Raw genomic sequence first — 57671 nt, forward strand, 5'->3', positions numbered from 1 at the left:
CAGCCTGCTTGAGTTTGGCCATGATGGTCTCGGCGGTGCCGAGATACTTTTGCCATTTCAAGCGCACTTTGCCGTTTACCCGGTGGACTTCACGCAGGTACCAGTAGGTTCTACACTTCTGTATGACTTAACTGACTAAATTCATTGGATAATACATCCAAATTCGACTTGTCTCTGAAAGTCAGGTCAGACGCCTAAAATCGGATGATCGCAGAGCCTAGGATACGTAAAGTAGGTACCTGGTAAGACTTGCATTCCTGGCAATGTTTGGATTTATGGTGGTTGAATAGACAGGAGGAATTATTTGATATGTCTCTTGCTTAATTTCTTGAGCTTTGGTCTATCACCAGAAATGAGAGCCTCTTTTTTTGCTCGGGACCAACACTTTATTTGCCGTTCGCGGGACCGCGCTTGCTCGACATTCGGGTGTTCTTCCGAGTAAACAAGTGTTACTGGACGGCGACTTGTGGTGTACCTCGCGGCTCTACCTTCATTGTGCGCCCGAAAGCGTTCCTCCAGGGCACTGGTAGTCCCCACGTAGTAGCTGCCATCCGAACATTTTAGAATGTAAAGAAAATAGCATTTATTCATTGAGCACCACCATTCGATGCTTGAGTTGAGAGTCTATCACAAGGCAGCAAATTTAATGGCCTGCCATGAGTAAGGCCTGAGCGGAGCGCAGGCCGCAAAGGTTTGCTGCCCTTCGATGCGCTCGCTAAGCTCGCTTACTCAGGACACCATTCGATGCTTGAGTTGAGAGTCTATCACAAGGCAGCAAATTTAATGGCCTGCCATGAGTAAGGCCTGAGCGGAGCGCAGGCCGCATCGAATGGTGGAGGCGGCGGGAGTCGAACCCGCGTCCGAGAACCTTCCGTTTAAGCTTCTACATGCTTAGCCCGGGTATTGAGTTCTCGCTCTCCGGGACTCCCCTCGGGCAGGATTCCACCCGCTGCCTGCAGGCAGGTGCAGCGGGCGGTTCCGCTAGTCGACGCCCTTTGCCGGCCCCGCGGACCCGGACCGGCAGGACGGTAGCCGCTTTATGCGGCTACGGCATACGCATAGTCGTCTGCGTTTGCATTTAACCCCACCTGTTTAACGAGCAGGCAGGAACCTCGGCATGCCGCTTAAACTTCATTGTCCCCGTCGAACCCGTTTCGCCCCCATTCCTGGAAGGTAAAACTTCGAAGAGGATTTATCCATATATTATGATTTATTAGCTTGCATGTCAAATAAAGGGCAGGAGTTTACTGCTGCGCCGGCGGAATCAATACCTCTTCTTGATGGCCTTTTCCATTTCGCGCTGCTCTGTTTTTCTCTTCAAAGTCTCCCGTTTGTCATAGATCTTCTTGCCGCGCGCCAGGGCCAGCTCCACCTTTGCCTTGCCATTCTTGAAATAAATCTTCAGGGGCACTAGGGTGAGGCCCCTTTCCTGGGTCTTGCCGGTCAACCGCTTCAGCTCACTCTTGTGGACCAGCAGTTTGCGCACCCGGTCGGGCTGGTGGTTGTCATAGTGGGCATGGCTGTACGGTGAAATGTGAGCCTGCATGAGAAAAAGCTCCCCGTCCTTGATGCGGGCATAGCTGTCTTTGAGATTGGCCTTGCCCTGGCGCAGGGATTTCACCTCGGTGCCCAGCAGCACCATGCCCGCCTCGATGACCTCGAGGATGTGGTAGTCGTGCCGCGCCTTTTTGTTTTGACAGACGATTTTGATATTTGCTCGAGTCATCAGCAGATAAAGTCGACATCCAGGTGTTTGCCCAGTTCAGCCGGGAAGAACTCGAAATCCTCTCGGAAGCGCTGCCAGGCAATTTCCCGCAGGTAGGCATTGATCTGCTCAGCAGTAGAAAGGTTGAGAGCCTGGCGCAGGTATGTCTTGCATTCTTCCAGGTTGGCGTTGCGAATGACCTGCTTGACCCGGGGGACTGCCAGGGCGTTCATGCTCAAGGAGTCGAGTTCGAAGCCCAGAAGAATGGGTGCATACAGGGGCTCTCCTGCCATCTCTCCGCAGAGCGATACGGGAATTCCAGCCCGGTGGCCGGCATCGGTCACCTGTTTGATCATCCTCAGAATAGCAGGATGCAGAGGCTCATACAGGTGGGCCACATGTTCATTGACGCGATCGATGGCCAGGGCATACTGCACCAGGTCATTGGTGCCGATGCTGAAAAAATCAACCTCCCTTGCCAACAGATCAGCCACTGCCACTGCAGAAGGCACCTCGATCATTATGCCCACGGGCAGAGGGTTGCTGAATCTGATGCCTTCTTCCTGCAAGGACTGCCGTACTTCAGCAAGAAGATCCTTGGCGGCCCGCAGCTCCCCCAGACCGGAGATCATGGGGAACATGAGGCGCACATTGTCGGTGACTGCACTTACCCGCAAGATGGCCCGCAGTTGAGTCCGAAAGAGCCTGTTCTCCTGCAGGCAGAGTCGGATGGCTCTCAAGCCCAGGGCAGGGTTCGTCTGGTTGCCGCGCTGCAGGCCGGTGAGCAGTTTTTCAGCGCCGAGGTCGAGGGTGCGAATGGTTACCGCCTCTGGATACACAATCTCAGCCACTTCACGGTAGTCCCAGAACAGGGTGTCCTCGTCAGGAAGATCCTGCCGATTGAGGTAGAGATACTCCGTCCGATAGAGGCCGATTCCCTCGGCGCCATTGTCCAGTACTGCCACTACTTCTTCCAGCAGCTCTATATTCGCCTGTATTCTTATGGAAAAGCCGTCTTCGGTCTCAGCAGGCAGAGCAGCACAGCGGGTCAATTCCTTGCGGTAGGCCTCCACCTGATACTGCCGTTCGTAGTAATAATTGAGGAGCTCCTCATCAGGATCGATGATCACCGTACCGGTGGTGCCGTCCACCACCATCAGTTCCCCGGAGCGAACCTCTCTGGTTATGGCCTCGAGGCCCACAACCGCGGGGATATCCAGGGAACGCGCAATAATGGCGGTGTGGGAAGTCTTGCCCCCCATGTCGGTAACAAAGCCCAGAGTGCGTTCTACCTGGAGCTGCATGGTGTCTGCCGGAGACAGGTCATGAGCCACGATGATGACTCTTTCCTTGATGCCAGCCACGCTCTGGGCCTTCTGGCCAGTGAGATTGCCCAGTACCATGCCCGCCACGTAATCTACGTCGGAAATCCGGCTGCGAATATATTCGTCCTCGATCCTGGCGAAAAGGCGATGGGCATTCTCCAGGGCTTGCTTGACTGCCCATTCCGCATTTACCTTGTGTTCTCTGATGAAGCGGATGGTCTCGTCATAGAGCATCCTGTCTCGCAATATATGGAGATGGCTGTCGAGGATGTAGACATGCTCTGGGAATTCTCCAGCCATGCCGGACTTGATCTCCTGCAGATCAATTTCGGCTTTATCCACAGCTGCAGCAAAACGACGCACCTCCTGTTCTGTCTGTGCGGCTGGCAGGTGGTGGTACACCACAGCCACCCTGTTGCGATCCACCTGATAGGCCTTGCCAATGGCAATGCCCGGTGTGACCCCGATTCCTTTCAGGATCTTACGGGCTTTCCCCGGGGGCATCTCACTATTCCTCGCCAAAATTGGATTCAAAAAGGCTGGTCAGGGCGTCCATGGCTTCCAGCGCATCATCGCCCTCCACGTGCACCTCGATTATACATCCCTGTGGACAGGCCAGGGTCAAGATGCCGAGTATGCTCTTGGCGTCCGCCTCCTGGCCGTTTTTGAGGAATCGAATGTGGGAACGGTACTGATTGGCAATCTTGACTATTTTGGCGGCAGCACGAGCGTGCAGGCCCAGTTTGTTGCCAATGGTAAATTGTCGTTGTAGGACCGGCATTGCCTTGATCATAGCAAAATAGCAGTGACAGGAATTTCCCGCTCACACCAGTGCATCTGTCTTGTCTAGAAAGCTTCCAGCCCACTTCTACAGGCTCCTGTTCAAGAGGGGCAAAATGGCTACAGTGGGCACGGCACAGCCTTCTTAGCACATGGCTACAGCCAAGTCAATAGAGGCCGGCCCGCCATGAATCTCATCTATCCTGCCGCCTGATCTTCAGGGCCTGCTGATAGACCAGCCTCTTGCTCAGTCCCCGGGCCAGAGCCACCTCAGCCACAATCTCTTTGAGCGGCTTCTCTGTTGACTGGAGGCGAAGCCTCAACTCCTCCTCCAGGGAATCATACACCTTTTCTGCTTCCGGGGAAACACCGGCGACCACCAGAGTCACCTCACCCCGCGGCGGCTTCTGCCAGTGCGCCACCGCTTGCTCCAGTGAGCCGCGGAACACTTCTTCGTGGATCTTTGTCAATTCCCGGGTTACGGCAACCTGGCGGCTGCCCCAGATCTTGTACATATCACACAGCGAGGCTGGCAGCCTGTGGGGCGACTCGAAGAGCACCAGGGTCTCCTGCACATGGGAGTAGCGAGCCAGGAAGGCGCAGCGGGCTGCGCTTCTACTCGGTGGATAGCCCAGGAAAAGGAATTTGTCAGTGGGAAGCCCCGAGACTATGAGAGAGCTGATCAGGGCAGAGGGCCCTGGGATTGCCAGCACCTGGATGCCCGCAGCCACAGCCCGACGCACCAGGTCGAAGCCCGGATCTGCTATGGATGGCGTGCCGGCATCGCTCACCAGAGCCACTGCTTTGCCAGCCTGAAGTTCTGCCAGCAGATGCGGCGTCTGCACAGCGGCATTGTGGTCGTGATAGCTCAGCAGGGGTCGATGTATGTCGTAAAAACTCAGAAGTTTCCTGGTTCGGCGGGTGTCCTCGGCGGCAATAATGTCAACTTCACGGAGCGTGCGCAGGGCGCGCAGAGTAATGTCCTCCAGATTGCCTATAGGAGTGGCTACCAGAAAGAGACTGCCTGTTGTGGAGCGCATCTACCTCTCTCTAAAAGCGAATACAGCAGCGGCTGTCCGAGTTCGGCCTGCATTGCCGTTTGCAGGTTGCCCGGCTGACCGCCACCTTGCTGCCGGCGTCCATCAAAAAGTAGTTTCAAAGGCGTTCTCGATCAGTTCAATCTTTGGCGTGGAGCGGATGTTGCTCACAGAGACCACATCGAACCTGGCGCTGGCATCCGTCAGATTGTGGCGCTGCAGATAATACCAGGCCACCTGGCTCAGTTTGTGCCTCTTGGCGGCTGTTATGGCCATGGCAGGAACACCGAACGCCTTGCTGCTGCGCGACTTGACCTCAACGAATACGACTACACCCCGATGACGGGCAATGATGTCAATTTCGCCCAGAGGGCAGCGATAATTGCGGGCAACAATACGATATCCCCTTTGCTTCAAATAGTGGAGAGCCAGTATCTCACCTTGCTCACCCAGGGCAAGATGGCTCATGCTGCTTCGGTCTAGAGTCATTTCGGCAGTCTTGCAGGTGTCAGCCGCCAGTCCCAGACGCTGTTCAGGTAAATTTTTCAGACCTGGGCGGGCCGACTCCCCGGAAAGATTGTCGGTGCAAGGGGCAGGACCCATAGCGCTCCAGTGCCTGGCGATGTTCTCTTGTGCCGTAGCCCTTGTTGCGGGCAAAGTTATAGTGGGGATAGCTGCGATGATACTCCAGCATCAACCTGTCGCGGTGTACTTTGGCCACAATGGATGCGGCTGCCACTGATACTGACAGACGATCGCCGCCCTTGATGGGCTGTTGCGGCAGGGAAACTGGTATCCGCCAGGGACCGTCGACCAGCAGAAAATCAGGGGGTGGCTCCAGGCGGCTGACAGCCAGGCGCATTGCCTCCAGGCTGGCCGTGAGAATGTCGGTGCGGTCTATCTCCCCGGCGCTCACCTGGCCCAGGCCCACGGCCAGGGCCTTTTCCAGGATGGTATGGCAGCAGGCCTGCCGTTGGGCGGCAGTAAGTTGTTTGGAGTCGCGAATTTCAGGGAAATCCATGCCGGCCGGCAGCACCACGGCTGCAGCTACCACCGGCCCGGCCAGAGGGCCGCGTCCCACCTCATCCACACCAGCCACTCGGCAGAATCCCCGCTGCAGGGCGGCTCGCTCAAAATGCCAGCGATCAATGTCCAGGCCAGGAAAAAGCTGGCCCTGAGAGGATGCTCGACTCATATACCCCCGGATTGTTAAGCAGCCCTCACCCTAGTGGGGGCGAAGCTCCCGGATGCGGGCGGCCTTGCCCCTCCTCTGGCGCAGGTAATAGAGGCGGGAGCGGCGCACCCGGCCGCGGCTGACCACTTCAATCTTTTCGAGCTGGGGAGAGTGCAGGGGGAAGATGCGTTCCACTCCTACTCCGTAGGATACCTTGCGCACCGTGATGGTGGCATTGATGGTGCCTTTGCGCTTGCGAATGACCACGCCCTGAAAGACCTGGATTCGCTCCTTGTCGCCTTCGCGGATCTTTACGTGCACCTTTACAGTGTCCCCGGGCTTGAAGTCCGGAATATCTGTGCGCATCTGCTCTCTGTCAAGGTTCTCTATGATGTTCATAGTTCTTCCTCTTGTATCTCTGTTCCATCTCTTGCTGAGGCAACTCGCCCAGCGCCTCATGGCGTGGTTGGCTGCAGTGGAATCTAGCTGTAGGCTCCTCTAACTCAACTCCTCTCTATCACTGAGAAGTCTGTCCAGTATGATGCTTGCCGCCGAACGGACCGAAAGGTGATTATATCCGTGGCGGCCATCTATAGGCGGCAGCTGATAATCTGCCAGCTCCATAACCTCTCTGCTCAATCCCCAGGCGGTGCCGAAGAGAATCAACAGCTGGCCGCCAGCCGTGAGCCACTGACGAGCTTCACCATAGGTGAACACAGGTCGGCACACTGTGGCTGCCGTGGCCAACAGCTTTGTCTGTTTCCCAGCCGTCCGGCAATTACGCTGCACAACATCGTCCACCGAATCCGCCAGCTCCACCAGTTCCAGAGCCGCTTTCCGTTCAGGGTGCACTTGCGAGCCGCGGCCCCTCAGCCAGTGGTCCAGCAGCCTGCGCACCAGGCGATGTTGATCCGCCAGTGGCGTGACCACATAGAAGCGGTGTACGCCATAGGTCTTGCATGCTCGAGCAATATCATGAAGATCCAAGTTGGTAACGGCGGAAGCAATGACTTGCTGATGCCGGTTGTACACAGGGTAGTGGACCAGCGCCACCTCAACATTCACACTGCTGCCTCATCTCTGCCTGAAAGGAACCCTGCGCTCGCCTTTCACGGCACTAAATTGAACCTCCTGAGCCTTGCTGCTCTTTTTCTCCCTCAATGATTTCTGCCAGGAGCTGCCGATCTTCAGTGCTCAGTATTGCTCTGGCCAACAAGTCGCGCCGTCTCTTCCAGGTGCGGTAAAGAGATTGCTGCCGGCGCCATCTTCGGATAGCCTCATGATTGCCGGAGAGCAGCACTTCAGGAACTCTCTGCCCTTCGAAGACCTCTGGTCTGGTATACTGGGGGTATTCCAGCAGGGTGTCCGCAAAAGTTTCCTCTGCTGTGGCCTCTCTGTTGCCCAGCACCCCGGGTATCAATCTGCTCACTGCTTCTGTCACTACCAGCGCTGGCAGTTCACCACCGCTGACGATGTAGTCTCCTATGGAAATCTCGTCGTCTACGTAGGAACGGAGCCGTTCATCAATGCCTTCGTAACGACCGCATACCAGGCTGATATGCTGCAGCCGACTCAGTTCCCAGGCTATCTCTTGCTTGAACAATCTGCCCTGCGGGCTCATGAGAACAACGTGGGTGGGAGGATCCATGGAGCGTACCCGGCGGATTGCTCCCACCAGTGGTTCAATTTTCATCACCATGCCGCTGCCGCCGCCATAGGGCCGATCATCTGTGGTCAGATGGCGATCAACGGCAAAGTCTCGAATGTTCACTATACGGACATCGATAAGGCCGCGCTCGATCGCTTTGCCGAGGATGCTCTGCTGCAGAGGCGCTCGCACGAGCTCAGGGAATATGGTCAGAATGTCGATGATCATCATGGAAGCCCACCGTCCCTTGAACGCAGGCCGCCCCTTTTACTATCTCCCTCCTCCATATGACCGCCACGGTTCTGCTTCATTTTCTACACCAGAGAAGCTCTCCCGGCATCAGGTCATCTCTGGAGGATCAACAACCATCCTTCCCTCCTCCAGGTTCACTTCCAGAACCGCTTCATGGGTTGCCGGAATGAGAATCTCCTGCTTCCCCTTGCGGACCACGTACACATCATTGCTGCCCGTTTCTATGATCTGTTCCAGAGTGCCGAGTTTGTCGCCCTTGCTGTTCACAACCTCCAGCCCCACAAGCTGGTGCCAGTAAAATTCATCGGGGCCCAGAGGGGGCAGTTTCGACTCTGGAAGGCAAAGCTCGGCTCCCACCAGGGCAGCAGCGCTCTCGCGGCTGTCGATTTCGCGACTGACAACAAGATAGGCGCGTTGATGCGGTCGAACCTCCTCCACGGTGAGCCGTCTCAAAGTCCCGTCCCGCAGACGAGCCAGCACAGTTTCACCTGCGGTGAGGCTCGCAAGCACCTCGCCAGATGGCACAACTTTGAGATGTCCCCGGAGTCCGTGAGTCTTGACGATCTTGCCAATAGGGAGCAGGTCCTCGCTTACCATAATCCCTATTCGATAATTTCCAGTACAGCGCGCTTTCTCAATTTGGTGGAGGCGGCACTGAGTATAGTTCTCATGGAACGGGCAGTGCGCCCCTGTTTGCCTATAACTTTGCCCAGGTCATCTTTGGCAACCCGAAGTTCGATTACAGAGGTCTGTTCGCCTTCCAATTCAGAGACTTCAACCTGTTCCGGGTGATCCACCAGAGCCTTGGCGATGTACTCAATTAGTTCCTTCAGCATGGCGACCTCCATTGAGCTGTGCGGTACCGGGACCATGAGGCTGCCTGACTTGTTGCCGGTCTGCTACCCGCCCGTCTGCTGAGGCCCTGATGTGGCTGGCGCAGCCGATGACCGGGAATGCCGAAAGACGTGGAGCACATGGAGCGCTCAGTGTCAGGCGGATTTTGCCAGTAGTCCTTTGTTTCTGAGCAGGCTTCTCACAGTATCTGTTGGTTGTGCACCCCTGGCGAGCCAGAAGTTCAGTCTGTCCGAGTCGATTTTCACCTCAACAGGATCTGCATGAGGATTATAGGTGCCGAGAATTTCGATGAACTTGCCGTCTCTCGGTGCCTCGGAACTCGCCACGATAATGCGGTAGAAAGCCCTTTTTTTCGATCCCTTGCGCGTCAGACGTATACGTACTGCCATAATATTGCTTTTCTCCTTTTTTCTGCTCAGCCGAAAAAGAGCAGGCTGCCAGACAGCCTGGTCTCACTCACGGGCTGTCTCGGGTCCATACTAGAAAGGCAGAGATAAGCCATGTGGTGGAAAACGTTTGCCTCTCTTCTTTCCCCTGGTGAACTTTCGCAAAGTCTTTCTCATCTGGGCATAGCTCTTGAGGAGTTTGTTTACTTCCTGAACCGTGGTACCGCTGCCGCGGGCTATTCGTCGTCGGCGACTGGCGTTGATGATCAGATGATTGCTTCGTTCTTCAGGTGTCATGGAATTGATGATGGCCTCTGTTCGAACAAGCTCCTTGTCATCTGGCTTCAAATTGCGCAGCTGCTTCATGGGTCCAATGCCGGGCAGCATGCTGAGAATGTCTTCCAGAGAGCCCAGTTTTTTTATCTGACGGAGCTGATCTCTGAAGTCCTCCAGGGTGAAGTCATCCTGGATCAGCTTTTGCTGCAGTTTGAGGGCCTGCTTCTCATCGAAAGCCTTTTGGGTTTTTTCAATGAGGGAGAGCACATCACCCATGCCCAATATACGGGAGGCCATTCTGTCTGGATGAAAGGCTTCCAGACCGTCGAGTTTTTCTCCCACACCCACGAACTTGATGGGCTTGCCTGTGACCTGGCGCATGGAGAGCGCTGCGCCGCCCCGGGCGTCGCCATCCATTTTGGTGAGGATGATGCCGGTCAACTCGAGCCTCTGATCAAAAGCTTCAGCCACCTGCACTGCGTCCTGGCCAGTCATGGCATCGGCTATCAACAGGATTTCCTTTGGCTGTAACTTTTCCTTGAGCCTCTCGAGCTCCGCCATCAACTGCTGATCTATGTGGAGACGGCCGGCAGTGTCCAGGATGAGGATATCAGCTCCCTGTTGCCTGGCGTATGCCAGGGCCGCCAGACCAATGTCCAGTGGATCCATCTCCGGAGTTGCCGGAAAAACAGGCACCTGAAGCTGTTGTCCCAGAGTGGCAAGCTGATCAATGGCAGCCGGGCGGTAGACGTCTGCCGGCACCAGGCAGGGGTGGCGGTTGAGATCCTTGAGATAGAGGGCGAGCTTGCCGGCAGTGGTAGTTTTTCCGGAACCCTGCAGTCCAACCAGCATATAAATCAGGGGAGTGCGGCCGCTCAATTGCAGAGGTACAGCCTCAGTTCCCATAAGGCGGGTGAGTTCATCGTTGACGATCTTCACCAGCTGCTGTCCCGGCGTAAGGCTGTCCATCACTTCACTGCCCACAGCGCGCTCAGCAATGTCTGCGACAAACTGCTTGGCCACCTTGTAATGGACATCGGCTTCGAGCAGGGCTAGACGCACCTCCCTCAGGGCCTCTTTGATATTTTTCTCAGAAAGCTTGCCTTGCCCTTTCAAGCGCTTCAGGGTACGATTAAATTTTTCGCTGAGGCTTTCAAACATTAGTTTTCTTTGCCTTTTCAGGTATCATCAAAATTTATAGATTATAGTGAATTTAACTGAGACAGAGCAACAAGCAGCCCCCTGGGGATGCTGAAAACAATCATGGCTAGCTGCAAAGTCTTCCTATAATGCTGGCCAATAGAAAAAAAATCCTGGACTTTTGCCAAGATTTTCCCTAATCTTTGTGGTCACGGTTAGTGAAAGATGTTACAACCGACAAGGTTGGCATAGAAAGCGCCTCGCCATCTCATGCTAGGACCTCACCCTGGTTTCGCAATTGGGGCTTACCATGGTGGGGAGCATTGGGGTGGGTTTTGCCATTGGCTATTTCCTCGACAAGTGGCTCGGCACCCGGGGAATCTTCCTGACCGTCTGTATTCTGGTCGGCATTGGCGGCGGCGGCTGGACGGTTTACAAGCAGATCAGAGAACTGGATGGTGAGGACGGCAACAACTCATCTGCAGAATGACAGGGCTGGGGCTTTTCTGCTGCCCGAGACCGAGAGACCATATGAGCAGCTACGACGATTTGCAGAAGGTTGTTATCAAGAAAACCTTGTTTCTTGCTCTGGGAGCAGCGTGCCTCTGCCTGGTGCTCGATCAGAAAGCCGCTGCCAAGGGAGTTGCCCTTGGCAGCCTCTTCAGTGTACTGGATTTCAAGCTCATGGCCATCTTTCTGCCGCGCAGGGTTCTCCGCGGCGGCAGGTATGCCGCTATCGCTGGACAGATCCCGCGCTTTTTGTTGATGAGCATACCCATTGTGCTGGCCATAAAGCTGCCCTCTATAAATCTTGCCGCCACAGTGCTGGGGCTGCTCCTGGTGAAGGCTGCCATATTTTGTCATTTTTTCGTCGGCAAGAGTCGCTCAGCATCTGCAGGAGCGCAGAGAAACAACTGTTGCAGCAGCAGGGAGATCGAATAGTTGACCTGGGAGCCCTTCATCCGGGTCATTAGAGAAGGGATGAGGGGCACAGCGGACTGAACACAGACTTCGAGAAAGACGTTATGGGAGAGATCGGCAAAATAAGTCAGTGGGTATTTTCGCTTGGTGGTATGCAGTTCAAGGTCAACAGTGAGACCTTGATAATGACCTGGGTGGTGATGGCACTGACAGTGGTTTTTGCCTGGCTGGCAACCCGCCGGAAGGCACGGGTGCCAGGACCCTGGCAGCACATCAGTGAACTGCTCGTCGAATGGTTCAAAGACCTCGTCCGCGAAGCCCTGGGCGAAGAATACGTGCGGCGCTACTTTCCTCTCATTTGCGCCCTTTTCATCTTTTTGCTGCTGTGCAACTGGATTGGCATTATTCCCTTCCTGTCCGAGCCCACCAAGGATATCAATACCACCCTCGGCCTTGGCATCATGGGGTTTTTCATCGCCCATGGGACGGCCATCAAGAAAAAGGGGCTCAAGCTCTACATCAAAGAGTATTTCCAGCCGATTTTTTTCATGATGCCCCTCAATGTGGTGGGTGAAATTGCCAAGGTAATTTCCATATCTTTTCGTCTGTTTGGCAATATCATGGGCGGTGGTATCATCATTATTGTGGTGTCACAGCTGCTGTACGGTCTGGTGCTGCCGCCTTTTCTATACGCCTTTTTCGGTTTGTTCGTAGGAACGGTGCAGGCCTTTGTGTTTATGATGCTCACGCTGGTGTACATTTCAGTACAGATCAGGTGAGGTGGTAAAGTTCACATGAGAAGGAGGATGTGGCATGGAAATTAGTGGAGTGGATCTAGTCAGGGCGGCAGCTTTGCTGGGTGCAGGCATATCAATGGGATTCGGAGCGATTGGCCCTGGCGTCGGAGAAGGCATGGCAGCAGCCAAGGCTTGTGAGGCCATCGGCCGAAATCCTCGTGAGGCTGGTTTGCTTACTCGAACCATGCTCGTAGGACAGGCGGTATCTGAGTCCACCGGAATCTATTCACTGGTCGTGGCGCTGTTGCTCATCTTCGTGGTGTGAAAGGCGGGAGATTCAGATGGACCTTACCGCTTGGGTCAAAATGGCGGCTTTTGTGGGGGCTGGACTTTCCATGGGATTCGGGGCCATCGGTTCCGGCATGGGAGAAGGGTATGCAGCCAACAAAGCGTGCGAAGGAATGGGCAGACAGCCGGGGGTTGCTGATGAATTGCTCCGCACCATGCTGGTGGGACAGGCCGTGGCTGAGAGCACCGGCATTTATTCGCTGGTGGTGGCTTTGCTGCTGCTGTTTCGCGACTTCAGCGTAGTGCGGTTTATTGATATTCCTGCATTCTTGGCTGCAGGTCTCTGTATGGGACTCGGCGCCATAGGCCCCGGGGTGGGCGAAGGATTTGTGGCAGGCAGCGCCTGCGAATCCATAGCCCGCAATCCTGAAACCTCGCCGGTGATCATCCGCACCATGCTGGTAGGACAGGCCGTGGCCGAGAGCACCGGCATCTATTCACTCGTTGTCTCATTGCTGTTGATCTTTGTTATTTGATCCCAGGCGCCGAAAGAGCATGCCAGCCGGTTGACGAAACCGGGCTGGGGGCTACAGCAGATCGCGAGGAAACAGCTACCTGAAGGCAGGCTCCAGTCGAGAAGCCCCAGGTCGAGGGCTGACAGCAGGCCTTCAGTGGAGCGTAGCAGTAGACGGCAGCCCTTACATGTGGGCAGAAGCCGACAATCATATAGCTGGAAACGGGGAGCTCTATGATCGAGATCAATCTTACCATTGTCATCCAGGTAGTGCAGTTTCTCATCCTGGTGCTCATTTTGAACAAGATCCTCTTCAAGCCCATAAACGAGGTGATTAGCGAGCGGCAGCAGCAGATTTCCACCTGGGAGGAAAAGGCTCACCAGTGCCGCGAACAGGTCCGCACCAAACTGCAGCAATATGAGGATCGCTTGCAGCAGACAAAGGTGAGCGCCCACCAACAGCAGGAAGAGGTGACCAAGAAACTCAAGGAACAGCAGGAGGAGAAGCTGCGTCAGGTGGCTGAAGAATCTGCTCGCATAATCGACTCCACCCAGCAGCAGCTGCGGGCAGAGACCCAGCGGATCAGGGACGAGATCAGGCGTGAAGTGGACGCCCTGTCAGAGATGCTGGCGGCAAAGGTACTAGGAAGAGAGGTGTCATGAGAGCACTGGCGGGCAGCAGGGTAGTACGGCTCATTCTGGTGGCGATTGTGGCAGTCGCTCTTGTTGGAGGGCTGGTGTTCGGGGCTGCTGCTGCAGAAAACCCGCAGTCCACGAGCAACCTCAAGACAATCTGGATGAACTCCTGGCGAGTCATTAACTTTCTCATACTTGCCTTTTTCATGGTCAAACTGCTGAGAGAACCCCTGGAACGATTCTTTGAGCAGCGCAGCAGGCTGATAAGCGAGCAGCTGGACAGTGCCGAGACGAACTGCCTCAGCGCCGAAGAGGAGCTGCGGGAGGTGGAATACCGCCTGGAAGGGCTGGGTGCCGAGATCGAAAAGCTCGAGATGCTCATAAGCGAACAGGGTGAACAGGAGCGGCAAAAGATCATTGCCAACGCCCAGAAGACAGCCGAGCACATGTTGGAGAAGGCTAGATTGGAAGCCGAGATGATGGTGCGGGAGGCCAGAAATCAGCTGCGGGCCGAGGTGATCGAGGAGGCGGTGGAGCTTGCAGAACAGAAGATCAGCAAGGCCATTGACACCGCAGATCAGGAAAGACTGCTGGAGAACTATCTGCAGCAACTGACGCAGCTCCAGGAAATGAAGATATAGAGAAACGACGAGCAAGTTTCACATTGCAGGAAGACAAGGCGGGGTTGACCCGCCTTTTTCAACCTGATCTCCACCCACTGGTGGGAATGCTGGACACAAGGGGAAGGTAATATTGGAGGCAATGAAGGTCCTTGCTTTCCCTCCCGGGCCTCCGCCAGTCACTATTGTGGAACCTTCACTGCCTCCAGGAGAGGCGGAAAGAGCAGCACCGCCTGTATAACTGTGTCAGAAGCTTGGTTTTCAACTGAGGAGGACGAAAGTGGTGGAGCGGCAATATCTCATCGATCAGATGACCATAAAGGAGAGCTGGCGGCTTTTTCGGATCATGGCAGAGTTTGTAGACGGCTTCGAGGCCATGGCAGATGTGTATCCTGCGGTCTCCATTTTTGGCTCAGCACGCGTGCGGCTCGGGGAGCCGCTCTATGAGAAAGCCCGAATAATTGCTCGTCTCTTTGCTCAGCGCGGCTTTGACGTGATCACCGGCGGCGGCCCCGGACTGATGGAGGCCGCCAACAGGGGGGCGGCCGAGGCTGGGGGCAGATCCATTGGCCTCAATATTCAACTGCCCATGGAGCAGGAGCCGAATCCCTATGCCAATATCAAGCTTGATTTCAGGTACTTCTTCATTCGCAAGGTCATATTTGTCAAGTACGCTCAGGCCTATGTGGTGCTGCCGGGGGGGTTCGGTACCCTGGACGAACTCTTCGAGGCGGTGACGCTGATCCAGACTCATCGCATCAAGCCCTTTCCCGTGATCCTGGTGGGAAGGGATTACTGGCAGGGGTTGCTTGCCTGGATGAAGCAGCATCTGGCGGACACCGGCAAGATCTCCGCAGAAGATCTCGAGGTGATGGAGGTGCTGGAAGAGCCTGAGGAGGTGGTGCAGGCAGTAGTCAGAGTCGTTTCTCCGGATAAGGCCTGATGCCTTCGGGGTTCTCTTTCCTCGAGGGGGCAGCTGCTGGCCTTGCTTCCAGGGCGGCAAGCCTGCTTCCGGAGAAGCGCTCTGGCTATCCGCCGGCAGCAATGGTAGCCTCAGCATGCTGGAGGCAGGCTGCGGTGGCCTATCAGGCTCAAAGGACTTCTTGATTTGCTTCGGCGCTGTCGGTCTGGAGGAATTCCAGGTGGCCGCTGCCAGGTGGAATATCCGGGCGGGATTCAATGTGGATGACTGTATGGTAGCGGCTCTCCAGTTTAAGTAGATCTGCCCGTTTCTTGTTGAGAAGATAGTTGGCCACTTCTTCCGAAAAATAGCAGCGAACCTCGTTCACTTCCTTGTTGCGGCTGAGTTTGAGCCAGATTTTCCGTAAAAAGGCAACAGCAGCTGCTTCAGTAGAGCGAACCATGCCAGTGCCGCCGCAACGCTCACAGGGAACATGTGAGGTGGACTGCACTGAAGGCCGCAAACGCTGCCTGGAGGCTGCGAGTATGCCGAACTTGCCGATGCGGCCTACTTCGGTTCTGGCCCTGTCTTTTTTGAACTCTTCTCGCAGGACCTTTTCCACCTGCCGTATATGCTTGCGGTCCTTCATATCGATGAAGTCTATGACCACGATTCCGCCGAGATCTCGCAGCCGAAGCTGGCGGGGGACTTCGGCTGCTGCTTCCAGGTTGGTTTTGAAGGCAGTTTCCTCGAGTTCTCTTTCCCTGCTCGATTTTCCCGAGTTCACGTCAATGGCCACCAGCGCTTCGGTGGTGTCGATAACCAGGAAGCCGCCGGATTTCAGAGGTACGCGGTTCTGAAAAATGGTATCGATCTGCTCCTCCAGCTGATATTTGGCAAAGATGGGCCGCTTTTCCTTGTAAAGCTTTACCAGCCAGCGGTGCCGGGGCGAGACGATCGCCATAAAGTCCTTGATTCTCTTGTAGACCTCCTTGTTGTCCACCAGGATGCTCTTGACGTCTGAAGTGAAATAGTCCCTGATGGCCCGAATTATCAAATCTCTCTCTTTATAAAGAAGGGCCGGGGCGCTCACTTCCTGGGCTGACTTCTTGATACTGTTCCACAGCCTGAGCAGGTAGTTGAGGTCCCTGGCCAGCTCGCGTTTGGTACGGTTCTCCCCGGCAGTGCGGACGATGACGTTGATTCCTTCTGGCACTGTCAGCTGGGAAATGATATTGCGCAACCGCTGGCGCTGGTCTTCGTCTTCGATTTTTCGCGAAATTCCCCCATGTTTGCTGCCGGGCATCAGCACCAGGTAGCGGCCCGGCAGGGACAGATAAGTGGTCAGGTAAGCGCCTTTGGAGGCGGTGGCTTCCTTTACCACCTGCACCAGGAGTTCCTGACCGGTGCGCAGCACTTCCTCGATGCGCACCTGTCTGTCATCCGTGCCGGACTGGCGCTGGTAGTATTCTGGATGGATTTCATTGAGCTGAATAAAGCCGTTTCTGTCAGCACCAAAATCCACGAAAGCAGCCTCCAGACTGGGGTGGATATGGACTACTTTTCCCTTGTAGATATTGCCCACCGTCTGTTCGCGGCTGGTGAACTCGATATAAAATTCCTCTAGTTTCTGGCCGGAAACTATAGCCAGGCGGTATTCTTCCGGTTCTTCGGCATTGATCAGCATCTGTCGGTTCATTGCTCTACTCATGGCCTCTGTTACGGGGATCCGTGGTCAGCAGGCCAATGTGGATTTCCCCGGGCTCCTTTTCCTATTGGACCTGCCTCTGTCAATGTTGCCGCTAGAATAAACCAGCAGCAACGTCAAGGCAAGAACTTAAAAGTTCCGCTAATCAGCCAGATTGCCATCCAGATACGACCAGTGACAGGTACTGTGCTCCAGGGAAAGTCAGGCCACTTTCCATTTGAAAGCCTCCAGGTTTGTTTGCGCTCATCACTGAAGTGACCAGACCGTTACAGAACGCAACAGTCAATCCGTAACCTGTAACATTTTGTAAGTATGTGAAATAGCACAATAATTATAAAATCAGTATTTAAGTGTTGCATTCTGTAACGAACATGCCAGAACTGCCGAGCCATTTGCAAAGGTAAAATAGCAGTGATTTTAACATGATATGAAAGAGCGCCCGCATTGGCACAGAGCTTGATATTACCTAGGGGCAAAGAGCAGCACACAACAAGATTTTCACAATAAATAGGAATAGGAGGTTTGATCATGAGTTTACGAGAAAAGATAGAAAGAGTGATGATGGCCGTGAGCTTCGCAGAAGCAGGAGATCATGACACAGCGAGGCAGCTGCTGAAGGAAAAGAAGAGGATCCGCAAGCACAAAAGACCCAGTCAACGGCCCAGACAGAGAATGGAGCTGCGCGCTCCCGGTCCACGGCGCTAATTAATTTTTCACTCAGTGGGCAAAGAATGGTAACTGCCAAGTCGATATAAGGAGGTGGCATTCATGTTGGGCAAATTGAAAAAGCGAATAGCCAGAAAAAAGAACAAGGCTGTGGAGGTAGAAGACCGGCAGACCCAGACAATGCGGGAAAAAATCGAGGGCTATACCGAGGCGATTACCTTTGCCGAGGCAGGGCTGCAGGAAGAGGCGCAGCAGGTCATCCGAGAGGAGCTGGCTGAAAAGGCCAAGGTTCTGGTGGTGGGCAATGAACACACTTTCTCGCGGGAGGTCGTAGAGTATGCTCTGGGCTTTGCCGAGAGGATGGGCTACGAGATCGTAGCGCTCAACGTGGGCCCAGTGCCGCGGCAGTCCAGTACTCTAGAGCCCTTCTGTGACATCCTTTGCGAGCAGTTCAATGCCAAGTGTCAGGAAACAATCGAAGAGTTCCGGCGCGGTTGCGAAGAAAAGGGCATTCCATTTACGCATGTGGTGAAGTTTGGCGAGGTGGATGACTGCATTAAAGAAACGCATGAGGAGCTGCGGCGGGTTGATTTTGTCATTACCGAACCGGAGAGCTGTCCCGAGGAAGGCAGGGTGACAATCCCGGTATTCTGTCTAGCGCACAGTTAACTGCAAGCGAAGAGCAGAGCAAACAACATGTTTTCCAGGCACCGGCCGCGGGGAGAGAGCCCCGGGCTGGTGTCGTCTGTTGCGGTTTGCTACCCCTTGTTGTCGAAATCAGCATGAGGCGTGGAGAGAATTCTACAGCAGAAGGAGAGGGAAATGGACGCACATTTCATTTTTGGCCTGGTCTTGATCCTGTTTACTCTTGGGCTCTGCTATTATTTTCGTAAAGAGAACAAAAAATAGACACTCCTGAAAAGAATGGCCCTTGCTTCTGCCAGAGCATTTCTTCCAGGGGCACGACAGACACCGTTGCCTGGGCAGCAGGTCACAGCAGCAGGCCTGCACATCTCCAGCGGCACTGGCCAGTATATTACTGGACTCCGTAAAAGAAATAGATGACCGTGAGCATAACGACGAGGAAGATGACGGTCATGACCGCTCCGGCCTTGGTATAGTCTATGGTGCGGTAGCCTCCCGGCCTCATGATCAGGGCATTTACCTGGTGGGTGGGCAGCACAAAGGTGTTGGAGGCGGAAAGACCCATGTTCATGCAGAGAGGCACCAGAAGCACTGTGGCTCCCACATTTGAGATCACCAGGGTGAAAAACGAGGTCAGGATGCCAATTACTGCCAGCAGAACGATGGGCTGCACCTCCCCGATGATCTCCAGGATTTTCTTGGCTATGTAGGCGGCAGTGCCAGTCTGCTCGAAGGCAACTCCGAGCGGGATGAGACCTCCCAGGAGAAACACCGTCATCCAGTCCACCGAGTGGTATGCCTCGTCCACAGAGAGAACTCCAGTGATGATCATGCCAAGAGCACCTGACATCAGCGCTACTGAGAGCTGCATTTTGAAAATGGTGATCTGCGCCAGGGCAACTGCCAGCCAGATGATGGCCAGCTTGGCCTTTTCTGGTCGCAGTATTTCTCCCTCCAGAGGAGTGGCAAAAGTGAGAGCCCGCGGTTGTGGCTGGTTTCTCAGCCGGTGGAAGCGATCCCAGGGGCCCTGCAGCAAGATGGCATCGCCCATCTTGAGGTGCACGTCTTTGATCCCCGAGTAGTAGATTCGACCTCCAGTATTGACTGCGATGACATTGACTCGATAGCGGTCCTGAAACTTCGCCTCTCGCAGGGTCTTGCCCACCAGCTCTGAGCGCGGCGAAACCACGGTTTCCACCAGCCCGGCGTTGGTGCGGGCAAATTCGTCGGCAAAAAAATCAAGGCCGTCTTTGATCTGCCAGCCCATGTACTCGGCCAGTTTCTTGACGTTCAGCTCCCTGCCAATGATGACCAGATCATCGCCAGCAGAGACGCTGTCGCTCCGCCGGGGCACCAGCCTCTTGTTTCCTGTGGTAGCATTGCCGATAGCCACAACTGTCACCAGGAAATTCTGCCGGATAGCAAGTTCTTCCAGCGTCTTTGGACCCTCGAAGGTATCTGGCACATGAAGTTCGAAGGGATGATCCAGGGCCGGATAATCTTCCAGCAGCATGGCGGTGACGCCACGGTCCGCTTCACCTTTGGCTGCAGGCAGGATGAATTTGCCCAGTATCATGAAGTAGATAATGGCACTGGCGACCAGGCAGATGCCTATGGGCGTCTGCGTGAATAGCCCGAAGGGCTCCAGCTTCTTGTCGCCCAGCACCATGAGGTCGTTGAGCAGGATGGTGGGGCTGGCGCCCACCAGAGTGAGAGTACCGCCGATGATGGCGCAGAAACCCATGGGCATGAGGAGTCTGGAGATAGGAATGTCCAACCGTTTGGCGATTCGCTGAGTGGCAGGCAGAAAGAGAGCAGCTGCGCCGATATTTTGCATCATGCTGGATATCACTGCTACCGTGCCCGAGACAAAGGCCATGACTCGCCGCTCGCTTTGCCCGGCGAGTTTGATAATAGGACCCGCCACCTTGTTCATGACTCCGGTCTTGTCCAAACCAGCACCAATGATAATGACCGCGATAATTGAGACCACCGCATTGCTGCTCAATCCCATGAAGGCCTGTTTGGGAGATACCAGGCCAATAAGGGGAAGAAGTACCATCATCATGATGCCCACCACATCCACCCGCACCCATTCGAAAACGAAGAGGATAACGGCAAAGGCGAGCACAATGAGGGTCATTACCATGTCAGCAGTCATTGTCACTCCTCCCTGAAGATCGTCAATTTGTGCTATCGAGCCTGCTACTTGGACCGGAACAAAGAGTCGGAGGGGGATCCTTATTGCCGAAGCCCTCTGCAATATGGGGTGGTGTCCCTTCCTTGCGAAATCGGTGTCAATGTAGCAAAATGATCCAATAAGTGCAAGTTTTAACAAGCGCAAAGTGTGATATACTTTGCCATTGTCTACAGGAGTGGGCCAGAAAGTGTCTGCAAAGGGCAAATTTCAGCCTTGACAGTTGAGGACAACTGCGACTCGGGGTGACAGCTATGGCATTCTTTCGCAAGGGTGAGCCCAAAGAAGACCTGGAGGAACTGGAACTGCTGCGCCAGCAGATTGACAGGGCAAACTTGCCGGAACACGTGGAAACCGTGGCGCTCAAGGAGCTTGAGAAGCTTGAGAAGACTCCCACTTCAGCAGCCGAATATGTGATCGGCGTAAATTACCTCGAGTATCTCGCCACTTTGCCTTGGAACATCCACACCGAAGACAACCTGGATCTGGACAGAGCCGAGCGCATTCTCAATAATGAGCACGCCGGCCTGGAGCAGATAAAGGAGAGAATCCTCGAGTACCTGGCGGTGCGGGCCTTGAAGATTCAACGAACGTTTCGCCTGCTGGTGGTGGACGACGAGGAAATTGCCAGAACCAATCTGGAGCATATACTCAAAGGAGAGGGTTACCAGGTGGCCACTGCCACAAATGGCGCTGAGGCCTTGGAGCGCATGGCAAGCGAAGCTTTCGATCTGGTGCTCACAGACTTGCTCATGATGAAAGTAGGGGGCATGGAGCTGTTGCAAAAAATAAAAAACGAGCATCCGCAGACAGACGTCATCATTGTCACCGGCTATGCCACAGTGCCCTCTGCAGTGGAGGCTCTTCAGAAAGGGGCCTACCATTACCTGGCCAAACCACTGAAGATCGAACAGGTGAGGGCCACAGTCAGAGAAGCCTTGAGCAGAAAGCAGTGGGCTCACAAACCCAAGGGCCCAGTTCTCTGTTTCATGGGACCGCCGGGTACGGGCAAGACCTCTCTGGGGCGGTCAATTGCAGCTGCTCTTGGCAGAAAATTCATTCGCCTCTCCGTGGCCGGCATGAAGGACGAGGCCGAAATCCGCGGCCATCGCCGCAGCTACGCTGGCGCCATGCCAGGTAGAATTATAGAGGCAATTCGACGCATTGGCTCCAATAATCCGGTCTTCATGCTCGACGAGATCGACAAGATCGGTCAGGATTTTCGCGGGGACCCAGCTTCGGCTCTCCTGGAAGTGTTGGACCCGGAACAGAATGATCATTTTGTCGACTATTATCTGGACGTGCCATTCGACCTGTCCAGTGTGATGTTCATCGGCACTGCCAACCTGCTGGAGCCGATTCCGCGGCCGCTGCTCGATAGAATGGAGGTTCTGTCTCTGCCGGGATATACTGACGAAGAAAAGGAGACTATTGCCTATAATTTTCTCATTCCCCGCCAGCTGGAAGCAGCCGGACTCGAAAGTTCGGCAGTACAGTTCAGTCCAGAGGCAGTGCTGAAGATTATCAGGGAATACACCCGGGAGGCGGGTCTGCGAAACCTCGAGCGAGAAATCGGCTCGGTGTGCCGCAAGATTGCTCGCCAGGCCTTGAGAAAGGGCGCCAGCATGCAGTCCGTAACCGTAACTCCAGCAAAGGTGGAGCAATATCTGGGCCCGAGAAAATTTTTCTACGAGGTGGCCGAGGCCAGAGACCGGGTGGGGGTGACGACTGGACTGGTGTGGACAGAGACGGGCGGCGACATCATCTTTGTGGAGGCCACCAGGATGAAGGGCACCAAAGGCCTCATTCTTACCGGCTCTCTGGGTGAAGTCATGCAGGAGTCGGCCCAGGCAGCCCTGAGCTATGTGAGAAGCAATGCTGCTGCCTTCGGCATTGTGGAGAATTTTTTTGACGATCACGATATCCATATTCATGTGCCAGCTGGTGCCATTCCCAAGGATGGTCCTTCAGCCGGGCTCACCATAGCCCTTGCCCTAATTTCTCTCCTCACCGGCAGGCCGGCGCGGCGGCAGGTGGCCATGAGCGGCGAACTTACCCTGAGCGGCAGGGTGCTGCCAGTGGCCGGCATTCGCGCCAAGATCCTGGCTGCTCGCAGGGCTGGGGTAGAGACCGTGGTATTTCCAGAGAAGAACCGGGCAGAGCTGGATGACCTGGCCAGCCACATCCGAGGCGATCTGCAGGTGATTTGTATCGCCAGTGTGGACGAGGTGGTGGAGGTGGTTCTCAGATAAGCGCCTGTTTATGCAGAAGCAGCTGCGGCCCGGCGGTCAGTTTGTCGCTGCACTTTCGGAATTGTCTGCCAGGCCCCAGCGTTTCAACTTGCGCCACAGGGAAACCCGGTCGATGCCCAGAATTTCAGCGGCTCTGGTCTTGTTGCCGTTCACTTTCTTGAGAACCCAGCGGACGTATTCCAGTTCGTTTTCCTCCAGAGTCGGCAAGCGCTTGCTGGTTTGGCGATATACTTTGAAAGCCATGGTGCCGAGTTCCTGGGGCAGGTGCTGGGGTAGAATTGTGGGACCGTTGCAGAGGGCTACGGCGCGCTCCATGATGTTTTCCAGTTCGCGGATGTTGCCAGGGTACTCATAGTTGTAAAGAATGGCCATGGCCTCCTCTGAGATATCTTCGATGGCCTTTTTCTGAGCAGCAGCGAAGCGGTTGAGGAAGTGCTGGACCAACAAAGGAATATCGTCGCGCCGTTCGGCCAGAGGGGGCAGATGCAGACTCACCACATTGAGCCGGTAGTAGAGATCCTGCCGAAATCTGCCGGCTGCCATCTCCCTGTTCAGATCCTTGTGGGTGGCAGCCACCACCCGGATATCCACGGGCACAGGCTTGGTGCCACCCACCCGCAGCAGTGATCTCTCTTCCAGCACTCGCAGCAGCTTCACCTGCATGGCTGCAGGCATGTCGCCAATCTCATCCAGGAAAATGGTGCCGCCACTGGCTGCCTCCAGCAACCCTATCTTGGTGGAGGTGGCCCCGGTGAAGGCGTCCTTTTCATGGCCGAACAGTTCGTTGGCCAGCAGTTCTTCAGTGAAAACAGCGCAGTTGAAGGCAACAAAGGGCTCCATGGCGCGATTGCTCTGGTGATGGATGGCCCTGGCAATGAGCTCCTTGCCCGTGCCCGTCTCCCCAAAAATGAGCACGCTGCAGTCGCTGGGGGCGATCTGCTTCACCATGTCGATAAGTTCCTGCATCTTGCTGCTCCTGCCCACGATAAGGGGAGGGCCAGCAAGGCCTTTACATTCCTGTTTGAGATTGTTCAGCTCATCTTTGAGCTGTTTTTTTTCGAGGGCCCTCTTTACCACCAGCCGCACTTCGTCAATCTTGTAAGGCTTGGCAATGTAGTGATAGGCTCCCTTTTTCATGGCCTCGATGGCGGTGTTGACCGTAGCATAAGCAGTAACCATAATGACCTCGGTGTCAGGGTGCTGCTCCTTGCAGCGTTCCAGCACTTCCATGCCGTCCACCTGCTTCATCTTCAGATCGGTGAGAACCACGTCAAATTGAGAAGAGGCCAGCTTTTTCAAGGCCTTGACACCGTTGTCCACGGAGACCACCAGATGCCCCTCTTTCCTGAGGATGTGCTGCAGATTGTCGCGAGCAATCTCTTCGTCGTCTATCACCAGAATTCTGCCTGGTTTCATGGGCGGTGCTCTCCAGTTCGAGGTCCACTCTTTAGCGGCAGGCTGATGGTAAAGGTAGTTCCTTCACCTTGTCTGCTTTTCACAGTGAGGGTGCCGCCGTGCTTTTCTACAATGCCATGGGCTACTGAGAGGCCGAGGCCAGTGCCGTATCCCACCTCTTTGGTGGAGAAGAAAGGGTCGAATATGTGAGGCAGGTCTTCCGGGGTTATGCCACAGCCGGTGTCACTCACATCTATCTCCACCATCTTCCGTGCCAGATTTTCGCGGGCGGTTATGCTGATTTTCCCCTCGCCTTCAGGAATGGCCTGGGCAGCATTGAGCAGAAGGTTGAGGAGCACCTCCTGCAGCTTCTGGCCGTCAGCGTATATATCCAGATCCTCGGGTACGTTGCTGTCAATCTCCACGCCGGCGGGCACCTGGCTCGATACCAGACGGATAGTATTGAGGATGAGGTTTTCCAGGTTGATCCAGCCGGGCTGGAATTCCCTCTCCCTGGAGAACTCCAGAAGACCTTTGACAATATCTCTGGCTCTGTCCACCTCCTGGTCGATGTTCTTGAGCAGCCTGTCAGCGTGCTCTCCATCTGTGCCGGCCAGCTCCTCCATGAGAATCTGGCAAGAAGTAGAAATGTTGTTGAGCGGATTGTTGAGCTGATGGGCAATGCCAGAGGTGAGAATTCCCAGAGATGACAGCTTCTGCGCCTGCACCAGCTGTTCCTGGCGCTTTTCGAGTTCGGTTACCATCTTGTTGAACGCTTCCACCACAGCCTGGGTTTCGTCACCAGTTTGATGGACTGGCAGGCTCTTGAAATCTCCTTTAGCAATGCGGCGGGTGGTCCGCTCGATAACTTGCAGAGGCCTGACGATCTTGCTGCTCACCAGCATGGTGAGAAAGAGTCCTAGCGCGGAGAGAATCACCAGCAGATAGACGATATTGTGCCTTAACGAGGCGAGGATATGATGAATTCTGTTGTACTCGAAGTCTGCCAGTTGCAAAGAAAAGTCCACCAGATTCTTGCCGCTTTGCCGAAGCCTGGCTTCGATTGCAGCTCTCTTGCTCGCATCCGGGCTTTCCGCCTGAGTAGCTGCCAGATTTTGCAAGAGACGGCTGTAGCGAGTCATCTCATCCTCGAGCTTGTTGAGATAGACTGCTCCCTGCAAGCCCTCCACACCTGGGGCGATCTTGTGGAATATCCTTTCTCCTTCTTCCACATAGTTCAGAGTCTCCTGGTAGTCCTGCTCCTTGCCGTAGAGGAGAAAGTTTTTCTCGTAGCGTCTCACCTCCAGTATGGTATCGTGAAGCTGGCTGGCAGTTTCTACGAATCTGAGTTTTCGATCGATTTTCACCAGACTTCGATAGGCAATAATACCAATTAGCAGGAAGGCGATAATGGACAGAGAAAATCCCAGCACCACCTTCTGGCGGATGGTTAGATAAAGGTATGAGCGAGCCTTTCGCATAAGGTTTCTCATATTTGTTATTGCGGACTACGGTGGATTGAGTATAAAAAAATCGTAGAAAAATAGCAAATCAGTAAACTTAGTGGACCAGTTCATAAATAGGCTGACGTTCTCGAGGGCGCCAGGGCAACCGACAGGCAACGCTGCCGGGCTGGCAAGCCCTGGTGGCCGAATGCCAGTGTATTATTGGGCCGCCTGGACAAACTTTGCTTGCAGAGAGTGCTGGTTGTGCATCCTGCTGTGAAAAATTTTATTCGCAAGTGGCAGCTTGACGAACACCTCACCTTGTATCTGCTGGCCATTGTGGTTGGAGCACTGGGGGGCTATGGTGCTGTGTTCTTCAGGTTTCTCATCAAGGCGGCCCAGTATCTTTTCTACCAGAACAGTGAAGAATTTCTCACCTTCTTTCAGACGGTGCCCTTCTACCTCAAGCTGCTGCTGCCGGTTGTAGGCGGCCTGGCAGCAGGGCTGCTGATACGCTGGGGAGGAGAAAAAGCCAGGGGCCACGGCGTTCCGGAACTCATAGAGGCCGTGGTTCTCAGGGGCGGCCGCATCTCCTGGCGCACTGCGGCGGCGCGCATATCTGCCTCTGCCATCACCATCGGTTCAGGAGGCTCCGTGGGCCGGGAAGGGCCCATCATCCACCTGGGCTCCTTCCTGGGCTCCGCAGTGGCGCAGCTGCTCAGGCAGGCAAGAGATCGAGAACGAATCCTGATGAGCTGCGGGGCGGCTGCTGGCATCAGCGCCACTTTTCACGCCCCCATAACCGGCATGCTGTTCGCAGTGGAGTTGCTCCTGGGTGATTTCGCCCTCGCCAGCTTCTCGCCGGTGGTGCTAGCCTCGGTCACTGCTGCCACAGTGTCTGGCTTGCACCTGGGCAAGCTGCCGGCCTTCGTGGTTCCTGTATTCCAAGTGCAGTCCCTGTGGGAATACGCGGTCTACCCGGTGCTGGGGTGTATAAGCGGACTGGTGGCAGTGGTTTTCATCAACTGTCTCTATTTTTGCCAGGATCGCTTCGAGTCGCTGAAAATACCGGCCTGGCTCAAGCCGGGATTGGGCGGTTTGCTGCTTGGCGCCATGCTGCTGCTGGCGCCCCAGGTTTTTGGCGTCGGCTATGGCGCCATCAACCTGGCCCTGCTCAATCAAATGGACCTGGTGCTCATGGCCAGTCTGCTGTTCGCCAAGATCCTGGCAACCTCCATGAGTCTCGGCTCCGGTGCAGCAGGCGGCATTTTGGCGCCTTCTCTGTTTATAGGTGCCATGACCGGGGGCAGTTTTGCCTATTTCGCCGCTTACTGGCTGCCATTTCCCGTATCCTCGGCCAGCAGCTATGCCCTGATAGGTATGGGTGCCGTGGTGGCAGGCTGTACCCAGGCGCCAGTTACGGCCATCCTGCTCACCTTTGAGCTTTGTAACCAATCGCAGATTATCATACCGGTGCTCGCGGCGGCAATTGTCAGCACCATTACTGCTTCACTGCTGAAACACGGCTCGATCTATAGTCTCAAACTGCTGCGCCGCGGTATAGATGTCTCCGGCGGCAGGGAGCAGAACATACTGCGCACTATCCGGGTGGGAGAGGTAATGGTCCGAGACATCCAGAGTGTGGTGGAGTCGGCTCCTATGGCTGTGGTGCTGGACCTCTTCAACAAATTTGATCTTTCCTGTCTTACGGTTGTAAACTCCAAGGGGCAGCTCGTGGGGGTGATCTCTTTTCATGACATTTCCGGGCTGGCTGCCGCGGAGGAGATGCAGCAGCTGCTCATTGCCCGGGACCTGGTCAACCCCGAGGTGGCCAGACTTTTTCCTACTGACAGCCTGAAGACCGCCCTGGACAAGCTGGAGAGAGAAAAAGCTGCCCAGCTGCCAGTGGTTTCCGAGGATGGCACCAACAAGCTCGTGGGCCTTGTGCAGGAAAGGGATGTGCTTGCTGCTTATGAGAGGGAGCTCGAGCTTCGCTGGCAGGACCTTGGTTGACGCAAAACTTGCCTGTTGCCAGTGAGACGAAGCAGGGAAAGAAAGAGAATGACCAGAGCAAATCTCAGGCTAACCAAGATTTTCTTGGCGGTGTTGATCCTCTTGAGCTTTATTTTTTCAGGCCTTCTTTTTACGGGCATGCTGTCCACCAAAAAGAGACTCGAGAGGCTGAGCAGCAGCCAGGCCATTTCCTCTGCTCTGGTGGAAGATCTCAGAGATCACTACCAGTTGCAGTGGAGCCTGGACATGGTGCTGATCACCCTTTCTCTTTCCATGGGACTGACTCTCATATTGATCTATCGTTATCTGCTGCGGGTAGCCAGCACCCTGAGGGAAGTGCAGACCATTGAGCGGGATATCTTGAACAGCATCACCCGCGGTATAGTCACAGTGGACCTCCAAGGCCAGATCACTTCGTGCAACCGGGCCCTGGAAGAGATTCTGGGCGTGCAGGCAGCAGCTCTCGTAGGCCATCCGCTGGAGGAATTGTTTGCTCCTGACGATCCTCTCTATAAATTCCTGGATGAGGCAATCCGGCAGGAGGAAGCTGCTCATGACACGGATGTGGACTACACCACCAGCTCGGGCAGCGCTGTGTGTCTGCGGGTGACGACATTCGGGCTGAAGAATGAAAAGGGCCAGAAGGTTGGCGCCATCCTGCTGCTCAAAGACATGACTGCTCTGCGAAAAATGGAGGAGAGAATGCAGCGTGCTTCGCGGCTGGCAGCCCTCGGAGAGTTGATGCAGCGGTTGGTGCACGAGATTCGCAATCCCCTGAGTGCCATGGACATCAATCTGCAGCTCCTGGAAGAGAGACTGGAGGCAGCAGGCACAAAAGATGAGGTGGAGCGTTATTTGAAGATTATCAGCAGTGAGACCCGCCGACTCAATGAAGTCCTCAGCAAAGCCCAGACATTCGCTCAACCTCATGGAGCTGTGCTGGAGGTGGTGGACCTGCATGAAGTGCTCCAACAGGTGGTCTCTCTTCTTCGAGCCGAGGCAGAGCGGAAGGGAATCAAGATCGAGGCCAATCTGGCAGCAGCAGAGAGCCTGCTGCGGGCAGACAGGGATCAGCTCGAGCAGGTGTTCATCAATCTGTTCAAGAACAGTATCGAGGCTATGGCAAACGGTGGCAGGCTGGAGGTGACCTCCAGAAATAGTGTTCGCGGCGGCACCATCGAAATAGAGATTGTGGACACGGGCAGCGGCATTCCCATGGGTGACCTGCAGCGGATATTCGATCCTTACTATACTACCAAAAAGAAGGGTACAGGGTTGGGCCTGAGCATAGTCCATAGTATTATCAATCAACATGGTGGCACCGTAGATGTGGGGAGCTGGTTGGGAGAAGGGACCCTTTTTCATCTCAGCTTGCCCCTGTTGCCGTCAAATGAGGAGAATGGTGGAAAGAGACAGACCGACAATACTCATCGTGGATGATGAGCCCAATATCCGGCAGGGGCTTGCCGAGGCCTTGCAAGATCAGGGCTACCACATCGAGCAGGCGGCAAGCGGTGAAGAGGCGCTGCAGCGCCTCGAGGACAGAGAGTTCCATCTGGCCCTGGTTGATCTCGTCATGGACGGCATGGACGGCATCGAGCTCCTGCAGAAAGTCAAGCAGCGTTGGCCCCGAACAGAAGTAGTGATCATTACGGCGCACGGCACCATTGAGACAGCAGTGCGGGCTCTCAAAGAGGGCGCCTATGACTACCTCACCAAGCCGGTGAACGTTAAACGTTTTCGCTCCTATATACACAACATTCTCCGCAGCCAGGAACTGGAAGAGGAGAATAGACGGCTGCGCGAACAGCTGCGCACAGAACAGGAGTACAGTCAAATCATTGGCAGAAGCGACAGTCTGCTGAGCGTTCTAGAGATGATCGAACAGCTGGCGCCCACGGAGGTTACCGTTCTCATAGAGGGCGAGAGTGGCACCGGCAAGGAGCTGGTGGCCAGGGCCCTGCACCAGAGGAGCGGCAGGGGGGAGCAGCCTTTTATTTCGGTAAACTGCGGCGCTATTCCCAAGGAAATTATGGGCAGTGAATTGTTCGGCCACGAGCGCGGCGCCTTCACAGGTGCAACTGCCCAGAAGAAAGGGCGCTTCGAGCTGGCGCACAAGGGCACCCTCTTTCTCGACGAGATTGCCGAGATGGATCTGGAGGCCCAGGTGACCCTGCTGAGAATTCTCGAGGAGGGCAAATTCCGGAGGCTGGGGGGCACCAGAGAAATAGCTGTAGATGTGAGGGTGGTGGCCGCTACCAACAAGAGTCTCACTGAACAGTGCCGTCTGGGTTTGTTCCGGGAGGATCTCTACTATCGACTCAATGTGGCTCGTATGAGCCTGCCGCCCCTCAGAGAACGACGCGAGGATATTCCACTTCTCAGCCGCCATTTTCTGGAGACTTTTGCCGAAAAGTATCACAAGCCGGGGATCCGGCTGTCCCCCGAGGTACAGAGTCGCCTGGCCACCTATGAGTGGCCTGGAAACATCAGAGAGTTGCGCAATTGCCTCGAGCGGGCAGTGATTCTCGCCCGCGGTCCGGTCATAGATATGGAGCTGCTGCCAGAACGGTTTCAGGAGAAGGCTGCTGAGCCCTCGAGGTGGACAATGCCAGTGGGTCGCAGTCTAGCTGAGATGGAAAGGGAGATGATTAGACAAACACTGCAGCAGACCCACGGTCATCGCAAGGAAACGGCCCGCATTCTGGGAATAAGCGAGCGAGACCTGTACTACAAGCTCAAGAAATACAAGCTTAAATGAAATGCGGAATGGGGACTGGACTGCAAAAATTGCAGGCAGGGGAACTGGGGTATATTCTGTCTTGTTTGCCATGGTGAAGTTAACAATTTATATTTACAGGAAAAACTGTTTGCCATATTTTTTATTCCAGATTGGCATCATCATTGCTCTAAGCATTGGGCGAGGTAAAAGACATAGCGCATTGAAAGGAGAACATCATGCATCTTGCCCAGTTTCTCGACCAAGGCCATGTCATTTTGGAGCTGCAACAAAAGGACCGTTTTGCTTGTCTACAAGAGATCTTTGACAAGGTGGCCACTGACGGCTACCTGAGAAACAAGGTCCAGGCCCTAGAAGAGCTGTGCCAGAGAGAGCAGCTGGCCACCACGGGTATAGGGAACGGCATTGCGGTGCCGCACGTCTTTACTGATGAGGCCAGCCGCCCACTGCTCATCATGGCGAGGTCGCCCTCTGGAGTCAGTTTCGATGCCCTGGACGGCAAACCGGTGCATCTCATTTTTGTGGCCCTGTCACCGCGCAAGGAGAAAGATCTTTTCATCAGTCTTCTCTATCACCTAGTTCGCTTTCTCAAGGTGCGGCAGAACTATGAGGATCTACTGGCTGCCAAAGACGCTGCCGAGGTGATGGCAGTGATGGCTAGGGCCAAGGAAAACCTGATGTCGGAAAAATTGAAGAGGCTGGTAAGAGACGAGGTTCGGCCCTACAAGAGCTGGGCAGGAATTTCCAGTTGATTCATTGACAGCTCCCTGTTCATTGACGATTTCACTTGTCTACTGAGGACAGCTCATTTATGAAACCTTTTCGGCAAACTGCTAAAGACCGTTCCCTAAAGGAACAGCTACGCCGACTCTTCCGCCGCTACCAGTTGAGTGATCAGACTTTTCTTATAGTGGTTGCTGTGGTGGTAGGTTTTCTGGGAGGACTGGGGACGATTCTGTTTGAAAAGATGCTTGAGTTTTTCAACTGGCTGTTCTTTGAAGTTTTTCCTCATCCTCTTGGCAATGCCAGGTGGCTGATTATTCTGATACCAGCCCTCGGCGGTTTGTTTCTGGCGCCGCTCATTCGCTTCTTTCCTGCTGAGGCCAAGAGCGACGGTGTACCTGCCACCATGGAGGCAGTGGCTCTCAAGAGGGGCATTATCAAAGTGAGGACCTTCCTCATCAGAACCCTGGCCTCTGCTCTCACTCTAGGCTCAGGCGGCTCCGCCGGCAAGGAAGGGCCGATCATTCAGATTGGCGCCTCCATCGGTTCTGCAGTGGGCCAATTTTTCAGGGTCTCGGGTGACCGCATGCGGGTGCTGGTTGGCTGTGGCGCTGCTGCAGGCCTGGCTTCCATTTTCAATGCGCCCATTGCCGGCGTACTCTTTGCCCTGGAAGTGGTGCTGGGAGAATTCAACATCCATATCTTCAGCCCCATAGTCATATCATCCGTAGTGGCCACGGCGGTGAGTCGGGCCTGGCTCATTGAAGGCGCGGCATTGAAGCTGCCCCCCTACCATCTTTTCAGCTACTGGGAAATTCTTCTCTATGCGGTTCTGGGGATCTGCGCTGGCGTGGTATCTGTCGTTTTCACCCGTACTCTCCATGGCATGGAAGATCTCTTTGAACACCACGCCCCTCTGAAAGCTCATTGGAAGCCTATTTTCGGCGGTTTGGCAGTGGGCATGATCGGCTTTTTCTATCCACAGATTCTCGGCTGCTCCTATGCTCCCATTACCCAGGCGATCCAGGGAGATTTTCTCTGGCAGACGCTGGTAGCACTTCTGGTGCTCAAGGTGGTGGGCACGGCCTTCACCCTCGGTTCTGGCGGCTCGGGCGGCATCCTGTATCCCAGTCTGTTTCTGGGAGCCATGGTGGGTGGCGCCCTGGGGGATCTGTTTCACACAATCTTTCCCCAGATAGTTTCTTCTCCAGGCGGCTACGCCCTGGTAGGCATGGGTGCGGTGCTCGGGGCTGCCGTGCAGGCACCCATGGCCGCAATCATGATGGTTTTTGAACTGACAAATGACTATGCTATTATTCTGCCGATGATGACCGCCTGCGTGCTGGCCACGGTCATTCATCGACGGCTCATGACTCACTCCATCTACACCTACAGCCTGGTGAAGCGGGGCATCGATATATCTGCTGGCAGGGAAATGGGGATTCTCACTTCGCTCAAAGTGAAAGACATCATGAGCCGGGATGTGCCCAAGATTCCTGGAAATCTTCCCTATGAAGAAGTGCTGAAACACTGTCTGGCCGGCAACCGCAACTACCTGTACACTATTGACGAGCAGGACAATCTGGAGGGCGTAATCTCTTTCCAGGAACTGAAGGAGTTTGTCTACGACGATCAATTGCGCCACCTGGTGTTTGCGCGTGACTTGGCCAATCGCGACGTGGTCTACGTGACGCCGGATGAAACTCTGGCCTCATCCCTGAACAAGTTCAGTTCTCTCGATGTGGAGGAGCTGCCGGTGGTGCAGAGCTACGACGGCCAGCACCGTCTCGAGGGTATTGTCACCAGGAGCGAACTCATGAGGATTTATCGAAAGGAAATGGGCAAACGGCTGCTTATCAACTGAGGCTGTGGCGGCTGTGCCATCCTGACTCCCTGGTGCCGGTACTGCTGGTCTGCTTCTAGTCTTCTCCACCAGACTTCTTGAATTTTCACCAGAAATTACCACAAAATGATTTCGCTCCCAGGGGGCTGCCACTGCTTTGCCGACTGCTGTTCATTCTGGAAACCGTCCAGGCTCCTCTAGTTTGTTAAATACTTGTGCCTGCGTTTTTGCTCAGCCAGGATAGCAAGTTCAGTTCAAGAGAAGGGCCCCGCCGAGTTCCATTCTCTAAGAATAATCAACAGCATGACAGGCAACAACCCAGCAGGGCTGTACGCTAGACAGCAGTGTCTTGGTCATTGCTCAGGCCATACTCTGCAGGCTAGCAGGGGGCTGGAGCATACTCGACCGGCTGACTTGCAAGGATGGCTTGCCCACAACAGGTATACATCAGGAATATTTCTGCAGGGGCTTGGCGCTCTTTTGCTTTGTAGGTTATGCTTGTCTATATACTTGTCTGATTAGCCAAGGGGGATGATATGAAAGTTCTTGTTGCTGTAGACCAGGATCTCGAGTCTCGGCTTGCCCTCAGATATGCCTGTCATCTGCTAGAGCACTTCGATGCCAGTGTGGATGCCATCCATGTGAGGAAAGACGTTTCAGAGGTCATCTTGGCAGACTTTGAGGTGCCCTTCCTGAAAACTGATCGACAGGCCAAGCTAGAAGAAGATACCAGGGAGGTGGAACAGGCTATCAGCGATGCCTGTGAGATCTGTCTGGCAGGCAAAGTCCCCTGCACTCCCAGGATACTCACGGCAGCCGAGCCCGCAGAGGTCATTATCAAAGAGGCCAGGGCAGGCGATTACGATTTGCTGGTGCTTGGCTGCCATCGGGTCTCAGCTATCAAAGGGATGCTGCTCGGTCAGGTTCATACTCAGGTGATCAACAGTTGCCAGCGGCCAGTGCTCATCGTCAGAGAGCTGCGCCATATCAATCGGGTGCTGGTGGCTTATTCGGGCTCCTCCTGCGACGATCAGGCACTGCATTTTATTGCACCGCTGCTGGCCAGGAAAAGGCCGCACATCACTGTCATGCATGTGCAGGATACAGAACTTGGTGAAAGCGACGAATTCAGCCAGGCCTGCTTGCGCAAAGGAGAGTCGCTTCTGAAGAACCTGGAACATGAGCCAGAGACCAAGTCGGTGGCCGGTGACGTGGTGGATGAAATCATCAGGGAGATTAACCTGGGCAACCATGACCTGGTGGTGGTTGGCGCCCAGGGACTTGGCAAGACCGGCTACTTGAACATCCTGAGTGACAGGTCTCTGCAGATAATCCGCCGCACTACCAGACCGGTGCTCCTCTACAGACAGAAGAGAGTCTGAAGAGCAGCCGCCTTTCTCCTGCACGCGCCGGGAATAAGAGGTCTTCTCTCGGCTGCCTCCCCGAGCAGGCAGTTTTATCTTGACAGCGAGAGCTGCGCTTGCTAGGTTAGTTATAACTTTGTTACATTTTGCACTAACTGTGACTTTTTTTGTCATCAATGGCGTCTCTGTATTGGAAAGCTACTGCCACTTACGGATAATCTCACAATTGAGGGAAGCTCATGTGTCGTACTGCCAGCAGAATGTTGATGATCAAGGCGCTACTCCTGTACCATTTCATAGCGAGCACTCCTGTGTGGGCAGCTACCGAGCAGGTCATTCCTACCCCTGAGCACCCCTGGTGGTTCTGGCCCCTGATTCTTCTGGTGTTTTGTTTTGTTCTGGGCATCCTGGCGGTGCTGGCCGGCGTTGGTGGTGGGGTGCTCTATGTGCCCCTGGTGAGCGGCTTTTTCCCTTTCCACCTGGATTTCGTCCGGGGTACAGGCTTGCTGGTAGCCCTGGCAGGAGCTCTTGCTGCCGGGCCGGGCCTGCTGCGGCGCAACTTTGCCAATCTGCGGCTGGCGCTGCCAGTGGCCTTGGTTGCCTCTGCTTGTGCCATTGCCGGCGCGCTCCTGGGTTTGGCGCTGCCCACCAATATTGTCCAGATGGCTCTGGGGGCGACTATTATTTTCATTGCGGCCCTGCTGACCTTTTCCAAGAATGTCGAGAAACCCGAGGTCAAGAAACAGGACGGCATTGGCGCGGCCCTGAAAATGGCGGGCGCCTACTTTGACCCCTCCACAGGCGAGACCATAGAGTGGAAGACGCACCGGACGCTCTCCGGTCTCATACTTTTTATCCTGATTGGTGTTATGGCAGGCATGTTCGGCCTGGGAGCTGGCTGGGCCAATGTGCCAGTGCTCAATCTCCTTATGGGAGCGCCGCTCAAGGTGGCGGTGGGCACCAGCAAATTTCTTCTTTCTATTACAGATACCTCGGCTGCCTGGATCTACCTGAACAAGGGCTGCGTCATACCTCTCATGGCAGTACCCTCCATTGTGGGTCTCATGCTAGGCTCCTTCGTGGGGGTGAGGATCCTGGCGGTGGCCAAACCAAAGGTCATCCGTTACATTGTGATTGGCGTGCTGCTCTTTGCTGGGGTCAAGGCTTTTATGAAGGGCCTGGGCGTCTAACCGACGAGGTGAGCAATGACTGAAAAGATACCGAAGGCGTCACCGGAGCAAATAACCTATGCCAACCTGCTCTTTTATGGCTCGTGGACTGCCATAGCTATTTTGCTGATCACCTACCTGATATACGTCAGTGGCATGGTCTCAACATACGTTTCCATGCATGATCTGGCATATTACTGGACGAAGCCCGTGCACGAGTACGTGCAGGAGGCCAATATTCCCCTGGGCTGGGGCTGGGTCACCCTGCTGGGCAAGGGCGATTTTCTCAACTTTATTGGCATCGTGCTCCTGGCGGGCATGACCATAGTCTGTTTTCTCACTCTGCTGCCTACCTATATCAAGCAGAAGGACACTCCTTTTGTCATCATTGTTACGCTGGAGGTGCTGGTGCTCTGCCTGGGCGCCTCTGGTCTTCTCGGGGCGGGCGGCCACTAGCCCGGCTGCAGTGTCGCCAGCAATGGCGCTCAGCCTCTCCCTTCTCACAGTAGGCTGCTGCGGGCACCACTGTCAGTTGTGCCGGGCAGCTTTGCCAGCCAGCCTCTGCTTCTGGTGCTGGGCCGCCTGATACATGAAGGTGCGGATTATTGCCTCTCTGTTGGGTTGAAAAGTACCGTCGTAGGCAGAATCTATGTAAGGGATCTGCAGGCGGTCCAGCAGGGGCTTCAAGATCGCCGAACACATGGTGCTCGGCATGCAGGTGAAGGGAAAGACGTTTACGATGCCGTCAAAGCCCGCCAGGCAGTATTCCAAGGCGCCGCCGATGCTCAAACCAGCCTCAGTTCCCACCTGGAAAGAGTAGAGTCGATCGTTGTCCAGCTGCCGTTCCAGAGGACCTATCTTGTGGTCCGCATGGATATGAAGATGCTTCATGACTGTGCGGTATACCTGGGTCTGCCGCAGGTACTGGTAGGTGAGCTCGGCCCGGTTGCGCAGCCACCGTTTCACGTGCTTTCTGCAGGCTGCCATATCCCGTTGTCTGATTGCCAGGCTGAGGTCTCGGGCTGCTTTTTGCATCCTGTCATAAGATATGTAATTTACCCATTCAGCAATGGAGGCATTGACCACCTCCCCCCCATGTTGTTCCAGGAGCTTGATGATGTCCTGGTTGGAGGCTCTGTGACTGCGCAGATAAATTTCTCCTACCATGCCGATCAATGGTCTGGGAGGCAGAGTCGTGTCGATGAGCAGCGCTGCCCTGCGGGCTACTGCCTCGAGATCTGCCAGAATAGCGCTGAAATTCTTGCTGCGGCCGTGAATTTCCAGGCTGTCAGCCATGGTGCGCAGAGCCTCTTCGAAGAATTCTTCCGCCACACCCGGCTCCCTCTCATATGGCCGCATGTGCCAGAGAGATCGATCCAGAACGTCGCCGATCACAATGGCCACGTAGGCGCTCCTGCGAAAATTCGCTCTCAACGGTTGGGGGAGCAAGCCGCCGAGGGCATAGGAGTCTTTGCTGGTGATGGAGGCGATGCGAGTGTTGCTGAAGCCGTCTAGAGAGTCCAGGATGATGCGGTGCAGCTTGTTGTACATGCCAAAACGGCAGGGCCCGCCGGCCTCAGCCATAAAATACAGGTAGTTTTCCGCTCTGAAGCGTTCTCCAAGTCTTTGCCGTTCTTTTTCCAGATAATAGAGCACATCGCCAAGAGTTACCTGGCAGGGAAAGCACTCCTTGCCAGAGGTGAACTTCTTGCCCAGGTCCAATCCTTTGTAGGTCTCCATTACCCGGGCATCAATGCCGAAACTCCTCAGGGTGGCGGCAAGGAGAACGCTGCCCGCCCTGTTCATTTCTGGGAGAAGCAGTCGCTTGCCGATCAAGCTGAACTTTCCCACGTTCTTTTTCAAGGATTCGAACTCGGTCATGATCTCTATCCAGGATTCGCTTTGCTCAAACAGTGTATGAATTGGGGCCCCAGCCAAGTCAGTGTCGCTCTAATTGTCAGCGTGGCTGTGGGTTCACGATGCTCTACACTTGCTCTCCTTCAAGCTGTCGAGGACCTGCCGGTGTTCGTTCTGGATGACGTTCTTGAATGCCTCCAGACGGGTGACCATGCCGGCAACCGCGCTGTGTTCATCCAGTTCGAGAATCAGATACGGTTTTGCTCCCATGACGTGGCGGTAAAAGTGCTCCAAGAATGAGTCAGCACCGCAGCTGAAATTGGTGAGATGTATACCATAGCCGCAAGCACTGTCTTTGATCAGCTTTGCCGTGCGGAGGATCTGCGCGCCGAGCCCCCAGTACATGTCCGGAAAGTCTGTGAGCGCGGTGTTGCTGGTATCGAGAAAGTCTTGCGGGATGGCCTTGATGCCGAGCCTGGCTAGATTGTGGCCAAGGCGCAAGTTGAGTCGCTCGTCATATAAGTTGTAAGGACGGCCGCTCACCACCACCCAAGGATCTTCAGGTTGGAGCGCGGAGAAGAAATCCCGCCCCAGGGTGACCAGAGCGCTCTGGAAGGCTGTCTGGATCTCCCAGGCCTCGCGAAAGGCGCGATCCACCTGAAGCTTGCTCACCGCCAGAGTCTTGTTCAAGCTGCGATAGAGGTCCAGGATTACGCTTTCCAGAGGATCATTCAAGTACAGTATGGGGGAGAGCAGCCTGTCAGCGGCAATGTCCAGGGCAGCAGTGACCATGTATTGACTGCCTTGCACCAGGGGACAGAAGAAGCCGGTTTCCCCAGACTGGGCCACCGGCATGTTGATAAGGGTGGGAAGAAAAAGGTAGCGCGTTTTGGCTAACAGGGCTCGCACATGGCCGTGGAAGACCTTGATGGGATAACAGGTCTCGGCTGTCATTGCCTCGATTCCTGCCAGGCCTATGTGTTCATTGGTCCTGGGCGACAGAATCGTGCTGTAGCCGAGCTTTTGCCAGAAGTGGCTCCAGAGGACGCTGTAGTGCAGAAAGTGAAGCGCCCGCGGCATGCCCACAGTGGGTTTGCCGTCCAGGATTTCCAGGCGTTTTCCCCTTGCGGCTCCACCTGCCTCCAGTTCAGCCAGGTCTTCAGTCGAGGATGCCAGGTAGTCCAGGAACAACCGTTCACGTTCAGAGAACCAGTTCTTTTCAGTCTCCTTTTTCTCCCTGGTCAATTCGTAGCGTCCGCACTCGCCTCCCCAGATGCTCTTTCGGCCGCCGAAATTGTAGATTTTCAGCTTGCACTCGTTGTGGCACTTCTTGTCGGCCCGGCAGATTGTTTCCCTGAAGGAGATCGAGCCTGAAGTGAGAACCTGCAGTCCGGGGAATCTGCTCACCCTGCCGAGGATCGACAGCTGCTCCATTACGGCCAGGGCAGCGCCGTGGGCCCCGAGGACTTCACGGTGTTCAGGCATGATGATTTCCTGATGGAGCACATTCTCGAAGGCTGCCACGATTCCTTTATTCAGTGAGGGACCGCCCAGAAACATTACCCGAGCGCCGATGCGCCGCTTGCCCACCACTCGATTCAAGTAGTTATAGACAATTGCGTAGCAGAGGCCGGCAATGAGATCCTCAAGACTGGCCCCCTTCTGGGCATAGGAAACCAGATCAGACTCCATGAATACGGTGCACCGTTCGGCAAGGTGAATAGGATTGCGGGATGAGAGAGCTATCTCCTGGAATTCTTTCACAATATTGATGCCAAGTTTGTTGGACAATTCGTGCAGGAAGCTGCCGGTTCCGGCAGCACAGACTTTGTTCATGTCAAAGTCAAGAGGATTGCCGTTCTGAATCCAGATGTATTTGGAGTCCTGGCCGCCGATTTCGAAGACCGTGTCCACCAGGGGATCCCAGTGCACTGCGGCGCGCGCGTGCGCCGTGATTTCATCGATGATGAGATCGGCATTGACAAAATCGCCCACCACATGCCGGCCAGAACCTGTGGTGGCCGTACCCAGGAATTCCAGACTGTCGCCAAACTCCTCCTGTATCCCAGCGAGCAGTCTCTGAGCCACCTCGATTGGTTTCCCCTGCGTCTGGACGTACTGCTTGTGGATTATATTGCTGTTAACATCCATCAACACTGTCTTGGTGGTGGTGGAGCCGATATCTATGCCGAGATAAACCTGGAGCTTGGTCCGAGGCGGCTGGGTCCGTCTGGGGATTACCACATTGTCCGTAAAGGTTGTGCGTTGCAGCCGCAGCACGGGCGCTCTGGGAAAGCTGGCGCTTGCTTCACCCACCATTTCTTTGAGCATCTCGAGGTCGATTGGCCTGTCTTGCTCTTGCTGCTGAGCGAAGATGGCTGCTCCCAGAGCACCGATGGAAGTGTGGTGTGGGGGAACTATGAGCTCTGGAAAATACTTGCGGAAGGCTTCAACCTGAAGCTTGTTGCTGGCAACCCCGCCAATAAAGACCACGGGGTCCTCGAGCTGGTGGTTGGCAACGATGGTGCTGACATAGTTGGCCGCATTGCCCTGATGGAGGCCGGCAATGATATTGGCCAGCGACTCGCCCTTGTTTTGTAGATGGATCATGTCCGACTTGGTAAAGACGGTGCAGCGGCAAGCTACCGGCGCCGGGCTGCTGCTCTGCTGCCCGAGATTGATAAAGTCGTCGAGGATTTTTTCGATGTGCTCCGCGGAGAAGTTCACTTCCTCTTGATAAAATGAAGAGGAGAGGCGCTCGGCCTGCTGGTCGATAAATGAGCCGGTGCCAGCGGCGCAGGGGCCATTCATGGCAAATGATTTCAGGTACCATTGACCGTCTGCATGGGACAGCTGGTACAGAGCTGCATCCTGGCCCCCCATGCTGATAATGCTGGCTGCCTCCGGTACCAGCCGCAGCACTCCCAGGACCTGGGTTATGGATTCGTACTCGTAAACCGCCCCGAGCCGCTCGGCAATAATTTTGCCATGGTTGCCGGTAAAAGCGACCCTGTCGATGCGCTCGGGCGGGAAGCGATCATAGAGCGCGGTAAAAACCTCGAGAGTCTGGGGTACGAACCTGCCAAAATGTCTGTGATAGGGAAATTCATAGATGATGTTCTGTTGATCATCTAGAACAACACAATTTATACTCACGGAACCGATATCCACTCCCACCGTATACATGAGCACCTCAGTTTCACCTTCTTGGCGTGCCTGCAGTTCATCAAGGAGAACCTTCCCTCAACCTTTACTTTACTAGTGAAACAGTTCCTGCTCGCTGGCAAGCAGCTGATGACAATCTTCGACAATGCCAGTGTATGAAAATGGTCGGCTACAATGTATAGTTGAATTATAAAGGCGTGTAATCTTCGGGTCAAGCCAAAGAAACGTACAAAAAACAGCTATTTCTTGTTCGCCAGAGCTGGGTGGCAGGCTTTGCAGAAGGCAACACTGGGTCTTTCAAGTGGTCTCCAGAAGGGGCTCTTCGCCACAGTTGTGCTTCATCAGCTGCTGCTTTTTGGTCAGGAAGACCTCGCACTCGGGGCACTCCATCCCTTTCTTGGCACATGCTTTTGGTTTCAATTCCCAACACGGCACAGGAAAGTCCAGTACTGCCGGGCAGTTCTTCCTTTCCTCTTCGGAGCAGCGCCTGATTTCCCAGCAGCTGGCAAGAGTGAGCAGTTTCTTGATCCCAGCTATGTTGAGGCCGTCCTCGTGAATGAGCTTGCGCAGACATTTGAGCCACTGCACGTCATTGTTGGAGTAGTAGCGCTTGCCGCTGCGGCGTGCTGGTTTGATCAGGCCTTCCCGTTCATAAATCCTCAAGGTCCTGGGATGAATGTGCAGCAGTTCTGCCACGATGCCAATGGGGTACAGTGCCTTGTAGTTGTCCATCTTTTTACCCTGCTCGCAACATTGCGAAACTGAGATATAATTAACAATGATAATTACACTTATCACTAGTCATTGTCAAGTGTTATTTACCCTTGATAATAAGGGGGTTTTGTTCTAGATTGACTGCATATTGTCAGACTTCGCTCTTGCTAGAAGAGGCTGACTTTGGAGACTTTCGCTCAGGGGAGGCACAGCCATGCGCAGTGATGTGATGAAAAAAGGACTTGAAAAGGCGCCGCATCGATCACTTTTCAAGGCCATGGGTCTGACAGATGCAGAAATTGCCCGTCCCATGATTGGTATTGCCAATTCCGCCAATGAAATCATTCCGGGGCACATTCATCTCGACAAGATTGCCGAAGCAGTGAAGGCAGGGGTGCGCCTGGCAGGCGGCACGCCCATAGAATTCAGCACAATCGGCGTCTGTGACGGCATAGCCATGAACCACGAGGGCATGAAATATTCCCTGTGCAGTCGTGAACTGATTGCCGATACCCTGGAGGTAATGGCCAGGGCTCATCCTTTCGATGGGTTGGTGGTCATTCCCAATTGCGACAAGGTGGTGCCCGGCATGTTGATGGCCATGCTGCGCCTGGACATCCCCGCCCTTGCCATAAGCGGAGGTCCCATGCTGAGCGGCCGGCGGCTGGGCAAACCTGTTGATCTCATCACAGTGTTTGAAGGGGTAGGTGGCGTGAGATCAGGTAAAATCAGTGAAGAAGAACTGGCCGAACTGGAGGATTGCGCCTGTCCAGGGTGCGGCTCCTGCGCCGGCATGTTCACGGCCAACTCCATGAACTGCCTCACGGAAGCCATTGGCCTGGCTCTGCCTGGCAACGGCACCATCCCGGCGGTGTCCGCGGCTCGCTACAGATTGGCCAAGCAGGCGGGCATGCAAATAATGCACCTGGTAGAAAAGGACATTACCCCCAGGCAGATCGCCACCACTGAGGCTTTCGAGAACGCTATTGCCGTTGATATGGCGCTGGGGTGCTCCACCAACACCGTGCTGCACGTGCCGGCGATAGCCCACGAAGCTGGGATTACCCTGGATCTCGATCTCTTCAACCAGGTGAGTGATCGGGTGCCTCATCTCTGCAGTTTGAGTCCTGCGGGTCCTCATCATTTGGAAGATCTCGACACTGCAGGCGGAGTACAGGGAGTAATGGCTACCCTGGCGGCAGAGAAGCTGATTCAAATGGAAGCGCTGACAGTGACCGGCAAAACCGTGGCAGAGAACCTGCAGGCAGCGAGGGTGCTGGATCAAGAAGTTATTCGTCCCATAGACAGGGCCTACCACAGGGAGGGGGGCATTGCCATCCTGTTCGGCAACCTTGCTCCCGAGGGAGCCGTGGTGAAACAGGTGGCAGTAGCTCCCGAGATGATGGTGAATACAGGGACAGCCAGGGTGTACGATTCAGAAGAGGAGGCGGTGGCGGCAATTCTCGGCGGCAGCATCAACAAGGGTGATGTGGTGGTCATCAGATACGAGGGTCCCAAAGGGGGACCGGGCATGCGTGAGATGTTGACGCCCACCTCGGCTATTGTTGGCATGGGCCTCGACAAAGATGTTGCCCTGCTCACGGATGGCCGCTTTAGCGGCGGCACCCAGGGAGCGGCCATCGGCCACATCTCTCCGGAGGCGGCCGAAGGTGGCTTGCTCGGCCTGGTGGAGGAGGGCGACCGCATTGAGATCAACATCCCGGCCAGACGCCTGGAGCTCAAGGTCTCAGAGGAAGAGATTGGCCGTCGCCGGCAGAACTGGCGACCTCCTGAACCGAGGATAAAGGAAGGCTATGCCTATCGCTACAGCAGGATGGTCACTTCAGGGGCGAGGGGGGCAGTGTTCAAAAACGATATCTAGCTGGGATATTTTCACATCTGTACGAAGCAGCAACCAAGGAAGAGCCTTGGCGGTATAGAACCTGGACAAGGGGTGCGCTTGTCCAGCGTCATGCCTGGCCAGGCAACAGAGAGTTTCCCTGAATCACTCCAGCAAGGGCTTTGCGTGGTGCAAGTGGTTGGAAGGCATTGTGATGCTGTGAGCAGTCCAGCAAAGGGAGGACTCATTGGGCTTCATTTTTGACTCCAGAAGCGCCCGCCATTATGACGATTGGTACCAGAAGAAGGCAGGCAGAGAAGTTCTGCAACTGGAGCTGGACCTGATCGAAAGATTGCTGGAGCCGCGCCAGGGAGAAAGGTTGGTCGACATTGGCTGCGGTACAGGAATGCACTTGGCCTGGTTCCAGAAAATGATGCTGCAGGTGAGCGGGCTGGACGCCAGCCCTTACATGTTGGACAGGGCGAAACAGCGGCTGCCTGCCACAGTGGATCTGCACCGCGGTCGGGCTGAGGATTTGCCCTTCGACGACAATGAATTTGATCTGGCAACAATGATCAACACCCTGGAATTTGTAGATAATCCGACCAGGGCACTTGCCGAGGCCATCCGGGTGACCAGGAGGAGACTGGTTCTGGGGGTGCTCAACAAGTATGCTCTGCTGGCTGTGCAGCGGCGTCTGAAGGGGCTCCTGGTGGACACCATTTACCGCCACGCCCGCTTTTTCAGCATCTGGGAATTGAAGGAGATGCTCAGGAGCATAGCAGGTCCAGTTCCCATCCAGTGGGGAACAGTGCTGTTTTTTCCTCTTCCACTGGTGCGGCTTGTCAAGGCAGTGGAGCGCCAGTCGATCTTTCAACATAATCCCTGGGGTGCTTTCATTGTAATGAGCGTAGATATCTGTTATCAGTTCATCACCTGCAGTGATCCGGTGGGCGCACCATTGCAGCAGGCAGGGGGGCAGCTGCCGCAGGGAACTCTGAAGGTAACCCTGGAGTCTCTTGAAGGCAACAAGAGGCAGCCTCCAGGCAGAATAGCTTCAGCTTGAAGTCACCTTTTTCTCGGTAGTACTGTTAACCATAATTAAGGATCATAATTCAGGTGATGGGCACGGCAGGTGGCTTGGAGCATGCGAGAAGCAATGTTATATGAACGGTTGGAGGAGCTGCGAGTGCGGTGCAATCTTTGCGCCCATCGCTGCCTGATCAAGAACAACAAGCGCGGCATCTGCGGGGTTCGACAAAACCAGGAGGGTACGCTGCAGTCCCTGGTGTATGGTCGCGCCATTGCCAGACACGTGGACCCCATCGAAAAAAAGCCGCTGTTTCACTTCCAGCCTGGGACCAGAAGCTATTCCATTGCTACAGTGGGCTGCAATTTTCGCTGTCGATTTTGTCAGAATGCCGACATCTCCCAGATGCCTCGAGACTTCAATCGCATCATCGGAGAAGATTTTCTTCCTGCAGATGTGGTGGCTGCGGCCCGCCGAAGCGGCTGCAGCTCGGTGTCATATACCTACACTGAACCGACGATTTTCTTTGAATACGCCTATGACACTGCCAGACTGGCGCAGGCAGCCGGCTTGAAGAATGTCTTTGTCAGCAACGGCTACATGACACCAGAGGCGCTGGAAGTGATCCAACCTTACCTGGATGCCGCCAATGTGGATTTGAAGGCGTTTTCCGAAAAGTTTTACCAGGAACAATGCGGCGGCAAACTGGCTCCTGTGCTGGAGTCTCTCAACAAGATCAAGGACATGGGTATCTGGTTGGAGGTCACCACTCTGGTAATTCCCCAGTTGAATGACAGTGAGAAGGAACTGAGAAATATTGCTCGCTTTATCAGGAGCCTCGGCCCTGAGACGCCGTGGCATGTGAGTCGTTTCCATCCGACCTACAACCTCACCGACAGGGCGAGCACGCCGGTTGCTGCCTTACAGCGAGCCCGGGAGATAGGTTTGCAGGAGGGCCTCCACTATGTCTACACCGGGAACATCCCCGGCGATGAGGGCGAAAACACTTTCTGTCATGCCTGTGGCCAGCTGCTGATCGATCGCTTTGGCTTCACTACAGCACGCTACAATATAAAGCACGGTCTATGCCCGTGGTGCGAGACCCAGGTAGCAGGGGTGGAGATGTAGCCGGCCGAGCAGGGTAGCGGTTCACAGGTACGAGCAAGGGGCACCGCAATGAAAAAGGAAGAATGGCAAAGGCGCACTCGTGGGCACCGGCACCGGCTGCAGAGCAAATTCCTCGATCATGGTCTGGCAAAACTGACTGATGAGGAAATCGTCGAGCTTCTCCTCACCCTGACAACGCCCCGGCGAGATTGCAAGCAGGCAGCCCGCGAAGCCCTCAGGCTCTTCGGCGGCCTTGTGGGGGTGTTGGAGGCGCCGCCGGCTGAACTGCAGAAGGTTCGTGGCATTGGACCACGAAATGTTGTCAGTCTCAAGTTGATCCATGAAGTTGCACGCAAGTTCCTAGGGGAGCGCTTGATCGGCGGCAATTTTCTCACCTCGTCCCAGGAGGTCTACGACTACCTGTTGCACTCCCTGAGAAATTTACAGCGAGAAATCTTCAAGGTCATCTTTCTCAGCAGTCGCAACGAGGTGCTGGGGGTGGAGACCCTTTTTGAAGGAAGCCTCACTTCGAGCGCTGTATACCCGCGAGAAATCATCAAGACGGCCCTCGAGCGCCATGCAGCTGCCATGGTGTTTGCCCACAATCATCCCTCTGGCGACCCGAGCCCCTCACCCCAGGACTTCAGCATCACCAAAGACCTGCTGGTGGCAGGGAGAATCATGGGGATCAGGGTTCTGGATCACCTTATCATCGGCCGCAACAGTTACTACAGCTTTGCCGATCATGGCCACATCCGTACCTGGGAGGCACAACTGGGAGACAGACCCACCGTGCTGCTCAAGTCCGAAAAAAATCCAGCCGAGGTAGGGCAGCGAGCGAAACGGCTTCTGCCAGACAGGGTAGAAAGTTGAGCCGGCCAATATTTTTGGCCAGATAATGCAGAGAGGCAGGCTGCCCATCGCTTGTGACGGCGGACCTCGGCCAGTTTGTTGCCCTGACGATTCGCCTCGTCCGGCAAGAGACTCCGCCTCGGCTAATTGGATGCCGGATGCCTGCTCCAGTTTGCTCCTCTCCAGGCATATTTTGGACTGGGTCGGCTAATCCAGAGGCGGGTCTCAGCTGCAAGAAGCGCCAGCAGTACACTATCGGTCGCTATCAAATTGGACAGCTCTGTTGGACACAGCTCCTTCTCTAGCCAGTGAGCGGCGATATGGCTGTCCTATTGTGCTCAAAAGTGGAACTTCTTTTCACAATTGTTGACTTACAGTGTCCAGTTCAGGGAGCCACTCCCCTGGCTGTGGTTGTCCAACCAGCTTGATTTACATCGAAAAACGTTTTTATTCTCGCTGGCACAAATTCTGCTAGTTGGACGCTCTGGCAGATCTCGCTTTCTGCCGAGGGTGTCCCACACCCTGGCCCCCATCCACTCTTTGCGCCGGGTCGATGGGGGCATTTTTTTGGCTCAGCCCAGACACTTCAGCAGCCGGAAACCTTATGACTCACCGCCCGGAGCGGCTGCCTGGAGACCTCGCTGGTCTTGTCCTCTCAGCAAACACACGCTAATGGCATAGATATTGCTTCTTATAGCTTGATACAGAGAGCAAAGAGATGGGGCCTCGCAAGGGCGATGCTCATCCTTCTGCCCAAGAATGCCAGCAAGTGGAGCGCTGCTCGATAAACATGTCTGCCCAGCAAGCACAAGAGACCCCACTGGCTGCAGCCGCAGTGGAAAGGCTGCCGGAAGGTGCCAGAGTGGAGGCCAGGTACCCGGTGTTAGTTCTAACCACTGAGGGAACAGTCCAGGGAGAGACCTGGCAGCTCACATCACACACTGCCTTTGTTCGCTGTCAACAGCCATTGAGAGTCTATGACATCACCAACCTGAGCATCACAGTCTCCGAAAGAGAATCAGTTCTGGCTGATGCCGAAGTAGTGTGGTCAAACAGGTATGGCCCGGACGATCACATCACACCTCGGGGTATGATAGTCCGCTTCACCAACATATCCGCACGAGACCGTCACCGGCTGCACAGGGTGCTGGTAAAGCACTATCAGAAAAAGCTAGAATCTCAGAGCGATGTAGCTCGTCATACCAGTGGTTGATTAACAGGGCTGCAGTGAGGCAAGAGGCAGCAGGCCGCCCCTGCAGGAGCTCTGGCGGCCAGCGACTACGGGGAGCCCTGGCGCAGAACCAGCCGCAGCCTTTATGGCGAAGAACTCTGGATCACACTTGTCCATCTTTGCAGCAAGTCTCGCCCGTCGATCTCTCCCAGGCCATTGTGTGCGAAGAAATCTCTCAGCTCCAATTGATTGCCCTGGGACCACCATTTTCTGAGAAGTTCCCCAGCTGCCTCTTTGAACATCCACTCCGGTCCCAGGGTATTGACCAGAACGCCCTCCAGGGTAGCCTCGGCCATCCAGGAGATCAAATAATCGAGGGAATAAAATTCCGGCGCCAGATCAAACAGTTGCGTCTCTGGTTTATAGGTGAAGCCGGTGTGCTCTTTGAGGATTCTGGCGTATGCCTCGCCGCTGGCCATGTCGCCGCTGCTGAACATTTCGTATTCTGCCAGGAATTTGCCGGCATACCTTCTGAACACAGCCAGATCCTTTAGCGTCTTGTGGTAGCTCAGAGTTTCAATGTGCTCCTCGGGCAGCTCGAAGTAGCGCCGCAAGAAATAGGGCGACAGAGACATGTTTTGCAGCAGAAAGGCATAGGTTTCGGAGAGGGTGTTGGAGGGATAAAAGTCCTTCTCAGGCGCAGAAAGATCCGCCGAGGTGTACACTGTGCTCAAAGCATGACCCATCTCATGGAACAAGGTCTCCACATCTATCCAACCGCCCTGTGGATTCATGACCAGGTAGACATTGTCCGGGATACGCAGGGCAAAGCTCATGGCCTGGGCTCCCTTGCGTGGCGAGAAATCGATATCGAGATGCAGGGCAGGGGTATGCAGCACATCTATGTGCCAGTGGTCAAAGAAAGCCAACAGCTCCGGCAGGGTGGGACTTTGCGGAAAAAAGATGTCGAATTCCGCCAATCCCAGGAGATATATGGCATCGAAGCGATTTAGTTCATGAAGAGGCAGGCCAAGAGTTCGCTCAACCCATTGTTCCATTGCCCTGAAATAGAGTGAACTGGTGGCCTCCAGCAGGGTGCGCACCTCAGTGACGTAGTGCTCGTAGTCCAGTAACTTCTTGTCTTTGCAGTAGGAGGTGTAATTCTGGTAGCCGAATTCCTCGGCCAGCAGCTGCAGGAAGAACTGCCAGTATTCGAGGGCGAAGGGCTTGAGGAATTTGCACAGGCTGCTCGACTCCTTTTCCAGGATGCGGCGGCTGGCTGTATCACTCCGTTTCTGACACCAGTAAAGGATATCCTTGAAATAGATTTTCTCACCATTGATGTGGGCGGCGGCGCCCTTCATCCAGGTGAATAGCTCATTCTCGTATGGGGCAACTTGATACTGCAGAGAATGGCCCACAAGGGTATGAAAGATCCTGCGGCCCATTGCTGAATTGCCCAGAGCTTTTCGGGCACGCAGCACTGCTTCAGGGCTCAGGAGGTGTTCGTAGCCCTCATAGATATTCTGCTGGGAGGCAGTTGGCCTCTCACCTTGCCAGATGCGCAGAGCCCTGGCCGTAAGGCGCTCGTTCAGACTCTGCAGGGCCTTTTCTATTCCTTGTGGCATCCACCTCAGCTTTCGAAGGGATTGTGGAGCATTATGGTCTGGTGGCGCTCTGCACCTACAGAAATCAGGCAGAGTGGAATCTGGCTCATCTCTTCGATGGCCTCCAGATATCGCCTGGTGTTGACGGGCAGATCCTCCAGGGTGCGCGCCGAACAAATGTCTTGCTGCCAACCGGCAAAGGTCCGGTACTGCGGTTTGCACTGTTCCAGGACAGTGCGGTCGGCAGGGAAGTGTTCCACTGTTTGGCCGTTTATCTGGTAAGATGTGGCGATGCGCACCTCAGGGAGTCCGCTCAGGACATCCAGTTTGGTGACTGCCAGGCAATTGAGGCTGTTGAGGCGAGAGGCATTCTGCAGCACCAGCATATCCAGCCAGCCGCAACGGCGCGGCCTGCCGGTGGTGGAACCGAATTCTGCACCGGTCTTCTGCAGGTGGACGCCGGCTGCATCAAGACATTCAGTGGGAAAGGGACCGCCCCCAACGCGAGTAGTGTAGGCTTTGCTGATGCCAATGACTCTGTCAATACAGGTGGGGCCGACGCCTGCGCCACAGGAGGCATTGCCTGCCACCACATTGGATGAGGTCACATAGGGATAGGTGCCGTGGTCTATGTCCAGGTTTGTTCCCTGGGCGCCTTCGAAGAGGATATTTTTGCCCTGGCGCCTGATCTCCTCGAGCAGCAGCGACACATTGCGGATGTAAGGCTTCAACTGGTCGCCATAAGCAAGGTATTGCTCGGCGATGGCCTGGCTGTCCAGGGGTTTGCCTTCAAGAAAATGTTGCAGATAAAAATTCTTTTCTGCCAGGTTTTCTTCGAGCTTGGCGGCAAAGACCTGCGGATTGATGAGATCATAGAGGCGAATTCCCACCCGGCTCGCCTTATCCTCATAGCAGGGGCCAATGCCGCGGCCGGTGGTGCCGATCTTGGCGGTTCCCTTTTTCCGTTCCCGAGCAACGTCCAGTTCCCGGTGATAGGGCATGATGACATGCGCCTGGCCGCTCACGGCCAGGTTGTCCGGGCCGACCTCTATCTGATTTTCTCTAAGTTTGGCTATTTCCTCGAGCAGGACACCCGGATCCACCACGACCCCGTTGCCAATGCAGCACACTTTGCCTGGATGGAGGATGCCCGAAGGAATGAGGTGCAGAATAAACTTGCGCGCTCCCACCATCAAAGTATGGCCGGCGTTGTTGCCTCCCTGAAAGCGGACGATGCAGTCAGCAAAGGGTGTGAGAAGATCCACTACCTTGCCTTTGCCTTCGTCTCCCCACTGTGTTCCCACCACCACTATGTTGGCCATAAAAGGATTCCCTGCTGGAAGAGTTCTGCTGTTGCGCTGTTCGTTTTTTTCACAGCTGTTCTGGCAAACCCGCAAGAGGATAAAGTATTGCTGGCCAAAAGTCAAATGAGTACAGGAACAAAGCTTCCTGCACTCATTGTGGGGCAAGGTAGTTGCAGCAGGAAACGGCTTGGAGTACAGTGGTCCTCTGCTCGGCGGCGCTTTCCCTGGCAGACTGATCCGCCTGCCTGTTTTCCCCAACAGGGACGGGCCAGCGGTTTTCTGGAACGCCTGTTTCTGGAACCACTCATGCAGCCGGTGCCATGGCGCGCAGTCTACGCACTCTCTCCTCAATGGGCGGATGAGTGCTGAAAAGTTTGGCAATGCCGCCGCCGGCGAGTGGACTCACGGTAAACATGTGAGCTGTAGCCGGAGTTGCCTGCTGCATGGGCAGCTGCTTGGCGCCATAGGCCAACTTTTCCAGAGCGCTGGCAAGACTCTCAGGGTCCCCGGTAAAACGGGCGGCTGTAGAATCTGCCAGATATTCTCTGGAGCGGGAGATGGCCATCTGAATCAACATGGCGGCCAGGGGGGCCACGATGGACATGATGATGAGCACCAGTATGTTGCCGCCGCCATCCTCATCATCACTGCCGCCCAGCCCGAAAAAGGCGGCGAAGCGGGCCATGCTGGCCAGCATCATCACCACTCCCGCCAGGGTGGCGGCAATAGAGCCGATGAGGATGTCCCGGTTTTTTACGTGCCCCATTTCATGAGCGAGCACACCCCGGAGTTCCTTGGGATCCAGCATCTTGACAATGCCCTGGGTAACCGCCACCACCGCATGTTCAGGGTTGCGGCCGGTGGCAAAGGCATTGGGTGTTTCTGTAGGGATGAGGTAAATTTTCGGCTTGGGTACTCCAGCGCGCGCAGCCAGGTCAGCCACCATTCGGTGAATTTCAGGAGCCTCGGCCTCGCTCAATTCCTGGGCGCGATACATGGCGAGCACAATCTTGTCTGAAAACCAGTAACTGCTGAAATTCATGATCATGGCAAAGACAAAGGCGATGATCATACCCTGATTGCCGCCGAACACTCTGCCAATCAGCACGATGAGAACGGTGAGGGCTGCCAGCAAAACTGTGGTTTTCAGCTGGTTGGCCATCATGGTCGTCTACCTCCAGTTATATTATCCAATTCTTGGAGCCTGCTGTCGTCCTTTCAAGAACCAGAAGCAGACCGCTCAGCTGTCATCTCTCACCTTGATCTGTTTTGCTTCGCCAGCTGGCTTTCTGGGGACCGTCACCTCCAGCAAACCATCCTTGAATCTGGCGCTTATTTCTTCGCTGCAGACCTGGGCCGGGAGCGGAAATGTTCGTTCAAAAGGGCCGTAGCTGCGTTCTCCGGCCAGACGCTCTCCCTGCCCATCCTCACAGCTGACTTTTCGCTCTCCCCTCAAGGTGAGCGCCTCGTTTTCCAGGGTAACACTGAAGTCGTCAATGGTGAGACCGGGCAGTTCCACCTGGAACACCAGCTTGTCTGGATAGGCCAGAATATCTGTTTGAGGAAGCCAACCGCCGGGGTCCGCTTCAATATTGCTGCCGGCCTCGTCTTCCTGACGATTGTGTAACACCCGGTTCATTTTCTCCTGCATGGAGAAGAAGTCTTTGAGAACTGTTGCCTCTTTCACGTGTGCCTCACTCATTTTTATTGGTCAGACCATGGAAATATCAGAAACAACAAAAAATTAATTCGGCGCGCTGCAGTTGTCAAGGTGGCTGGCAGTTTATCTCTGCCTGTTCCTCACCGGGAAATTGCTGTTGCAGCTTTGCCGGCCACGGCCAGTCGGTGGTGCTGCTGTGCAGGGCAGATCTGTACCCTCAGCAGGTCCGCAGCAGGGCGGCGCTGACTCTACCATACTGCCGCGGCGATTTCCTGCAACGGCCGGGCAGCAGCAAAGGGGAAATTCCTTGGAAATCCCTGGTTGACTCTGTTTCCTCTAATCTGCTACTTTTTGCCCGAACTTCTTTTGGACGGCCATGGCCGCCGGCCATAGAATTCTACTGCCTGTGAAGGACACCTGGATGGCTGCAAGACTCGAAATAGCGCTGCGACCCGAACTCTTCGACGCCGAGGGTGAGGCTATAAAACGCAAGGCGCGGGACTACTTCAACCTGCACCTGGACCGGGTGAGAACTATTCAAATTCTCACCATAGATGCAGAGCTGTCCCGGGATCAATTGGAGGCCGCCCGACAACAGGTATTTACCAATCCTGTGACGCAGATATCCTCTTTTCAGCCGCTGGCTGCTCATTTTGACTGGGCCGTCTGGGTGGGCTACCGGCCAGGTGTTCGCGACACAGCCGGCAGTACAGCAGTGGAGGCCATGGAAGACCTCCTCAAGATCCGCTTCCGAAGCTGGGAGGCAGTCTATACTTCCAAGCTCTATCTCATAGAATGCCAGAGGCTGGCGGGCACGGCTCGAGGGAAAAAGGCAGCGGCAAGGATTGCCCGGGAGCTGCTCGCCAATGAGCTGATTCAGCAGTGGCGCCTCTATTCGATTGCAGAATGGCATCCAGAGCAGGGCATCGGCATTATCATCCCAAAAGTACGCTCGACTCACGAACCCGCAGTGAGCACCTTCAGCATCCGCAGCGATGAAGAACTGGAGCGTTTGAGCCGAGAGCGCAACCTGGCCCTGCAGCCGATGGATATTCCCGTCATTCGCGCCTATTTTCTCAGCTCGGAAGTACTGGCGGCCAGGAAAAGTGTGGGGCTGGGCGATCCCACTGACGTGGAACTGGAATACATCTCCCAGGCTCGCAGTGATCACTGCAACCACAACACCTTCCGGGGAAAGTTCCTCTACCGGGACCTCAGCACCGGCGCTGTGCAGATCGTGGACAACCTGTTTAAGACCTGCATAGAAGCGCCAACTCTTGCCTTGCAAGAGGAAAGAGACTGGGTGGTCTCGGTGTTGTGGGACAATGCCGGAGTGGCCCGCTTTGATGAGGAGACCTATTACGTCATCACTGGCGAGACCCACAACAGCCCTTCCAACATGGAGGCTTACGGAGGCGCTCTCACCGGCATCGTTGGCGTCTACCGGGATCCTCTGGGCACTGGCAAAGGATCGCGACTCATAGCAGGCACCTACGGATACTGCGTGGGCCATCGCAGCTACCGCGGTCCGCTGAAGCCACACCTCCATCCCCGCCGGCTTCTGGATGGAGTTATAGAGGGTGTCCGCGATGGCGGCAACAAGAGCGGCATCCCAACTCCTTTTGGCCAGGTCTTTTTTGATGACGGCTACATGGGCAAGTGTCTGGTGTTCGTAACAGCCCTGGGTTTGATGCCGGCTCGAGTAGCCGGCACAGAGGCTCACCAGAAGACCACCAGCAAAGGCGACCTGATCATCATGTGCGGCGGCCGGGTTGGCAAGGACGGCATTCACGGTGTTACCGCCTCCAGTGAGATTTACAGTGAACACACTCCTGCGGGCCACGTACAGATCGGCGACCCCTATACCCAGAAGAAAATGCATGATTTTCTTCTCGAGGCCCGTGATGAGGGACTGATCAGCTTCATCACGGACAACGGCGGCGGCGGGCTCTCTTCTTCCATTGGCGAGTCTGCCCGCTTTTCCCGCGGAGCTCGGGTGGAGCTGGACAAGGTGCCCCTTAAGTACGAGGGCCTGGACCTGTGGGAAATATGGGTCTCTGAAAGTCAGGAGCGCATGACTGTGGCTGTCAAACCAGAGCATCTCTCCAGATTCATGCAGCTTTCCAGGAAGCATGCGGTGGAGAGCACGGTTATCGGCCAGTATACAGACAATGGCATCCTGCACCTTACCTACCAGGGCCAGACCTGCGGTTATGTGCACCTTGATTTTCTGGAAGCCGCCTTCCCTCAATGGCAGTTCGAGGCAGAGTGGCTGCCGCCGGCATACAGGGGCCTGCGAGAGCCGGTCCTTGCTGAGCCTGGAGATCATGGCAGGCTGCTAAAGGCCATGCTGGCTCGGCCGAATATCTGTTCGAAAGAATGGATTGCCCGGCAGTATGATCACGAGGTCCAGGGAACAAGCGTGATCAAGCCCCTGGTAGGAGTGGAGCGCGACATTCCCAGCGACAGCGTGGTCATTCGACCACGGCTCGAATCCTGGCGGGGCCTCATTGTGACCCAGGCCCTCAATCCCAACTATTCACGCATAGACGCCTATCACATGACAGCGTGCACCATTGATGAAACTGTGCGGCGCCTGTTGGCCGTAGGAGGCACCCTGGATCACCTGGCAGGGGTGGACAACTTCTGCTGGCCCAGTATCCAGTATCATCCTGAGCAGAATCCGGACGGCAAACACAAGGCTGCCCAGCTGGTGCGGGCCAACTGGGCCTTGAGAGACTACTGCCTGGAATTTGGCATGCCGCTGCTGTCCGGCAAGGACAGCATGTATGTGGACGGCAATCTGCAGGGGGAATTTGGCGAACGCCACAAGGTATCAGCTCTGGAGACGCTGCAGTTTACCGGCACCAGCATTGTGGCTGATGTGCGCCGTTGTGTGACCATGGACCTCAAGGCAGCTGGAGATCTGCTCTATGTTCTGGGTTTGACGCGCAACGAACTGGGGGGCTCAGAGTATTATCAACTGTTGGGCTATACCGGCCTCAACGTGCCCAAAGTGGATGGCAAGGAAGTCTTGCCTCTCTACCGGGCTCTGGAGGAGGCAATCCAGGCTCAATTGCTGGCTTCGGTTCATGGCATCTATCGAGGCGGACTCGGCGTGCACCTGGCGCTGGTGGCAGTGGGGGGAAATCTGGGCCTCGACGTGGATCTGGCCCGGGTGCCTCTGGCAGGGGTCAGCCGCAGTGACACCGTGCTCTATTCGGAGTCGGCCGGTCGTTTTGTGGTCTCTGTGGCGCCGGCAGACCGGGCTGAATTCGAGGCGCGCTTCCAGGGGCTTCCCTTTGCCTGTGTGGGTCAGGTGCAGCAGAGAAAAAGTCTCAAGATACGCGGTCTGCAGGGGGAACTCCTTTGCCACCTCCCCCTGAGGGACCTGCGCAGAGCCTGGAAGAAGCCTTTTGGTCATCTGGTCTGACAGGCAGCTGGTTGTGGAGGTTTGCCAGCTCGGCACGGCAGTTGCTCAACTGCCCAGGCAGGGACAGAGGTCTATCTCATGCCAATTGTAAATGGTGAAACGACTACTCCCTCGCGGCGGACAGGCGGTTCGCCGCGGGCACTGGTGCTCACCGGCTATGGTCTGAACTGCGATTGGGAGACCGCTTATGCCCTGCAGCTCGCCGGGGCGGAGGCCCATCGGGTGCACATCAACAGCCTGATTCTCGGCGACCAGATAGGTGAGAAAGCTTCTTTGCAGGACTACCACATTCTCGCCTTTACCGGGGGGTTTTCCTGGGGGGATGATCACGGTGCCGGCGTGATTCTGGCCACCAGGCTGCTCTACAATATGGGTCAGGAGATCTTGCAGTTCATTGAGGCCGGCAAACTGATAATTGGCATCTGCAACGGCTTTCAGGCCCTGGTAAATCTGGGCTTGCTGCCAGGCTTTGCCGGCGACTACCGGACCAGGAGAGTCGCCCTCATAGGCAACGATTGCGGCAATTTCAGAGATCAATGGGTGAATCTTGCGGTAAACAAAGAGTCTCCCTGTGTGTTTACCCGCGGCCTCGACAGGCTGGAGCTCCCTGTTCGCCATGGGGAAGGCAAGTTTTTTGCGGCAGAGCAGGTGATTCAGCAATTGATCGACCACAACCAGGTGGTGCTCAGATATGCCCAGGCAGACGGCTCCCCGGCTGCCGGCCGCTACCCGGCAAACCCCAACGGCTCTCTTGAAGATATTGCCGGCATCTGTGATCCAACGGGCAGGGTGTTTGGCCTGATGCCTCATCCAGAGGCCTTCAACAATTGGACGAACCATCCTGACTGGAGCCGACAGAAAGAGCACTATCGCCGACGCCGGCTGCCTTACCCCGAGGTGGGTTTGGGTGTGGAGATTTTCCGCAATGCTGTTGCCTATTTCACAGAGGCTGCCTGACAGGCTCTGTTGCTATTGTTGCAGGCTGCCGCCACTTTGCTGAACAGGGGAAAGGAAATAATGGAGCGCAGGACGAGAGCTGAAATCAACCTGGACAATCTCGCCTACAACATTGCGGCAATCAGACGGAAAGTCCAGCCGGCAGCAGTGATTCCGGTGTTGAAGGCCGACGCTTACGGCCACGGCATGATCCCGGTGGCCAGGCGGCTGGTGCAGGAGGGCTTCAACATGTTTGCGGTGGCCCAGTTTCAGGAGGCACTGGAGCTGCGCCAGAGCGGCTTTCAGCAGCCGGTGCTGATCTTTGGCCGCCTGTTTCCCCCGGAGATTGGCGAGGCAGTGAAGGCTGGCCTGCGTATTTCAGTATTCGGCCTCGAAGATATTCAATGGATCGAAAAGGCGGGCCTGGAGCAGCCCGCCCATGTTCATGTGAAAGTTGAGACAGGAATGGGAAGGGTCGGGCTGTTGCTGGAGCAGCAGCCTGACATTTTCGACCGTCTCCTTGGCTCGCCAAAGTGCATCTGGGAGGGACTCTACAGTCATTTCTCTACCGCGGACGAGGCGGACAAATCCTACGCCAAGCTCCAACTCCAGCGTTTTCAGTCGATTGTTTCCCGATTGCGAGAACTGGCAGCCAGGCCGCTCATGGTACACATGGCCAACAGTGGCGCCATTCTTGATTTGCCGGAGAGTTACTTTGACGCTGTGCGGCCGGGCATTCTCATGTACGGCTACTATCCCTCGGCCGAAACTTCACAATCGATCGTACCCCGACAGGTAATGACTCTGAAAACATATGTTGCCCATCTGCGCCAGATGCCCTCTGATCATCCCATCAGCTATGGCAGACGCTGGATTACCAAGAAAGCGACAAAAATAGCAGTTCTGCCAATTGGCTATGCTGACGGCCTTGATCGGCGCCTTACCAACACCGGCGAAGTGCTCATCCAGGGAAAACGCTATCCCATAGTGGGGACAGTCACCATGGACCAGATCATGGTGGACGTGGGAGACGATCCAATAAGGCCCGGAGATGAGGTGGTGATCTGGGGGGAGTCGGCCCAGGGAACAATCCAGGTGCTCGACGTAGCCCGCAAGATCGGCACCATCGCTTACGAGCTGACCTGCGCCGTGTCCAGGCGCGTCCCTCGCGTCTATGTGACCAATTCCTGAGGCTTCCCTTGCAGCGAGATCACCGCAGGGGCTCTCTGAGAATGATATCTGTTCCTGCTATTGCCAGCAGCAGGCCGCGGGCATTGCCGGGTGAGGCAATCCTCAACCACTGTTCGTTGCTCAACCCCTTCCCCACGGTGGTGAGCAGCAGGCCGTCTTCCAGATGGGCGCTCTCCCGGAGCACCATGAATTGCCGGTGGTTGGTGAAGGCAAAAAGGCACCAGCCATTGGTGAGCAGGTAATTATATTTGCCTGGATATTCATGGATCATAGCGCCGGTTGCCTCGTACAGCCGTTCAAACAGGGGTGAGATGCCAGCAGCGGTTGAAGCCGCTGCCAGCAAATGGTCCCGCAGGTACTCGAATGCCCTGGCAGAGTCGCTGACCGCCTCCTCTATGATGCTGCCGGAGCTCCGGTAAGATTCTATGCTGACAGCCCTGCCGTTGTGG

Annotated in this window: 53 protein-coding genes and 1 other RNA gene (1 of these 54 running past the window's edge); 27 read left to right on the forward strand and 27 right to left on the reverse strand. The window is 55.3% G+C overall.

Annotation, left to right across the window (positions count from 1 at the left end; translation table 11 throughout):
• Window positions 1-300: 300 nt before the first annotated feature.
• The 15 genes from JRI89_06710 to ffh all read right to left on the reverse strand — a co-directional run bounded on the left by JRI89_06710 (window position 301) and on the right by ffh (window position 10599).
• Window positions 301-591: a GIY-YIG nuclease family protein gene (locus JRI89_06710; protein MBW2070931.1), complete on the reverse strand. Its 291-nt coding sequence runs from the start codon at window positions 589-591 to the stop codon at window positions 301-303.
• A gap of 239 nt (window positions 592-830) precedes the next feature.
• Window positions 831-1162: a transfer-messenger RNA gene (gene ssrA / locus JRI89_06715) on the reverse strand.
• A 102-nt stretch (window positions 1163-1264) separates the two neighbouring features.
• Window positions 1265-1726: an SsrA-binding protein SmpB gene (gene smpB, locus JRI89_06720; GenBank protein MBW2070932.1), complete on the reverse strand. Its 462-nt coding sequence runs from the start codon at window positions 1724-1726 to the stop codon at window positions 1265-1267.
• Entirely contained in the window at window positions 1726-3534 is a 1809-nt protein-coding gene (gene ptsP / locus JRI89_06725) for a phosphoenolpyruvate--protein phosphotransferase (protein ID MBW2070933.1), read from the reverse strand. Before ptsP ends, smpB begins: the two co-directional genes overlap by 1 nt.
• A gap of 4 nt (window positions 3535-3538) precedes the next feature.
• Entirely contained in the window at window positions 3539-3811 is a 273-nt protein-coding gene (locus tag JRI89_06730; protein MBW2070934.1) for an HPr family phosphocarrier protein, read from the reverse strand.
• Window positions 3812-4004: 193 nt separating this feature from the next.
• Window positions 4005-4850, reverse strand: a complete 846-nt coding sequence (gene rsmI / locus JRI89_06735; GenBank protein ID MBW2070935.1) for a 16S rRNA (cytidine(1402)-2'-O)-methyltransferase — start codon at window positions 4848-4850, stop codon at window positions 4005-4007.
• Window positions 4851-4952: 102 nt separating this feature from the next.
• Window positions 4953-5336 carry a YraN family protein gene (locus JRI89_06740; GenBank protein ID MBW2070936.1) on the reverse strand — a complete coding sequence of 128 codons (384 nt, stop codon included), beginning with the start codon at window positions 5334-5336 and terminating at the stop codon, window positions 4953-4955.
• A 43-nt stretch (window positions 5337-5379) separates the two neighbouring features.
• Window positions 5380-6042 (reverse strand): ribonuclease HII, encoded by a 663-nt coding sequence (locus JRI89_06745; GenBank protein ID MBW2070937.1) that lies wholly within the window; start codon window positions 6040-6042, stop codon window positions 5380-5382.
• A 30-nt stretch (window positions 6043-6072) separates the two neighbouring features.
• Window positions 6073-6420, reverse strand: a complete 348-nt coding sequence (rplS, locus tag JRI89_06750) for a 50S ribosomal protein L19 (protein MBW2070938.1) — start codon at window positions 6418-6420, stop codon at window positions 6073-6075.
• A gap of 99 nt (window positions 6421-6519) precedes the next feature.
• Window positions 6520-7074, reverse strand: a complete 555-nt coding sequence (locus tag JRI89_06755) for an RNA methyltransferase (GenBank protein ID MBW2070939.1) — start codon at window positions 7072-7074, stop codon at window positions 6520-6522.
• Window positions 7075-7138: 64 nt separating this feature from the next.
• Window positions 7139-7900: a tRNA (guanosine(37)-N1)-methyltransferase TrmD gene (gene trmD / locus JRI89_06760; GenBank protein MBW2070940.1), complete on the reverse strand. Its 762-nt coding sequence runs from the start codon at window positions 7898-7900 to the stop codon at window positions 7139-7141.
• 108 nt (window positions 7901-8008) lie between these two features.
• Complete coding sequence (rimM, locus tag JRI89_06765) at window positions 8009-8518, reverse strand: 16S rRNA processing protein RimM (protein MBW2070941.1); 510 nt, start codon at window positions 8516-8518, stop codon at window positions 8009-8011.
• 5 nt (window positions 8519-8523) lie between these two features.
• Entirely contained in the window at window positions 8524-8757 is a 234-nt protein-coding gene (locus JRI89_06770; protein ID MBW2070942.1) for a KH domain-containing protein, read from the reverse strand.
• 153 nt (window positions 8758-8910) lie between these two features.
• The gene (rpsP, locus tag JRI89_06775; protein ID MBW2070943.1) at window positions 8911-9165 is read right to left on the reverse strand and encodes a 30S ribosomal protein S16; all 255 of its coding nucleotides are present in this window, start codon (window positions 9163-9165) and stop codon (window positions 8911-8913) included.
• A 90-nt stretch (window positions 9166-9255) separates the two neighbouring features.
• Window positions 9256-10599, reverse strand: a complete 1344-nt coding sequence (ffh, locus tag JRI89_06780; GenBank protein MBW2070944.1) for a signal recognition particle protein — start codon at window positions 10597-10599, stop codon at window positions 9256-9258.
• Window positions 10600-10888: 289 nt separating this feature from the next.
• Here ffh and JRI89_06785 point away from each other — a divergent pair, with 289 nt between their 5' ends.
• The 8 genes from JRI89_06785 to JRI89_06820 all read left to right on the forward strand — a co-directional run bounded on the left by JRI89_06785 (window position 10889) and on the right by JRI89_06820 (window position 15237).
• The gene (locus JRI89_06785; GenBank protein ID MBW2070945.1) at window positions 10889-11068 is read left to right on the forward strand and encodes an AtpZ/AtpI family protein; all 180 of its coding nucleotides are present in this window, start codon (window positions 10889-10891) and stop codon (window positions 11066-11068) included.
• 41 nt (window positions 11069-11109) lie between these two features.
• Complete coding sequence (locus JRI89_06790) at window positions 11110-11520, forward strand: ATP synthase subunit I (protein MBW2070946.1); 411 nt, start codon at window positions 11110-11112, stop codon at window positions 11518-11520.
• Between the two features lie 83 nt (window positions 11521-11603).
• Window positions 11604-12278 carry a F0F1 ATP synthase subunit A gene (gene atpB, locus JRI89_06795; GenBank protein MBW2070947.1) on the forward strand — a complete coding sequence of 225 codons (675 nt, stop codon included), beginning with the start codon at window positions 11604-11606 and terminating at the stop codon, window positions 12276-12278.
• A gap of 34 nt (window positions 12279-12312) precedes the next feature.
• On the forward strand, window positions 12313-12561 hold the full coding sequence (gene atpE / locus JRI89_06800; protein ID MBW2070948.1) for an ATP synthase F0 subunit C: 249 nt from the start codon (window positions 12313-12315) through the stop codon (window positions 12559-12561).
• A gap of 16 nt (window positions 12562-12577) precedes the next feature.
• On the forward strand, window positions 12578-13060 hold the full coding sequence (atpE, locus tag JRI89_06805) for an ATP synthase F0 subunit C (protein MBW2070949.1): 483 nt from the start codon (window positions 12578-12580) through the stop codon (window positions 13058-13060).
• Between the two features lie 212 nt (window positions 13061-13272).
• Entirely contained in the window at window positions 13273-13701 is a 429-nt protein-coding gene (locus JRI89_06810) for a hypothetical protein (protein MBW2070950.1), read from the forward strand.
• Complete coding sequence (locus JRI89_06815) at window positions 13698-14315, forward strand: ATP synthase F0 subunit B (protein ID MBW2070951.1); 618 nt, start codon at window positions 13698-13700, stop codon at window positions 14313-14315. Before JRI89_06810 ends, JRI89_06815 begins: the two co-directional genes overlap by 4 nt.
• Window positions 14316-14604: 289 nt before the next feature.
• Window positions 14605-15237 (forward strand): TIGR00730 family Rossman fold protein, encoded by a 633-nt coding sequence (locus JRI89_06820; protein ID MBW2070952.1) that lies wholly within the window; start codon window positions 14605-14607, stop codon window positions 15235-15237.
• A 148-nt stretch (window positions 15238-15385) separates the two neighbouring features.
• Here JRI89_06820 and JRI89_06825 read toward each other — a convergent pair whose 3' ends face one another.
• The gene (locus JRI89_06825) at window positions 15386-16894 is read right to left on the reverse strand and encodes an Rne/Rng family ribonuclease (GenBank protein MBW2070953.1); all 1509 of its coding nucleotides are present in this window, start codon (window positions 16892-16894) and stop codon (window positions 15386-15388) included.
• A gap of 537 nt (window positions 16895-17431) precedes the next feature.
• Here JRI89_06825 and JRI89_06830 point away from each other — a divergent pair.
• A complete protein-coding gene (locus JRI89_06830) occupies window positions 17432-17608 on the forward strand; it encodes a hypothetical protein (GenBank protein ID MBW2070954.1) in 177 nt (58 codons plus the stop codon).
• Between the two features lie 63 nt (window positions 17609-17671).
• Window positions 17672-18238 carry a universal stress protein gene (locus JRI89_06835; GenBank protein MBW2070955.1) on the forward strand — a complete coding sequence of 189 codons (567 nt, stop codon included), beginning with the start codon at window positions 17672-17674 and terminating at the stop codon, window positions 18236-18238.
• A gap of 367 nt (window positions 18239-18605) precedes the next feature.
• Here the strand turns inward: JRI89_06835 and JRI89_06840 are convergent, their stop codons facing one another.
• A complete protein-coding gene (locus JRI89_06840) occupies window positions 18606-20375 on the reverse strand; it encodes an SLC13 family permease (GenBank protein ID MBW2070956.1) in 1770 nt (589 codons plus the stop codon).
• A 290-nt stretch (window positions 20376-20665) separates the two neighbouring features.
• On the opposite strand from JRI89_06840, the gene lon reads away from it, so the two are divergent.
• On the forward strand, window positions 20666-22663 hold the full coding sequence (gene lon / locus JRI89_06845; protein ID MBW2070957.1) for an endopeptidase La: 1998 nt from the start codon (window positions 20666-20668) through the stop codon (window positions 22661-22663).
• A 36-nt stretch (window positions 22664-22699) separates the two neighbouring features.
• Here lon and JRI89_06850 read toward each other — a convergent pair whose 3' ends face one another.
• Both JRI89_06850 and JRI89_06855 read right to left on the reverse strand, forming a co-directional pair.
• Window positions 22700-24079: a sigma-54-dependent Fis family transcriptional regulator gene (locus JRI89_06850; GenBank protein MBW2070958.1), complete on the reverse strand. Its 1380-nt coding sequence runs from the start codon at window positions 24077-24079 to the stop codon at window positions 22700-22702.
• Window positions 24076-25539: a HAMP domain-containing protein gene (locus JRI89_06855; protein ID MBW2070959.1), complete on the reverse strand. Its 1464-nt coding sequence runs from the start codon at window positions 25537-25539 to the stop codon at window positions 24076-24078. Before JRI89_06855 ends, JRI89_06850 begins: the two co-directional genes overlap by 4 nt.
• A gap of 210 nt (window positions 25540-25749) precedes the next feature.
• Here JRI89_06855 and JRI89_06860 point away from each other — a divergent pair, with 210 nt between their 5' ends.
• The 8 genes from JRI89_06860 to JRI89_06895 all read left to right on the forward strand — a co-directional run bounded on the left by JRI89_06860 (window position 25750) and on the right by JRI89_06895 (window position 35811).
• Window positions 25750-27516 (forward strand): chloride channel protein, encoded by a 1767-nt coding sequence (locus tag JRI89_06860; protein ID MBW2070960.1) that lies wholly within the window; start codon window positions 25750-25752, stop codon window positions 27514-27516.
• A gap of 48 nt (window positions 27517-27564) precedes the next feature.
• The gene (locus JRI89_06865; GenBank protein MBW2070961.1) at window positions 27565-28956 is read left to right on the forward strand and encodes a PAS domain S-box protein; all 1392 of its coding nucleotides are present in this window, start codon (window positions 27565-27567) and stop codon (window positions 28954-28956) included.
• On the forward strand, window positions 28916-30277 hold the full coding sequence (locus tag JRI89_06870) for a sigma-54-dependent Fis family transcriptional regulator (GenBank protein MBW2070962.1): 1362 nt from the start codon (window positions 28916-28918) through the stop codon (window positions 30275-30277). Before JRI89_06865 ends, JRI89_06870 begins: the two co-directional genes overlap by 41 nt.
• Before the next feature lie 197 nt (window positions 30278-30474).
• A complete protein-coding gene (locus tag JRI89_06875) occupies window positions 30475-31008 on the forward strand; it encodes a PTS sugar transporter subunit IIA (protein ID MBW2070963.1) in 534 nt (177 codons plus the stop codon).
• Between the two features lie 59 nt (window positions 31009-31067).
• On the forward strand, window positions 31068-32843 hold the full coding sequence (locus JRI89_06880) for a chloride channel protein (protein ID MBW2070964.1): 1776 nt from the start codon (window positions 31068-31070) through the stop codon (window positions 32841-32843).
• Window positions 32844-33358: 515 nt separating this feature from the next.
• Window positions 33359-34204, forward strand: a complete 846-nt coding sequence (locus JRI89_06885) for a universal stress protein (protein ID MBW2070965.1) — start codon at window positions 33359-33361, stop codon at window positions 34202-34204.
• A gap of 221 nt (window positions 34205-34425) precedes the next feature.
• On the forward strand, window positions 34426-35376 hold the full coding sequence (locus JRI89_06890; protein MBW2070966.1) for a sulfite exporter TauE/SafE family protein: 951 nt from the start codon (window positions 34426-34428) through the stop codon (window positions 35374-35376).
• Between the two features lie 15 nt (window positions 35377-35391).
• Window positions 35392-35811: a DUF1634 domain-containing protein gene (locus JRI89_06895; GenBank protein ID MBW2070967.1), complete on the forward strand. Its 420-nt coding sequence runs from the start codon at window positions 35392-35394 to the stop codon at window positions 35809-35811.
• A gap of 72 nt (window positions 35812-35883) precedes the next feature.
• Here the strand turns inward: JRI89_06895 and JRI89_06900 are convergent, their stop codons facing one another.
• From JRI89_06900 to JRI89_06910, 3 genes are all read right to left on the reverse strand, one after another.
• Window positions 35884-37236: a CoA activase gene (locus tag JRI89_06900; protein ID MBW2070968.1), complete on the reverse strand. Its 1353-nt coding sequence runs from the start codon at window positions 37234-37236 to the stop codon at window positions 35884-35886.
• Window positions 37237-37329: 93 nt separating this feature from the next.
• On the reverse strand, window positions 37330-40398 hold the full coding sequence (locus JRI89_06905; protein MBW2070969.1) for a CoA activase: 3069 nt from the start codon (window positions 40396-40398) through the stop codon (window positions 37330-37332).
• A 276-nt stretch (window positions 40399-40674) separates the two neighbouring features.
• Window positions 40675-41109 (reverse strand): MerR family transcriptional regulator, encoded by a 435-nt coding sequence (locus JRI89_06910; GenBank protein MBW2070970.1) that lies wholly within the window; start codon window positions 41107-41109, stop codon window positions 40675-40677.
• A 196-nt stretch (window positions 41110-41305) separates the two neighbouring features.
• Between JRI89_06910 and ilvD the strand changes: the two genes are divergently transcribed.
• The 5 genes from ilvD to JRI89_06935 all read left to right on the forward strand — a co-directional run bounded on the left by ilvD (window position 41306) and on the right by JRI89_06935 (window position 47133).
• The gene (ilvD, locus tag JRI89_06915) at window positions 41306-42973 is read left to right on the forward strand and encodes a dihydroxy-acid dehydratase (protein ID MBW2070971.1); all 1668 of its coding nucleotides are present in this window, start codon (window positions 41306-41308) and stop codon (window positions 42971-42973) included.
• 205 nt (window positions 42974-43178) lie between these two features.
• Window positions 43179-43997: a methyltransferase domain-containing protein gene (locus tag JRI89_06920; protein ID MBW2070972.1), complete on the forward strand. Its 819-nt coding sequence runs from the start codon at window positions 43179-43181 to the stop codon at window positions 43995-43997.
• A gap of 81 nt (window positions 43998-44078) precedes the next feature.
• Window positions 44079-45089, forward strand: a complete 1011-nt coding sequence (amrS, locus tag JRI89_06925) for an AmmeMemoRadiSam system radical SAM enzyme (GenBank protein MBW2070973.1) — start codon at window positions 44079-44081, stop codon at window positions 45087-45089.
• A gap of 48 nt (window positions 45090-45137) precedes the next feature.
• Window positions 45138-45941 carry a DNA repair protein RadC gene (radC, locus tag JRI89_06930; GenBank protein MBW2070974.1) on the forward strand — a complete coding sequence of 268 codons (804 nt, stop codon included), beginning with the start codon at window positions 45138-45140 and terminating at the stop codon, window positions 45939-45941.
• A 697-nt stretch (window positions 45942-46638) separates the two neighbouring features.
• Window positions 46639-47133 carry a PilZ domain-containing protein gene (locus JRI89_06935; protein ID MBW2070975.1) on the forward strand — a complete coding sequence of 165 codons (495 nt, stop codon included), beginning with the start codon at window positions 46639-46641 and terminating at the stop codon, window positions 47131-47133.
• A gap of 101 nt (window positions 47134-47234) precedes the next feature.
• Here JRI89_06935 and JRI89_06940 read toward each other — a convergent pair whose 3' ends face one another.
• From JRI89_06940 to JRI89_06955, 4 genes are all read right to left on the reverse strand, one after another.
• Window positions 47235-48719 (reverse strand): hypothetical protein, encoded by a 1485-nt coding sequence (locus tag JRI89_06940; GenBank protein ID MBW2070976.1) that lies wholly within the window; start codon window positions 48717-48719, stop codon window positions 47235-47237.
• A gap of 5 nt (window positions 48720-48724) precedes the next feature.
• On the reverse strand, window positions 48725-50020 hold the full coding sequence (locus JRI89_06945) for an adenylosuccinate synthase (protein MBW2070977.1): 1296 nt from the start codon (window positions 50018-50020) through the stop codon (window positions 48725-48727).
• A gap of 286 nt (window positions 50021-50306) precedes the next feature.
• On the reverse strand, window positions 50307-51164 hold the full coding sequence (gene htpX / locus JRI89_06950; protein MBW2070978.1) for a zinc metalloprotease HtpX: 858 nt from the start codon (window positions 51162-51164) through the stop codon (window positions 50307-50309).
• Window positions 51165-51242: 78 nt separating this feature from the next.
• Window positions 51243-51689, reverse strand: coding sequence for an Hsp20/alpha crystallin family protein (locus JRI89_06955; protein MBW2070979.1), 447 nt, complete (start codon window positions 51687-51689; stop codon window positions 51243-51245).
• 394 nt (window positions 51690-52083) lie between these two features.
• Here JRI89_06955 and JRI89_06960 point away from each other — a divergent pair, with 394 nt between their 5' ends.
• The 3 genes from JRI89_06960 to alr all read left to right on the forward strand — a co-directional run bounded on the left by JRI89_06960 (window position 52084) and on the right by alr (window position 57222).
• On the forward strand, window positions 52084-55095 hold the full coding sequence (locus JRI89_06960) for a phosphoribosylformylglycinamidine synthase subunit PurS (GenBank protein ID MBW2070980.1): 3012 nt from the start codon (window positions 52084-52086) through the stop codon (window positions 55093-55095).
• Window positions 55096-55173: 78 nt separating this feature from the next.
• Window positions 55174-56052, forward strand: a complete 879-nt coding sequence (locus tag JRI89_06965) for a phosphoribosylformylglycinamidine synthase subunit PurQ (protein ID MBW2070981.1) — start codon at window positions 55174-55176, stop codon at window positions 56050-56052.
• A 60-nt stretch (window positions 56053-56112) separates the two neighbouring features.
• The gene (gene alr, locus JRI89_06970) at window positions 56113-57222 is read left to right on the forward strand and encodes an alanine racemase (GenBank protein ID MBW2070982.1); all 1110 of its coding nucleotides are present in this window, start codon (window positions 56113-56115) and stop codon (window positions 57220-57222) included.
• 19 nt (window positions 57223-57241) lie between these two features.
• Here alr and JRI89_06975 read toward each other — a convergent pair whose 3' ends face one another.
• Window positions 57242-57671, reverse strand: the 3' portion of a protein-coding gene (locus JRI89_06975) for a class II glutamine amidotransferase (GenBank protein ID MBW2070983.1). It continues 317 nt past the right edge of the window; the window shows 430 of its 747 coding nt (coding positions 318-747); its start codon lies off the right edge, out of view — the gene reads right to left on this strand; its stop codon occupies window positions 57242-57244.

It is taken from the genome of Deltaproteobacteria bacterium, assembly GCA_019309045.1.
GTDB lineage: Bacteria > Desulfobacterota > Syntrophobacteria > BM002 > BM002 > JAFDGZ01.

Bases quoted from the DNA above. Each gene is read 5' to 3' on its own strand.
- atpE (MBW2070948.1), top strand. From the start codon at position 12,313: ATGGAAATTAGTGGAGTGGATCTAGTCAGGGCGGCAGCTTTGCTGGGT.
- JRI89_06770 (MBW2070942.1), bottom strand. From the start codon at position 8,757: ATGCTGAAGGAACTAATTGAGTACATCGCCAAGGCTCTGGTGGATCAC.
- JRI89_06940 (MBW2070976.1), bottom strand. From the start codon at position 48,719: ATGCCACAAGGAATAGAAAAGGCCCTGCAGAGTCTGAACGAGCGCCTT.
- atpE (MBW2070949.1), top strand. From the start codon at position 12,578: ATGGACCTTACCGCTTGGGTCAAAATGGCGGCTTTTGTGGGGGCTGGA.
- smpB (MBW2070932.1), bottom strand. From the start codon at position 1,726: ATGACTCGAGCAAATATCAAAATCGTCTGTCAAAACAAAAAGGCGCGG.
- JRI89_06875 (MBW2070963.1), top strand. From the start codon at position 30,475: ATGCATCTTGCCCAGTTTCTCGACCAAGGCCATGTCATTTTGGAGCTG.
- htpX (MBW2070978.1), bottom strand. From the start codon at position 51,164: ATGGCCAACCAGCTGAAAACCACAGTTTTGCTGGCAGCCCTCACCGTT.
- ilvD (MBW2070971.1), top strand. From the start codon at position 41,306: ATGCGCAGTGATGTGATGAAAAAAGGACTTGAAAAGGCGCCGCATCGA.
- ptsP (MBW2070933.1), bottom strand. From the start codon at position 3,534: ATGCCCCCGGGGAAAGCCCGTAAGATCCTGAAAGGAATCGGGGTCACA.
- JRI89_06945 (MBW2070977.1), bottom strand. From the start codon at position 50,020: ATGGCCAACATAGTGGTGGTGGGAACACAGTGGGGAGACGAAGGCAAA.
- rsmI (MBW2070935.1), bottom strand. From the start codon at position 4,850: ATGCGCTCCACAACAGGCAGTCTCTTTCTGGTAGCCACTCCTATAGGC.
- alr (MBW2070982.1), top strand. From the start codon at position 56,113: ATGGAGCGCAGGACGAGAGCTGAAATCAACCTGGACAATCTCGCCTAC.
- rplS (MBW2070938.1), bottom strand. From the start codon at position 6,420: ATGAACATCATAGAGAACCTTGACAGAGAGCAGATGCGCACAGATATT.
- JRI89_06885 (MBW2070965.1), top strand. From the start codon at position 33,359: ATGAAAGTTCTTGTTGCTGTAGACCAGGATCTCGAGTCTCGGCTTGCC.
- JRI89_06935 (MBW2070975.1), top strand. From the start codon at position 46,639: ATGGGGCCTCGCAAGGGCGATGCTCATCCTTCTGCCCAAGAATGCCAG.
- JRI89_06810 (MBW2070950.1), top strand. From the start codon at position 13,273: ATGATCGAGATCAATCTTACCATTGTCATCCAGGTAGTGCAGTTTCTC.
- JRI89_06835 (MBW2070955.1), top strand. From the start codon at position 17,672: ATGTTGGGCAAATTGAAAAAGCGAATAGCCAGAAAAAAGAACAAGGCT.
- rpsP (MBW2070943.1), bottom strand. From the start codon at position 9,165: ATGGCAGTACGTATACGTCTGACGCGCAAGGGATCGAAAAAAAGGGCT.
- JRI89_06840 (MBW2070956.1), bottom strand. From the start codon at position 20,375: ATGACTGCTGACATGGTAATGACCCTCATTGTGCTCGCCTTTGCCGTT.
- radC (MBW2070974.1), top strand. From the start codon at position 45,138: ATGAAAAAGGAAGAATGGCAAAGGCGCACTCGTGGGCACCGGCACCGG.
- JRI89_06825 (MBW2070953.1), bottom strand. From the start codon at position 16,894: ATGAACCGACAGATGCTGATCAATGCCGAAGAACCGGAAGAATACCGC.
- JRI89_06910 (MBW2070970.1), bottom strand. From the start codon at position 41,109: ATGGACAACTACAAGGCACTGTACCCCATTGGCATCGTGGCAGAACTG.
- JRI89_06905 (MBW2070969.1), bottom strand. From the start codon at position 40,398: ATGTATACGGTGGGAGTGGATATCGGTTCCGTGAGTATAAATTGTGTT.
- JRI89_06850 (MBW2070958.1), bottom strand. From the start codon at position 24,079: ATGAAACCAGGCAGAATTCTGGTGATAGACGACGAAGAGATTGCTCGC.
- JRI89_06740 (MBW2070936.1), bottom strand. From the start codon at position 5,336: ATGACTCTAGACCGAAGCAGCATGAGCCATCTTGCCCTGGGTGAGCAA.
- atpB (MBW2070947.1), top strand. From the start codon at position 11,604: ATGGGAGAGATCGGCAAAATAAGTCAGTGGGTATTTTCGCTTGGTGGT.
- JRI89_06865 (MBW2070961.1), top strand. From the start codon at position 27,565: ATGACCAGAGCAAATCTCAGGCTAACCAAGATTTTCTTGGCGGTGTTG.
- JRI89_06870 (MBW2070962.1), top strand. From the start codon at position 28,916: ATGGTGGAAAGAGACAGACCGACAATACTCATCGTGGATGATGAGCCC.
- JRI89_06895 (MBW2070967.1), top strand. From the start codon at position 35,392: ATGACTGAAAAGATACCGAAGGCGTCACCGGAGCAAATAACCTATGCC.
- rimM (MBW2070941.1), bottom strand. From the start codon at position 8,518: ATGGTAAGCGAGGACCTGCTCCCTATTGGCAAGATCGTCAAGACTCAC.
- JRI89_06820 (MBW2070952.1), top strand. From the start codon at position 14,605: ATGACCATAAAGGAGAGCTGGCGGCTTTTTCGGATCATGGCAGAGTTT.
- amrS (MBW2070973.1), top strand. From the start codon at position 44,079: ATGCGAGAAGCAATGTTATATGAACGGTTGGAGGAGCTGCGAGTGCGG.
- JRI89_06960 (MBW2070980.1), top strand. From the start codon at position 52,084: ATGGCTGCAAGACTCGAAATAGCGCTGCGACCCGAACTCTTCGACGCC.
- lon (MBW2070957.1), top strand. From the start codon at position 20,666: ATGGCATTCTTTCGCAAGGGTGAGCCCAAAGAAGACCTGGAGGAACTG.
- JRI89_06710 (MBW2070931.1), bottom strand. From the start codon at position 591: ATGAATAAATGCTATTTTCTTTACATTCTAAAATGTTCGGATGGCAGC.
- JRI89_06815 (MBW2070951.1), top strand. From the start codon at position 13,698: ATGAGAGCACTGGCGGGCAGCAGGGTAGTACGGCTCATTCTGGTGGCG.
- JRI89_06730 (MBW2070934.1), bottom strand. From the start codon at position 3,811: ATGCCGGTCCTACAACGACAATTTACCATTGGCAACAAACTGGGCCTG.
- JRI89_06900 (MBW2070968.1), bottom strand. From the start codon at position 37,236: ATGACCGAGTTCGAATCCTTGAAAAAGAACGTGGGAAAGTTCAGCTTG.
- ffh (MBW2070944.1), bottom strand. From the start codon at position 10,599: ATGTTTGAAAGCCTCAGCGAAAAATTTAATCGTACCCTGAAGCGCTTG.
- JRI89_06745 (MBW2070937.1), bottom strand. From the start codon at position 6,042: ATGAGTCGAGCATCCTCTCAGGGCCAGCTTTTTCCTGGCCTGGACATT.
- JRI89_06890 (MBW2070966.1), top strand. From the start codon at position 34,426: ATGTGTCGTACTGCCAGCAGAATGTTGATGATCAAGGCGCTACTCCTG.
- JRI89_06855 (MBW2070959.1), bottom strand. From the start codon at position 25,539: ATGCGAAAGGCTCGCTCATACCTTTATCTAACCATCCGCCAGAAGGTG.
- JRI89_06830 (MBW2070954.1), top strand. From the start codon at position 17,432: ATGAGTTTACGAGAAAAGATAGAAAGAGTGATGATGGCCGTGAGCTTC.
- JRI89_06880 (MBW2070964.1), top strand. From the start codon at position 31,068: ATGAAACCTTTTCGGCAAACTGCTAAAGACCGTTCCCTAAAGGAACAG.
- JRI89_06965 (MBW2070981.1), top strand. From the start codon at position 55,174: ATGCCAATTGTAAATGGTGAAACGACTACTCCCTCGCGGCGGACAGGC.
- trmD (MBW2070940.1), bottom strand. From the start codon at position 7,900: ATGATGATCATCGACATTCTGACCATATTCCCTGAGCTCGTGCGAGCG.
- JRI89_06790 (MBW2070946.1), top strand. From the start codon at position 11,110: ATGAGCAGCTACGACGATTTGCAGAAGGTTGTTATCAAGAAAACCTTG.
- JRI89_06785 (MBW2070945.1), top strand. From the start codon at position 10,889: ATGGTGGGGAGCATTGGGGTGGGTTTTGCCATTGGCTATTTCCTCGAC.